This is a genomic window from Janibacter cremeus (assembly GCF_029395675.1).
Lineage (GTDB): Bacteria > Actinomycetota > Actinomycetes > Actinomycetales > Dermatophilaceae > Janibacter > Janibacter cremeus_A.
Map to the genome: position 1 here is coordinate 1652546 of NZ_CP115184.1, position 57671 is coordinate 1710216.

At 71.4% G+C, this 57671-nt stretch carries 51 protein-coding genes (2 of these 51 running past the window's edge); 24 read left to right on the forward strand and 27 right to left on the reverse strand.

Features of this window, described 5'->3' with window-relative positions; genetic code table 11:
* Positions 1 to 950, reverse strand: the 5' portion of a protein-coding gene (locus O9K63_RS07700; protein ID WP_277242080.1) for a lysylphosphatidylglycerol synthase domain-containing protein. The gene continues 61 nt to the left of window position 1, outside the view; only the first 950 of its 1011 coding nucleotides appear in the window; its start codon is at positions 948 to 950; its stop codon lies beyond the left edge, outside the window.
* Positions 951 to 1017: 67 nt separating this feature from the next.
* On the opposite strand from O9K63_RS07700, the gene O9K63_RS07705 reads away from it, so the two are divergent.
* Positions 1018 to 1755, forward strand: coding sequence for a TIGR03089 family protein (locus tag O9K63_RS07705; protein ID WP_277242082.1), 738 nt, complete (start codon positions 1018 to 1020; stop codon positions 1753 to 1755).
* 21 nt (positions 1756 to 1776) lie between these two features.
* On the opposite strand, the gene O9K63_RS07710 is transcribed toward O9K63_RS07705, so the two are convergent.
* Positions 1777 to 4605: a peptidoglycan-binding domain-containing protein gene (locus O9K63_RS07710; RefSeq protein WP_277242083.1), complete on the reverse strand. Its 2829-nt coding sequence runs from the start codon at positions 4603 to 4605 to the stop codon at positions 1777 to 1779.
* A gap of 270 nt (positions 4606 to 4875) precedes the next feature.
* Here O9K63_RS07710 and O9K63_RS07715 point away from each other — a divergent pair, with 270 nt between their 5' ends.
* A complete protein-coding gene (locus tag O9K63_RS07715) occupies positions 4876 to 5685 on the forward strand; it encodes a CoA transferase subunit A (RefSeq protein WP_277242085.1) in 810 nt (269 codons plus the stop codon).
* 1 nt (position 5686) lies between these two features.
* Positions 5687 to 6325 carry a CoA transferase subunit B gene (locus O9K63_RS07720; protein ID WP_277242087.1) on the forward strand — a complete coding sequence of 213 codons (639 nt, stop codon included), beginning with the start codon at positions 5687 to 5689 and terminating at the stop codon, positions 6323 to 6325.
* A gap of 293 nt (positions 6326 to 6618) precedes the next feature.
* Here O9K63_RS07720 and O9K63_RS07725 read toward each other — a convergent pair whose 3' ends face one another.
* Positions 6619 to 7596 carry a glycosyltransferase family 2 protein gene (locus O9K63_RS07725; protein WP_431190372.1) on the reverse strand — a complete coding sequence of 326 codons (978 nt, stop codon included), beginning with the start codon at positions 7594 to 7596 and terminating at the stop codon, positions 6619 to 6621.
* A 93-nt stretch (positions 7597 to 7689) separates the two neighbouring features.
* Here O9K63_RS07725 and O9K63_RS07730 point away from each other — a divergent pair, with 93 nt between their 5' ends.
* On the forward strand, positions 7690 to 9063 hold the full coding sequence (locus tag O9K63_RS07730; RefSeq protein WP_277242089.1) for an LCP family protein: 1374 nt from the start codon (positions 7690 to 7692) through the stop codon (positions 9061 to 9063).
* Positions 9064 to 9115: 52 nt separating this feature from the next.
* A complete protein-coding gene (locus O9K63_RS07735; RefSeq protein WP_277242090.1) occupies positions 9116 to 9976 on the forward strand; it encodes a 3-hydroxybutyryl-CoA dehydrogenase in 861 nt (286 codons plus the stop codon).
* Between the two features lie 94 nt (positions 9977 to 10070).
* On the opposite strand, the gene O9K63_RS07740 is transcribed toward O9K63_RS07735, so the two are convergent.
* Together O9K63_RS07740 and O9K63_RS07745 are read right to left on the reverse strand one after the other, a co-directional pair.
* Positions 10071 to 11249 carry an acyl-CoA dehydrogenase family protein gene (locus O9K63_RS07740; RefSeq protein WP_277242092.1) on the reverse strand — a complete coding sequence of 393 codons (1179 nt, stop codon included), beginning with the start codon at positions 11247 to 11249 and terminating at the stop codon, positions 10071 to 10073.
* 36 nt (positions 11250 to 11285) lie between these two features.
* Positions 11286 to 12461, reverse strand: a complete 1176-nt coding sequence (locus O9K63_RS07745) for a nucleotide sugar dehydrogenase (protein ID WP_431190373.1) — start codon at positions 12459 to 12461, stop codon at positions 11286 to 11288.
* Between the two features lie 137 nt (positions 12462 to 12598).
* Between O9K63_RS07745 and O9K63_RS07750 the strand changes: the two genes are divergently transcribed.
* Positions 12599 to 13051 carry a CoA-binding protein gene (locus O9K63_RS07750; protein WP_277242094.1) on the forward strand — a complete coding sequence of 151 codons (453 nt, stop codon included), beginning with the start codon at positions 12599 to 12601 and terminating at the stop codon, positions 13049 to 13051.
* A gap of 1 nt (position 13052) precedes the next feature.
* Here the strand turns inward: O9K63_RS07750 and purE are convergent, their stop codons facing one another.
* Both purE and O9K63_RS07760 read right to left on the reverse strand, forming a co-directional pair.
* Positions 13053 to 13616, reverse strand: a complete 564-nt coding sequence (purE, locus tag O9K63_RS07755) for a 5-(carboxyamino)imidazole ribonucleotide mutase (RefSeq protein ID WP_431190374.1) — start codon at positions 13614 to 13616, stop codon at positions 13053 to 13055.
* Positions 13613 to 14785 carry a 5-(carboxyamino)imidazole ribonucleotide synthase gene (locus O9K63_RS07760; RefSeq protein ID WP_277242096.1) on the reverse strand — a complete coding sequence of 391 codons (1173 nt, stop codon included), beginning with the start codon at positions 14783 to 14785 and terminating at the stop codon, positions 13613 to 13615. The genes purE and O9K63_RS07760 overlap by 4 nt, the downstream gene beginning before the upstream one ends.
* A gap of 54 nt (positions 14786 to 14839) precedes the next feature.
* Here O9K63_RS07760 and O9K63_RS07765 point away from each other — a divergent pair, with 54 nt between their 5' ends.
* The gene (locus O9K63_RS07765) at positions 14840 to 15385 is read left to right on the forward strand and encodes a GtrA family protein (RefSeq protein WP_277242098.1); all 546 of its coding nucleotides are present in this window, start codon (positions 14840 to 14842) and stop codon (positions 15383 to 15385) included.
* Between the two features lie 6 nt (positions 15386 to 15391).
* Here the strand turns inward: O9K63_RS07765 and O9K63_RS07770 are convergent, their stop codons facing one another.
* Genes O9K63_RS07770 through O9K63_RS07785 form a run of 4 tightly spaced genes read right to left on the reverse strand, consistent with a single transcriptional unit; the run spans position 15392 to position 18956 of the window.
* On the reverse strand, positions 15392 to 16390 hold the full coding sequence (locus tag O9K63_RS07770; RefSeq protein WP_277242099.1) for a sensor histidine kinase: 999 nt from the start codon (positions 16388 to 16390) through the stop codon (positions 15392 to 15394).
* The gene (locus O9K63_RS07775) at positions 16387 to 17055 is read right to left on the reverse strand and encodes a response regulator transcription factor (RefSeq protein WP_277242101.1); all 669 of its coding nucleotides are present in this window, start codon (positions 17053 to 17055) and stop codon (positions 16387 to 16389) included. Before O9K63_RS07775 ends, O9K63_RS07770 begins: the two co-directional genes overlap by 4 nt.
* Before the next feature lie 23 nt (positions 17056 to 17078).
* The gene (locus O9K63_RS07780; protein ID WP_277242103.1) at positions 17079 to 18149 is read right to left on the reverse strand and encodes an adenylate/guanylate cyclase domain-containing protein; all 1071 of its coding nucleotides are present in this window, start codon (positions 18147 to 18149) and stop codon (positions 17079 to 17081) included.
* Positions 18150 to 18173: 24 nt separating this feature from the next.
* On the reverse strand, positions 18174 to 18956 hold the full coding sequence (locus tag O9K63_RS07785; RefSeq protein ID WP_277242105.1) for a biotin--[acetyl-CoA-carboxylase] ligase: 783 nt from the start codon (positions 18954 to 18956) through the stop codon (positions 18174 to 18176).
* A gap of 24 nt (positions 18957 to 18980) precedes the next feature.
* Between O9K63_RS07785 and O9K63_RS07790 the strand changes: the two genes are divergently transcribed.
* The gene (locus O9K63_RS07790) at positions 18981 to 20621 is read left to right on the forward strand and encodes an acyl-CoA carboxylase subunit beta (RefSeq protein WP_277242106.1); all 1641 of its coding nucleotides are present in this window, start codon (positions 18981 to 18983) and stop codon (positions 20619 to 20621) included.
* Positions 20618 to 20866: an acyl-CoA carboxylase subunit epsilon gene (locus tag O9K63_RS07795; RefSeq protein WP_277242108.1), complete on the forward strand. Its 249-nt coding sequence runs from the start codon at positions 20618 to 20620 to the stop codon at positions 20864 to 20866. Before O9K63_RS07790 ends, O9K63_RS07795 begins: the two co-directional genes overlap by 4 nt.
* Before the next feature lie 181 nt (positions 20867 to 21047).
* Here O9K63_RS07795 and O9K63_RS07800 read toward each other — a convergent pair whose 3' ends face one another.
* Complete coding sequence (locus O9K63_RS07800) at positions 21048 to 21587, reverse strand: ribonuclease H family protein (protein ID WP_277242109.1); 540 nt, start codon at positions 21585 to 21587, stop codon at positions 21048 to 21050.
* 133 nt (positions 21588 to 21720) lie between these two features.
* Between O9K63_RS07800 and O9K63_RS07805 the strand changes: the two genes are divergently transcribed.
* Complete coding sequence (locus O9K63_RS07805) at positions 21721 to 23397, forward strand: DUF885 domain-containing protein (protein WP_277242111.1); 1677 nt, start codon at positions 21721 to 21723, stop codon at positions 23395 to 23397.
* 123 nt (positions 23398 to 23520) lie between these two features.
* On the opposite strand, the gene O9K63_RS07810 is transcribed toward O9K63_RS07805, so the two are convergent.
* Positions 23521 to 24792 carry a lipase family protein gene (locus O9K63_RS07810; protein WP_277242114.1) on the reverse strand — a complete coding sequence of 424 codons (1272 nt, stop codon included), beginning with the start codon at positions 24790 to 24792 and terminating at the stop codon, positions 23521 to 23523.
* 138 nt (positions 24793 to 24930) lie between these two features.
* Between O9K63_RS07810 and O9K63_RS07815 the strand changes: the two genes are divergently transcribed.
* Complete coding sequence (locus O9K63_RS07815; protein ID WP_277242116.1) at positions 24931 to 25551, forward strand: Maf family protein; 621 nt, start codon at positions 24931 to 24933, stop codon at positions 25549 to 25551.
* 61 nt (positions 25552 to 25612) lie between these two features.
* Here O9K63_RS07815 and O9K63_RS07820 read toward each other — a convergent pair whose 3' ends face one another.
* From O9K63_RS07820 to O9K63_RS07830, 3 genes are all read right to left on the reverse strand, one after another.
* A complete protein-coding gene (locus O9K63_RS07820) occupies positions 25613 to 26695 on the reverse strand; it encodes a S8 family serine peptidase (RefSeq protein ID WP_277242117.1) in 1083 nt (360 codons plus the stop codon).
* 105 nt (positions 26696 to 26800) lie between these two features.
* Positions 26801 to 28366, reverse strand: a complete 1566-nt coding sequence (locus tag O9K63_RS07825; RefSeq protein WP_277242119.1) for an acyl-CoA carboxylase subunit beta — start codon at positions 28364 to 28366, stop codon at positions 26801 to 26803.
* A 14-nt stretch (positions 28367 to 28380) separates the two neighbouring features.
* A complete protein-coding gene (locus O9K63_RS07830) occupies positions 28381 to 29577 on the reverse strand; it encodes an acyl-CoA dehydrogenase family protein (protein WP_277242287.1) in 1197 nt (398 codons plus the stop codon).
* An 82-nt stretch (positions 29578 to 29659) separates the two neighbouring features.
* Between O9K63_RS07830 and O9K63_RS07835 the strand changes: the two genes are divergently transcribed.
* Positions 29660 to 30109 carry a MerR family transcriptional regulator gene (locus O9K63_RS07835; RefSeq protein WP_277242121.1) on the forward strand — a complete coding sequence of 150 codons (450 nt, stop codon included), beginning with the start codon at positions 29660 to 29662 and terminating at the stop codon, positions 30107 to 30109.
* 184 nt (positions 30110 to 30293) lie between these two features.
* The gene (locus O9K63_RS07840; protein WP_277242123.1) at positions 30294 to 32300 is read left to right on the forward strand and encodes a VWA domain-containing protein; all 2007 of its coding nucleotides are present in this window, start codon (positions 30294 to 30296) and stop codon (positions 32298 to 32300) included.
* Here the strand turns inward: O9K63_RS07840 and O9K63_RS07845 are convergent.
* Positions 32273 to 33553 (reverse strand): serine/threonine-protein kinase, encoded by a 1281-nt coding sequence (locus O9K63_RS07845; protein ID WP_277242125.1) that lies wholly within the window; start codon positions 33551 to 33553, stop codon positions 32273 to 32275. The two genes, O9K63_RS07840 and O9K63_RS07845, sit on opposite strands and share 28 nt — an antisense overlap.
* On the reverse strand, positions 33546 to 34010 hold the full coding sequence (locus O9K63_RS07850) for a DNA-binding protein (protein WP_277242127.1): 465 nt from the start codon (positions 34008 to 34010) through the stop codon (positions 33546 to 33548). The genes O9K63_RS07845 and O9K63_RS07850 overlap by 8 nt, the downstream gene beginning before the upstream one ends.
* Before the next feature lie 38 nt (positions 34011 to 34048).
* Here O9K63_RS07850 and O9K63_RS07855 point away from each other — a divergent pair, with 38 nt between their 5' ends.
* The 6 genes from O9K63_RS07855 (at position 34049) to O9K63_RS07880 (ending at position 43825) form a co-directional block, all read left to right on the forward strand.
* A complete protein-coding gene (locus O9K63_RS07855) occupies positions 34049 to 34957 on the forward strand; it encodes an AAA family ATPase (protein WP_277242129.1) in 909 nt (302 codons plus the stop codon).
* Positions 34944 to 36425: a VWA domain-containing protein gene (locus O9K63_RS07860; protein WP_277242131.1), complete on the forward strand. Its 1482-nt coding sequence runs from the start codon at positions 34944 to 34946 to the stop codon at positions 36423 to 36425. Before O9K63_RS07855 ends, O9K63_RS07860 begins: the two co-directional genes overlap by 14 nt.
* 182 nt (positions 36426 to 36607) lie before the next feature.
* Positions 36608 to 37315 carry a response regulator transcription factor gene (locus O9K63_RS07865; RefSeq protein ID WP_277242133.1) on the forward strand — a complete coding sequence of 236 codons (708 nt, stop codon included), beginning with the start codon at positions 36608 to 36610 and terminating at the stop codon, positions 37313 to 37315.
* The gene (locus O9K63_RS07870; RefSeq protein WP_277242135.1) at positions 37312 to 39879 is read left to right on the forward strand and encodes a DUF4153 domain-containing protein; all 2568 of its coding nucleotides are present in this window, start codon (positions 37312 to 37314) and stop codon (positions 39877 to 39879) included. The genes O9K63_RS07865 and O9K63_RS07870 overlap by 4 nt, the downstream gene beginning before the upstream one ends.
* Positions 39880 to 40037: 158 nt before the next feature.
* The gene (locus tag O9K63_RS07875; protein WP_277242137.1) at positions 40038 to 41801 is read left to right on the forward strand and encodes an acetyl/propionyl/methylcrotonyl-CoA carboxylase subunit alpha; all 1764 of its coding nucleotides are present in this window, start codon (positions 40038 to 40040) and stop codon (positions 41799 to 41801) included.
* Positions 41802 to 41881: 80 nt separating this feature from the next.
* Positions 41882 to 43825, forward strand: a complete 1944-nt coding sequence (locus O9K63_RS07880; protein ID WP_277242139.1) for an MFS transporter — start codon at positions 41882 to 41884, stop codon at positions 43823 to 43825.
* Here O9K63_RS07880 and O9K63_RS07885 read toward each other — a convergent pair.
* Positions 43770 to 45185 carry an NAD(P)H-quinone dehydrogenase gene (locus O9K63_RS07885; protein WP_431190375.1) on the reverse strand — a complete coding sequence of 472 codons (1416 nt, stop codon included), beginning with the start codon at positions 45183 to 45185 and terminating at the stop codon, positions 43770 to 43772. The genes O9K63_RS07880 and O9K63_RS07885 overlap by 56 nt on opposite strands.
* Positions 45186 to 45206: 21 nt before the next feature.
* On the opposite strand from O9K63_RS07885, the gene O9K63_RS07890 reads away from it, so the two are divergent.
* From O9K63_RS07890 to deoC, 5 genes are read left to right on the forward strand one after another with little or no spacing between them, the layout of a single operon-like run.
* Positions 45207 to 46055: a purine-nucleoside phosphorylase gene (locus tag O9K63_RS07890; protein WP_277242143.1), complete on the forward strand. Its 849-nt coding sequence runs from the start codon at positions 45207 to 45209 to the stop codon at positions 46053 to 46055.
* Positions 46056 to 46063: 8 nt separating this feature from the next.
* Positions 46064 to 47752 (forward strand): phospho-sugar mutase, encoded by a 1689-nt coding sequence (locus O9K63_RS07895; protein ID WP_277242144.1) that lies wholly within the window; start codon positions 46064 to 46066, stop codon positions 47750 to 47752.
* A 36-nt stretch (positions 47753 to 47788) separates the two neighbouring features.
* The gene (locus O9K63_RS07900; protein ID WP_277242146.1) at positions 47789 to 48406 is read left to right on the forward strand and encodes a uridine kinase family protein; all 618 of its coding nucleotides are present in this window, start codon (positions 47789 to 47791) and stop codon (positions 48404 to 48406) included.
* A gap of 9 nt (positions 48407 to 48415) precedes the next feature.
* Positions 48416 to 49051, forward strand: a complete 636-nt coding sequence (locus O9K63_RS07905; protein ID WP_277242148.1) for a YigZ family protein — start codon at positions 48416 to 48418, stop codon at positions 49049 to 49051.
* An 18-nt stretch (positions 49052 to 49069) separates the two neighbouring features.
* The gene (deoC, locus tag O9K63_RS07910) at positions 49070 to 49843 is read left to right on the forward strand and encodes a deoxyribose-phosphate aldolase (protein WP_277242150.1); all 774 of its coding nucleotides are present in this window, start codon (positions 49070 to 49072) and stop codon (positions 49841 to 49843) included.
* A gap of 79 nt (positions 49844 to 49922) precedes the next feature.
* Here the strand turns inward: deoC and O9K63_RS07915 are convergent, their stop codons facing one another.
* The 8 genes from O9K63_RS07915 to O9K63_RS07950 all read right to left on the reverse strand — a co-directional run.
* Positions 49923 to 51074: an adenosine deaminase gene (locus tag O9K63_RS07915; protein WP_277242152.1), complete on the reverse strand. Its 1152-nt coding sequence runs from the start codon at positions 51072 to 51074 to the stop codon at positions 49923 to 49925.
* Complete coding sequence (locus O9K63_RS07920; protein WP_277242154.1) at positions 51071 to 51430, reverse strand: cupin domain-containing protein; 360 nt, start codon at positions 51428 to 51430, stop codon at positions 51071 to 51073. Before O9K63_RS07920 ends, O9K63_RS07915 begins: the two co-directional genes overlap by 4 nt.
* 5 nt (positions 51431 to 51435) lie before the next feature.
* Entirely contained in the window at positions 51436 to 52746 is a 1311-nt protein-coding gene (locus tag O9K63_RS07925; RefSeq protein ID WP_277242156.1) for a thymidine phosphorylase, read from the reverse strand.
* Positions 52743 to 53156: a cytidine deaminase gene (locus tag O9K63_RS07930; protein ID WP_431190376.1), complete on the reverse strand. Its 414-nt coding sequence runs from the start codon at positions 53154 to 53156 to the stop codon at positions 52743 to 52745. Before O9K63_RS07930 ends, O9K63_RS07925 begins: the two co-directional genes overlap by 4 nt.
* A gap of 1 nt (position 53157) precedes the next feature.
* Complete coding sequence (locus O9K63_RS07935) at positions 53158 to 54423, reverse strand: ABC transporter permease (protein ID WP_277242158.1); 1266 nt, start codon at positions 54421 to 54423, stop codon at positions 53158 to 53160.
* Positions 54420 to 55523, reverse strand: coding sequence for an ABC transporter permease (locus tag O9K63_RS07940; RefSeq protein WP_277242160.1), 1104 nt, complete (start codon positions 55521 to 55523; stop codon positions 54420 to 54422). Before O9K63_RS07940 ends, O9K63_RS07935 begins: the two co-directional genes overlap by 4 nt.
* The gene (locus tag O9K63_RS07945) at positions 55520 to 57070 is read right to left on the reverse strand and encodes an ABC transporter ATP-binding protein (RefSeq protein WP_277242162.1); all 1551 of its coding nucleotides are present in this window, start codon (positions 57068 to 57070) and stop codon (positions 55520 to 55522) included. The genes O9K63_RS07940 and O9K63_RS07945 overlap by 4 nt, the downstream gene beginning before the upstream one ends.
* A gap of 116 nt (positions 57071 to 57186) precedes the next feature.
* Positions 57187 to 57671, reverse strand: the 3' portion of a protein-coding gene (locus O9K63_RS07950; RefSeq protein ID WP_277242164.1) for a BMP family lipoprotein. The gene runs 538 nt beyond the window's last position; 485 of the gene's 1023 nt are visible here — the last part of the coding sequence; its start codon lies beyond the right edge, outside the window; the stop codon is at positions 57187 to 57189.

Below are 57671 nucleotides of genomic sequence, written 5' to 3' on the forward strand. Positions count from 1 at the left end.
ACGTGGTGCGAGCGGCCCCACAGCCAGCCGGCCGTGGCCCACACGACGTCACCGAGGACGGTGAGGAAGCGGGAGACGACGACCACCGCCGCCGCGGCGGACAGCGACAGCTCGGTCGCGAGGATCAGCACGAGGATGCCGTCGCGGACCCCGACACCGGCCGGCACGACGATGCTGAAGGTCCCGATGCCCACGGCGAGGAGGTAACCGCAGACGGCGACGAGGAGCACGCGGGCGGGATCCGCGTCACCGGGTGCCAGGTCGCGGGCCAGCACCCACACCGACAGTCCCCCGATGAGCCAGGAGCCGGTGAACCACGCGCTCGAGACGCCGATCGCGGCCACCCCCAGGTCGTGCTCGAGCGGGGGACGGCGCAGCAGCCGCAGCACGTGGCGAATGCCGTGGTTGAGCAGGGGCGGCCACAGCAGGGGCAGCAGCAGGGCGATGGCCAGCGGCACACTCCACCACGGGAGGGTCACCTGACCGCGCGTGAGCAGCACGGGCAGCGCGGGCAGACCGGCCGCCAGTCCGGTCAGGGCGGACAGGCCGATGCACAGCAGACCGCCGACCGCGGTGCGCCGCCGGGGCACACCCAGCCGCGCGGCCATCTCGGTCTGCACCACGACCGACCACACCGACCCGGGCAGGTACTTGCCCAGCTGGCCGACGAAGAAGACGCCGCTCGCGGGGGCGATGTGCAGCCGGGACCCGAGGTCGGCGAGGAGCACCCGCCACCCCAGGACGGTGAGCAAGGGGGAGAACAGCGCCAGAAGTGTGGCAGCGGCAAGGGTGGCCGGCCCGAGGCGGCCGAGGTCGGAGCGCACGGCCTCCCAGTTGGTCCGCAGCGCCACGCCCACCACGACGAGGACGAGGACGAGGAAGCCGACTCGCAGCACGTCGACGACGTGCCGACGCGTGGTGCGCACCGCCGGCTGGTCCACCTCGCTCATCCCGGTGCAGCCTATGCGACCGGACGGCCGTCGGGAGCGGAGGTTCCCCCCTTCGTAGGGTGGCCCCATGACCGTCCCCGCCTCCGTCCTCTCCACCCTCAACGACCGGGACTCCGCCGCTCCGCGGATCACCTGCTACGACGACGTGCCCGGGCCCACCGCGGGCGAGCGCATCGAGCTGTCGGGGCGCGTCCTCGGTACGTGGGTGAGCAAGGCCGGCAACGCCCTCCAGGAGGAGTGGGACATCGAGCCCGGGTCGGTGGTCCGCCTGTCGATGCAGCCGCACTGGCGCCTGCTCTACTGGGCCTGGGCCGTGTGGTCGGTCGGGGCGCACGTCGACCTCGACGGTGACCTCGCCGCGGACCTCGTGGTCACCGACGAGGCCGGGTCGCTCCCCCACGACGGACCCGCCGTGCTCGTCACCCGCGGCGCGCTCGCCCGCTCGGCCGGGACCGACCTCGCCGACTCGGTGATGGACGAGGCGGCAGAGCTGGCCTCCTTCGGTGACGACTTCACGGCCTGGCAGGAGCCCGACGAGGAGGACCTCGCCCTCACGCTCGACGGCACCTCGCTCACCCACGGCGCAGCGGTCGCCGACGCCGTCGCGCAGGTGCCGGTGGCGAAGGGAGCCCGCGTGCACCTCGTCGACCCGACCGCCGGCGGCCTGCTGCGCACGGCGATGGCCGTCTGGGCCGGTGGCGGCTCGCTCGTGCTCCAGCTGGGCGAGCTCGACACCGAGACACTCACCCGTCGCGCCACGAGCGAGGGCGTCACCACCGACCGGTCCGTGGACCAGCGGGGGTGACGCCCTCGTGCGTCGCGGCGATCAGGCCGGGACACGCACCTCGCGCTCGAGGGCCTGCCAGGTGACGGCACCGACGTAGCCGGTCCTCGTGAGCCGGTTGCGCTCCTGCAGTGACCGCACCGCCTGCTCGGTGGTGGGGCCGTAGCTCCCGTCCGCGGCCACACCGAGCCGCGACTGGAGAGCCGTGACTGCGGGGCCCGTCGAGCCCGGCTTGAGGACCGTCGTGCGGTAGGCGAGGAAGGGGTACTTCGTCGCCTCGAGCGCATCCCAGGTCCGCTCCTCGACGATGCCCGTGACCGGGAGCCCGTGGGCAGCCTGGAAGCTGCGCACCGCAGTCGCCGTCGCCGTGCCGAAGACCCCGTCGACGGCGACGCCGCCGAGGACCTGCTGGACCTTCTTCACGCCTGCGCTGCGCGCCCCCTCGGAGAGGACCATCGACTTCAGCCCGTCGAACTCGGTCGTCGTGGCGACGGTGGCCACCCCGGCGGAGCCGAGGAAGGCGGCCGGCGAGACGGACTGGGCACCGCCGCGGCGGGACAGGAGCGCCTCCCACGTCTTCGCGCCGACGATGCCGTCGGCCGTGAGGGACTTGCGGCGCTGGAAGGACTTGACCGCCGACTCGGTGTTCGAGCCGAAGATCCCGTCCGCCTTCAGGTTCAGGATGTCCTGCAGCTTCTTCACCGCAGCACCCCGCGACCCGCGACGCACCGTCGCCGGGATGTCCGTCGACGAGGACGAGTCGTCGTCCTTCGACGAGCTGCCGGCAGAGCTGTCGTCCTTCGAGCCACCGGAGGTCGACGAGCGCTTGCCGAGCAGCACCTCCCACGTCCTCGCCCCGACGATGCCGTCGGCCGTGAGGGACTTGCGGCGCTGGAAGGACTTGACCGCCGACTCGGTGTTCGAGCCGAAGATCCCGTCCGCCTTCAGGTCCAGGGCATTCTGCAGCTGCTTGACCGCAGCACCCCGCGACCCACGACGCACCGTCGCCGGGATGTCCGTCGACGAGGACGAGTCGTCGTCCTTCGAGGAGCTGCCGGCGGAGGAGCCGCCGCCCTTCGAGGCACCCGCGACGGACGAGCGCTTGCCGAGCAGCACCTCCCACGTCCTCGCCCCGACGATGCCGTCGGCCGTGAGGGACTTGCGGCGCTGGAAGGACTTGACCGCCGACTCGGTGTTCGAGCCGAAGATCCCGTCCGCCTTCAGGTCCAGGGCATCCTGCAGCTGCTTGACCGCAGCCCCCCGCGACCCACGACGCACCGTCGCCGGGATGTCCGTCGACGAGGACGAGTCGTCCTTCGACGAGGTGTCCTTCGAGGTCGCCGTCCTCTTGTACGACATGCCCTTCAGGGCCTTCCAGACATTGCTGTTCACGACCCCGCTGGTCCTCAACGACTTCCTGCGCTGGAAGGACTTGACCGCCGACTCCGTCTGCGACCCGAAGATGCCGTCCACGCCGATGCGCAGGTCCCTCTGCAGCTCCTTGACCGCCGCACCCGTCGACCCACGACGCACCGTCGCCGGGATGTCCGTCGACGACGAGGTGTCCTTCGAGGTCGCCGTCCTCTTGTAGGACATGCCCTTCAGGGCCTTCCAGACATTGCTGTCCACGACCCCGTTGGTCCTCAACGACTTCCTGCGCTGGAAGGACTTGACCGCCGACTCCGTCTGCGACCCGAAGATGCCGTCCACGCCGATGCGCAGGTCCTTCTGCAGCTCCTTGACCGCAGCACCCGTCGACCCACGACGCACCGTCGCCGGGATGTCGTTGCTCGTGCTCTGCGAGGTACCCGACCTCGTGTAGCTCTTGCCGGTGAGGGCCTTCCACACGTTGCCGTCGACGACACCGTTGACCTTGAGCGACTTCTCCTCCTGGAACTCCCGCACGGCGGCGTCGGTCCTCGACCCGAAGACGCCGTCGACGGACAGGCCGAGGATGCGCTGAAGAGCCTTGACCGACTCGCCGCGCGAGCCGAGGCGGACGGTGTCCTGGCTCGGCGTCGTCGTGGTGGTCCCGCCACGTGCCGGGACCTCGCCCAGGGCGACCATCCTGTCCCAGGTCGCCTTGTCCAGCACACCGGTGGCGGACAGGCCGTGACTGCGCTGCCAGGAGGTCAACGCGCTCTTCGTCGCAGGACCGAAGATCCCGTCGGCGGTGACACCGATGACCTGCTGCGCGAGCTGGACCTCCGGCGCACGTGCACCCTCGCTGAGGACCGGGTAGGACGTGGGAGGTGCGATCGGGATCGACGGGCCGGAGGGCGAGGTCGAGACACCCGTCCAGGCCTTGCCGGTCCACCACGACGTGCGCTGCATCGCGCCGTCCCAGCTGAAGCTGAAGTGGATGTGGTCCGTGTGCGGGTTGGGACCGTTGTAGTCGCGCCAGCCGGCCTCCATCTGGTAGGTACCCCAGATCTTGCGGTCCCAGATGACGTACATGACGCCGAACCGGCGGGCCATCGCTCCCTGCCGGCCCTGGGCGTCCGGAGCCATGAGCCAGGCCAGCACCGAGTCGGCGACGCCGCGCTCGTGCCGGTCGTAGGCGTTGAGCATCCAGTCCAGGGCACGCCCCTCGGAGTGCTCGGTGACCCCACTGGTGCAGGTGCGCGAGATCCCGTAGTTGTACTCGCTGTAGTGGCTGGCCATGAGGCGCGCGAACGCGAGCACCCCCGGCTTCGCCTGCGGGTCGCACGTGTCCTGCGGGACGTACGGCGAGGCGACGTCGAGATCGCCGGGCAGGTTGGTGTTCGTCGGTGGGCTGGGAACGGCGGCACGAGCCACGTTCCCGGTGGCGAGGGGAAGGGCGAATGCCGGGATGAGGGCGGCACCAACCATGCGGACGGAACGTGACACGCGGCTGCTCCTAGGTGAGGGCACGGGCAGGGGTAACCCGAAGGGACTACGAACCCTCATTCGTCACACTCGTCACTCGGTGCTCAGAAGTCAGGCCAGTCACTCTTATTCCATGTGTCACGAAGGACACGCCAGCCCCATCCGGCAATTACATACCTGTCATTTCGGATGCACGGCGGGGACGCGCCCGGTCGCCGCCCACCCCCTTCGCCCGCATCCATGTGCTCCCCGCCCACAATCCGGACGCGCCGCTCTGGTTAGGGTCGGGGCATGGACAAAGTTGTCACCTCACCGGCAGAGGCCGTCGCGGACATCCCCGATGGCGCCACGCTCGCGGTGGGCGGCTTCGGGTTGTGCGGCATCCCGAGCGTGCTCATCGACTCCGTACGCGCGAAGGGGGTGACTGACCTCGAGTGCGTCTCCAACAACTGCGGCGTCGATGACTGGGGCCTCGGAGTGCTGCTCGGTGGTGGCCAGATCCGACGGATGGTCTCCTCCTACGTGGGCGAGAACAAGGAGTTCGCCCGGCAGTACCTCTCCGGAGAGCTCGAGGTCGAGCTGACCCCGCAGGGCACCCTCGCCGAGAAGCTGCGCGCCGGAGGTTCCGGCATCGCCGGCTTCTGGACCCGCACCGGGGTCGCCACCCAGATCGCCGACGGCGGACTGCCCTGGCGCTACGACTCCGAGGGCAATGTCGCCGTCTCCTCCCCCGCCAAGGAGACCCGCACCTTCGAGGTCAAGGAGCGCACCCCGGAGGGCACGACCGCCACCGTGGAGCACGAGTTCGTGCTCGAGCCGGCCATCACGGCCGACTTCGCCCTGGTGCGCGCGTGGAAGGGCGACCGCCACGGCAACCTCGTCTTCCGCACCACCTCCCGCAACTTCAACCCGCTGTGCGCCATGGCCGGCCTGGTGACGATCGCCGAGGTCGAGGAACTCGTCGAGCCCGGTGAGATCGACCCCGACCACGTGCACCTGCCGGGCATCTACGTCCAGCGGGTCGTGCCGCTGACCCCGGAGCAGGCCGCCGACAAGCGCATCGAGAAGCGCACCGTCCGTGACGAGAGCAAGGAGGCCTGACATGGCCCTCAACCGTGAGCAGATGGCCGCACGAGCCGCCCAGGAGCTCCACGACGGTGACTACGTCAACCTCGGGATCGGCATGCCGACACTCGTCCCGAACTACGTGCCGGACGACGTCGAGATCGTGCTCCAGTCCGAGAACGGCATCCTCGGCGTCGGCCCGTACCCGACCGAGGACGCCGTCGACGCGGACATGATCAACGCCGGCAAGGAGACGGTGACCCTGCGCAAGGGTGCCTCGATCTTCGACTCCGCGACGAGCTTCGCCATGATCCGCGGCGGCAAGGTCGACGCCGCGATCCTCGGCGCGATGCAGGTCGCCGAGAACGGCGACATCGCCAACTGGATGATCCCCGGGAAGATGGTCAAGGGCATGGGTGGCGCGATGGACCTCGTCCACGGCGCCAAGAAGGTCATCGTCCTCATGGACCACACCGCCAAGGACGGCACGCCGAAGATCCTCACCGAGTGCGAGCTGCCGCTGACCGGCAAGGGCGTCGTGCAGCGGATCATCACCGACCTGGCCGTCATCGACGTCACCGACGACGGGCTCGTCCTGCGCGAGCTGGCTCCCGACGTGACCGAGGAGGAGGTCCGGGAGAAGACGGGGGCCACGCTCACCGTCGACCTGGCCTGACTCTTCCGAGCCACAAGGGCCGTGGGCAGCTCCCGTATGAAGGGCTGCGGCACGGCCCTTGGGCTGCGCGCCCGGGGTCCCGTCATCGATCCCCCGACACCCGGGTGTCGGTTGCGGGCGGCTCCGCCCTGAGTCGGGCCGACCCCACCCCTTCGTCCGTCCGCTGGGGCCTCCCTGCCATGGCCGGGATGCCCCGATCAGGCCGGGAAGCCCTCGGATGGTCGCGTCATTTCGTGGTCAGGCCGGGTTTTCCCGGTCGTCACGGGCCGTGCTGGCGAAGGGGTTGCGCCGCCTCAGGCCTCGTCCTCGGACTTGGCGAGGTGCTTGGGGCTGGTGAGGAAGCCGATGCCCCAGGCCCAGTGCATGGTGGCGACCGCGAGGGGGACGCGCGTGCGCACCGGTGCGGGCTCCCCCTTCGAGATCAACCATCCGCCGGCGGAGACCGCTGCGGCGTAGCCGACGGGGACGAGCCAGGCGGGACGCCACGCGAGGCCGAGCACCCCTGCGGCGACCGTGCCGAGCACCATCGCCGGCGGGGCCAGGTAGCGGGCGTTCGCCGTCCCGGGGTGCTGGCGGGCGACGACCCGGCGCCAGCGTCCGTAGTTGAAGTACTGGTCGGCCAGCCGCCCCACCGTGGACCGGGGACGGTAGGTGACGACGAGGTCGGGCGTGAACCACACCCGACCTCCACCCGAGCGGATGCGATGGTTCATCTCCCAGTCCTGCGCCCGGGCGAAGTGGGGGTCGTAGCCGCCGACGCGCTCGAGGGCCTCCCTCCGGAAGACCCCGAGGTAGACGGTGTCGGCCTCCCCCGCCACCCCGCCGGTGTGGAACCGCGAGCCACCCACTCCCAGAGGGCTCTTCATCGCGCACGCGATCGCCCGCTCGAGGTCGCTGACCCCGACCGCGTTCATGATCCCACCGACATTGTCCGCACCCGTCTCCTCGAGGGTGGCGACGGCCGTGCTCAGGTAGCCGGCCGGGATCTCGGCATGCGCGTCCACCCGCGCGATGACCTCGCCGGTGGACGCCGCGATCGCGGCGTTGAGGGCGTCCGGGGTGCGCCCGGAGGGGTTGGGCACGGTGCGGACGCGGGGGTCCGCCGCCGCCAGCTCGGCCGCGACCTCGGCAGTCCGGTCGCTGGAGGGCCCGACGGCGAGGACGACCTCCAGCTCGCCCGGCCAGTCCTGACGCAGGATCTGCCCGACCGAGTCCGCGAGGTGCCGCTCCTCGTCCAGGACGGGCATGATGACGCTCACTCGGGACAACACGGGCTCCAGTATGGACAAGGTCACGACCACCGCTACCGGGACTCGCCGCTGGCGTCGTGCAGGTTCCCCGTCTTTGCTCTTATCCTCGGTCGCATGCCTGATCGCCCCCCGCGCCCCCGTCGCCCCTCCGGCGGCCGCCCCTCCGGTAGCCCCGACGGTGACGACGCGATCACCTTCGACGCCCGACGCGGGCGGCGGGACGGCGACGACACGGCCAGGGCGATCCCGATCGGGCGCCGCGAACGGCCCGCACGCCCGGCGCCCCCCGGCGACGAGCGCTCCCCCGGCCAGCGGCCGCCGGCCCACCAGCGCCCGGCGGGAGGGCGCCCAGCAGCCGCCGGGGCCCGCCCGGCCCCCCGGGACGAATCCCGCACCCGCGTCATGCCCACCGGCACCCCACCCCCACGCCCGTCCGGCGGCGGCGCGCGCGGGGGCGGACCTCCCCGCCCGACGGGCGGTCACGGGGGCGGTGGGGGGCCGCGCGACGCGGGCCGACCGTCCCGTCCGCGGCGCCGGCGCGGCCGCACGGTCGTCTCCGTGCTGCTCGTCCTCGTCGTGGCGTGGGTCGCCGGCATGTTCTGGGCCGTCACCGCCTCGTGGGCGGAGGTCGGCACCGTCGACGCCTCGCCCGACGGCAACCGACCGTCCAGCGAGGGACGCAACGTGCTCCTCGTCGGCAGCGACTCCCGCGCCGGGCTGACTGCCGAGGAGCGCCAGGAGCTCGGCACGGGCGAGGACACCGGCGGCGCGCGCACCGACTCGATCCTCGTGCTGCACACCGGCAGCGGCCCCTCCACGCTCCTGTCGATCCCCCGGGACTCCTACGTCGAGATCCCGGGACACGGGATGAACAAGATCAACGCCTCCTTCAGCATCGGCGGCGCCGAGCTGCTCACGGAGACGATCGAGCACAACACGGGCCTGGAGATGGACGGCTACATGGAGATCGGCTTCGGCGGCTTCGCCGGCGTCGTCGACGCCGTGGGCGGCGTCGAGATCTGCGTCGAAAACGCCATGGACGACGAGAAGGCCCACATCAACCTCGAGCCCGGGTGCCAGGTCCTCGACGGCAAGACCGCGCTGGGGTACGTGCGCGCCCGTTACTCCGACCCCGAGGGCGACCTGGGTCGCGCGCAGCGGCAGCGGGAGTTCCTCGGCGCGCTCTCGGACAAGATGATCTCCCCCGCCAACCTGCTGCTGCCGTGGCGGGTGCACTCCCTGGGCACCTCGACCGCCGGTGCGCTGACCGTGGGCGAGGACGACTCGATGATCGGCACGGCCCGGGCGCTGTGGGCCTTCCGCGGGATCTCGTCGGGGGACGGCAACTCCATGGTCGTCCCCACCAGTGACACCAGCGTGCCGACACCGGTCGGGTCCGCCGTCCTGTGGGACGAGACCCGGTCGGAGCAGCTCTTCGCGGACCTGCGTGCGGACGAGCCACTGTCGGTCACACCCGATGACAGCTGAGGAGCACACCCCGGCGCGGTGAGCGCGGTCACACGGACGTTAGTGTGACGCCATGGACAACAGCATGGACAAGATCGGGGTCGTCGGCTGCGGCCTCATGGGGGCGGGTATCGCCGAGGTGTGTGCTCGCGCCGGCTCGGACGTCGTCGTCGTGGAGTCGAGCCAGGAGCGCGCCGACGCCGGCCGCGGCCGACTGGAGAAGTCGCTGCGTCGGGCCGAGGAGCGTGGCCGTCTCGAGAGTGCGGACGCGGCCCTCGAGCGCATCCGGGTCGTGACCGATCTGGGCGAGCTCGCCGACCGGGACATGGTCGTCGAGGCCATCGTCGAGGACGAGACGGCGAAGGTCGAGCTGTTCAAGCAGCTCGACGAGATCGTCGAGTCGCAGGATGCGATCCTGGCCTCCAACACCAGCTCGATCCCGATCATGAAGCTCGCCACGGTCACCAAGCGCCCGGGCAACGTCCTCGGTGTGCACTTCTTCAACCCGGTCCCCGTGCTCAAGCTCGTCGAGCTCGTCCCCTCCCTGATGACGGAGGAGGAGACGACCGAGCGCGCCCGCGCCTACGTCGACGGCAGGCTCGGCAAGCACGCGATCACCTGCCAGGACCGAGCCGGCTTCGTCGTCAACTCCCTACTGATCCCGTTCATCCTCAGCGCGATCCGCATGTACGAGTCCGGCTTCGCGACCGCCGAGGACATCGACCAGGGCTTCGTGCTCGGGGCGGCCCACCCGCAGGGCCCGCTCGCGCTGGCGGACCTGATCGGCCTGGACACGACGATGGCCGTCGCCCAGTCGCTCTACGAGGAGTTCAAGGAGCCGCTGTACGCGCCCCCGCCGCTGCTCGCCCGCATGGTCGATGCCAACCTGCTCGGCCGCAAGGTCGGGCGCGGGTTCTACACCTACGACCGCTGAGCCACGAACGAAGGCCCCCGCTCCTCGCGGAGTGGGGGCCTTCGTGGCGTGTCGCGAACCCGGCCGATGGGTGGCGACGAGCGCAGCGGACGCCTCAGCGCGTCGTCGGCAGGCCCTTGAGGAGCTGACGTGCCATCACGACCCGCTGGACCTGGTTGGTGCCCTCGTAGATCTGGGTGATCTTCGCGTCGCGCATCATCCGCTCGAGCGGGAAGTCCCGGGTGTAGCCGGCGCCACCGAGCAGTTGCACGGCGTCGGTCGTGACCTTCATGGCCACATCGGAGGCGTAGCACTTGGCGGCGGCGCCGAAGAAGGGCAGGTCCTCGTCGTGGCGCTCGGACTTCGCGGACGCGACGTAGACCATCTGGCGTGCGGCCTCGAGCTCCATGGCCATGTCCGCGAGCATGAACTGGATGCCCTGGAAGTCGGCGATGTGCTTGCCGAACTGCTTGCGCTCCTTGACGTAGGCCAACGCCTCGTCGAGGGCACCCTGTGCGATACCGACGGCCTGGGCACCGATCGTCACGCGGGTGTGGTCCAGGGTGCGCAGGGCGATCTTCAGGCCCTCGCCCTCGGCCCCGACGATGCGGTCACCGGGGATGCGGCAGTTGTCGAAGTGCAGCTCACGGGTCGGCGAACCCTTGATGCCGAGCTTGCGCTCCTTCTCGGAGAAGCCGAAACCCTCGTCGGACTTCTCGACGACGAAGGCGGAGATGTTGCCCCCGCGCGGACCGTCGGGGTCGGTGACCGCCATGACGGTGTAGAGCTCGGACTCACCGGCGTTGGTGATCCACGCCTTCTGGCCGTTGAGGACCCAGTCGTCGCCGTCCCTGATCGCCTTGCAGCGCATGCCGGCCGTGTCGGACCCCGCCTCGCGCTCGGACAGGCCGTAGGAGATGCCCTCGCCCTTGGCAACCCTTGGCATGTAGCGGGCGTTGATCTCGTCGGACCCCCCGAGCATGATCGGCATGGAGCCGAGCTTGTTGACCGCGGGGATGAGCGACGACGAGGCGCACACCCGGGCGACCTCCTCGATGATGATCGACACCGCCAGTGCGTCGGCGCCGACACCACCGTGCTCCTCCGCGACGTGGGCCGCGTGGAAGTCGGCGTCGACCAGAGCCTTGTTGGCCTCGGCCGGGAAGCGGGACTCCTCGTCGACCGCGGCGGCGAAGGGGGCGATCTTGTCCTCCGCGACCGCCCTCACCGCCTCACGGATGGCCTCGTGGTCCTCGGAGGTGCGGAACAGGTCGAAATCTGGGTTGGCGCTCACGTCTGGTGATGCTACCCGTGGTGGTTCCTGCCGCGATCAGGAGTCCGTGCCGAAGAGGTCGCGGGTGTAGATCTTGTCGGCGACGTCCTCCAGCGCCGGGGTGCGCCGGTTGGCGATGATGACGTCGCAGACCTGCTTGAACTCCTCGAGGTCGCGCACGACCCGTGAACCGAAGAAGGTCTCCTCCTCCATCACCGGCTCGTAGACGACCACCTCGACGCCCTTGCCCTTCAGACGCTTCATGATCCCCTGGATCGAGGAGGCCCGGAAGTTGTCCGAGCCGGACTTCATGATCAGCCGGTGCACCCCGACGACCCGCGGCTCGCGCCGCAGGACGTCCTCGGCGACGAAGTCCTTGCGGGTGCGGTTGGAGTCGACGATCGCCTGCATGAGGTTCTGCGGGACCTCCTGGTAGTTGGCCAGGAGCTGCTTGGTGTCCTTGGGCAGGCAGTAACCCCCGTACCCGAAGGACGGGTTGTTGTAGTGCGTACCGATCCTCGGGTCGTGGCCGACACCGTCGATGATCTGGCGGGTGTTCAGCCCGTTGGTCGCGGCGAAGGTGTCCAGCTCGTTGAAGTAGGCCACCCGCATGGCGAGGTAGGTGTTGGCGAAGAGCTTGATCGCCTCGGCCTCGGTCGCGTTCGTCAGCAGCACCGGGACGTCGGGGTCCTCGGCGCCCTCGACGAGCAGGTCTGCGAAGCGGCGCGCCCGCTCGCTGACCTCACCGACGACGATGCGGCTGGGGTAGAGGTTGTCCCGCAGGGCCTGCCCCTCCCGCAGGAACTCGGGGCTGAAGATCAGGTTGTCGGTACCCAGCTTCTCGCGCAGGGCGGCCGTGAAGCCGACGGGGATCGTCGACTTGACCACCATGACCGCCTCGGGGTTGATCGCCATGACGTCGCTGATGACACCCTCGACCGAGCTGGTGTTGAAGTAGTTGGTGTCGGCGTCGTAGTCGGTGGGGGTGGCGATGACCACGAAGTCGGCCCCCGCGTAGGCCTTCTCCTTGTCGAGGGTGAAGGTCAGGTCGAGGTCACGACCCGTGAGGAAGTCGACGATCTCGGCGTCCTCGATCGGGCTCTGCCCGCGGCCCAGCATCTCGACGCGACGGGCATCGATGTCGAAGCCGACGACCTCGTTGTGCTGGGCGAGCAGGACGGCCATCGACAGGCCCACGTAGCCGGTCCCGACGACGGCGATCTTCGTAGTCACGTTGTGTTCCCTCACAGAGCTCGACGGTGTCCGGGGAGGGCCTCCCCAGGTGGAATTGTGCCGTGTGCGTCACAGAATCCACGACCGGGCGGGCGCGGGCCATTGATTCCCGCGTGCGGTCGGCGTTGGATGGTCACATGAGCCTCACGCACAGGAACGACACCGAGACGATGCGACGCCTCATTGCCGACCCGGGCACGTGGGTCGTCGTGGGTCTGAGCAACAACGACGACCGCGATGCCCTGCGGGTGGCGCAGTGGCTCAAGAAGGAGATGCACAAGGCGATCATCCCGGTCCATCCCTCCGCGGAAACCGTCGACGGCGACACCGGCTACGCCTCCTTGGCCGACATCCCGGACACCGACATCAAGGTCGTGGACTGCTTCGTCAACTCCGAGCACGTCGGCGAGGTCGTCGACGAGGCCATCGCCCACAAGGACCGCCTCCAGATCGATGCCATCTGGATGCAGCTGGGTGTCGAGGACCCGGCCGCTGCCGACCGCGCCCGGGAGGCCGGCCTGATGGTCGTGATGAACACCTGCCCGAAGATCGAGTGGCGACGCCTGCGCGGTGAGGGCGCGGTGCGCTGACCTAGTCGGCCGACCTGCGCCGGCGCAGCCGCTCCCCCTTCGCGCGGGCCTGCGCGGACAGGTCGGAGGCGAAGTCCGCCAAGGACGACCGCAGCCGCGCCGCCTCCTCGCCCTCACCGGCCCCGAGGATCCGTGCGGCCATCAGGCCGGCGTTGCGGGCCCCACCGACGGCCATCGTGGCGACCGGGATCCCGGCAGGCATCTGCACGATCGACAGCAGCGAGTCCATGCCGTCCAGATGCTTCAGCGGCACCGGGACGCCGACGACCGGCAGCGTCGTCACCGACGCGAGCATGCCCGGCAGGTGGGCCGCTCCCCCGGCGCCGGCGATGATGACCCGCAGCCCCCGTGACTCGGCCTGCTGGCCGTACTCGATCATCTCGGTCGGCATCCGGTGCGCGGAGACCACATCGGCCTCGTAGGCGATGCCGAGGTCCTCGAGCACCTCGGCCGCCGCCTCCATGGTCGGCCAGTCGCTGTCGCTGCCCATGACCAGCGCGACGCGCGGGACCCGGTCCGCACCGGCCTCGGTGGTCTTGCTCGTCACACGGCTCGTGCTGGTCATTCCACGATCACTCCCTGGATGTAGTCGGCCGCGTGCCGTGCGCGCTCGCGCAGGTCGGTCAGGTCGTCGCCGGAGACGTTGACGTGCCCGATCTTGCGCAACGGCCGCACACCCTTGCCGTAGAGGTGCACCTTCAGCTCGGGATCACGGGCCATGAGGTGCCGGTAGGTCGGGTAGAGGTCGGTGTGCTCCCCACCGAGCACATTGCCCATCACCGTCCACGGCGCCCGCGGACGCGGCGAGCCGAGCGGCAGGTCGAGCACCGCACGCAGGTGCTGCTCGAACTGCCCGGTCACGGCACCGTCCATGCTCCAGTGTCCCGAGTTGTGCGGACGCATGGCCAGCTCGTTGACGAGCACGGAGCCGTCGGCGAGCTCGAAGAGCTCGACGGCCATGACACCGGTGACCTCGAGCGTCGCGGCGATGTCCAGACCGACGAGTGTCGCCGCCCGGGCGGCATCCGCGGCCAGGCCCGGGGCGGGGGCGATGACCTCGGTGCAGATGCCGTCGGTCTGGACGGTCTCGACCACCGGCCACGCGGCCGCCTGGCCGGAGGGGCTGCGCGCGAGCAGGACCGCCAGCTCACGGACGAAGGGGACGGCCTCCTCCAGGAGCAAGGGCTCACCGCGCTCGGCCGCGGTCGCCAGCCACCCGTCGAGGTCCTCCACGCGATCGGCGACGAGGACCCCCTTCCCGTCGTAGCCACCCCGGGGGGTCTTGGCCACGACCGGCCAGCCCACCTCCTCGGCGAAGGCCGTGACCTCCGCAGCGCTCGAGGCCGCGGTCCACCGCGGGCAGGGCATCCCGGCCGCCGTCAGCGCCTCGCGCATGACGAGCTTGTCCTGGGCGTGCCGCAGGGCCTCGGGTGCGGGATGGAGGGCGACACCGTCGTCGACGAGCGCCTGCAGGACCTCCACGGGCACGTGCTCGTGGTCGAAGGTGACCACGTCGCACTCGCGGGCGAAGGCCCGCACCGCCTCGACGTCGGTGTGCTCACCGACCGGTGACGAGGGCACGACGAGGGCGGCGCTCGAGCGCGCGTCCTCGGCGAGGACGGAGAGGGTCAGCCCCAGCTCCGCAGCGGGGCCGGCACACATGCGGGCGAGCTGGCCGCCGCCGATGATGCCGACGACGGGGAATCCTCCAGGGGCACGGTGGGGTATCGACACGATGAGCACCCTACGATGCCGCGGTTGCCTCGTGCCGCGTCTACCCTGCGGTAGATGGCCGACTCCACGCCGCCGACGGCAGATGCCGACGACGCATCCCGCGATCACCGGCGGGGACGGCTCTCCGGTCTCATCGACACCCTCTGGCACGAGATGGCCAAGTTCGGCGTCGTCGGGGCCCTGGCCTTCGTCATCGACATCGGCGGGATGAACCTGCTGACCAGCACAGTCCTCACCGACAAGGTCACCACGGCCCGGATCATCAGCGGGGTCGTGGCGACCCTCTTCGCGTGGGTCGGAAACCGGAGCTGGACGTTCGCGCACCGACGCTCCCGGCCTGCCCACCACGAGGTGACGCTCTTCTTCGTCGTCAACGGCGTGGCTCTGGTCATGTCGACCCTGACGCTGGTCATCTCGCACTACGGGCTCGACCTCACCACACGTCTGGCCGACAACACCGCGACGATCCTCGGGATCGGGTTGGGGACCCTCTTCCGCTTCTGGGCCTACCGCCGGGTCGTCTTCGTCCACGAACCACTGGACGTGGGCACCTCACCGCTGCACCACGAGGAGGAGGATGACGGGGCCGCTCGCCCCTGAGCGGCCTCAGCGCCGGCCGGGTCCGGAGAGGAAGACCGTGAAGACCGCGGGCTGGGCCTGCACCAGCTCCAGGCGACCACCGTTGCGCTCGGCGAGCTGTCGCGCCAGCCCGAGCCCGAGACCGGAGCCGCTCGAGGTCACCGAGCGCTCGAAGATGTGGGGCGCGATCGTGGTGGGGACCCCCTCCCCCTCGTCCTGGACCTCGACGACGACCGATCCGATCGACCCGCGCATGGTGATCGTCACCCGACCGTCGCCGTGGGCCAGGGAGTTCTCGATGAGGCTCTGCAGGATCTGCGCGAGGTCCATCGGTGCGCACCGCACCGCCAGGCCAGGAGGTCCGTCCACCCGCATCGTGCGGTGGGCCGCGGTGAAGGCCGGCTGGTACTCCCGCTGCAGGCCCGCGAGCACGGAGTCGAGGGAGATCTCGGGGATCTCCCCGCCCTCCTGCGTACGGGAGCGCAGGGTGTCGACGACTCCGCTCAGCCGCTCGACCTGGGTCACCGCCACGGCGGCCTCGTCGCGGATGACCTCGAGGTCGTCGGTCTCGGCGATCTCCTCGAGACGCATCAGCAGTGCCGTGAGCGGCGTGCGCAGCTGGTGCGAGGCGTCGGCCGCGAAGTCCCGGTCGAGTGCGCGCTGCCGTGCCAGCTCGCCGGCCAGACGGGCGATCGCCTGCGTCGTGGCGTCGATGTCGGTCAGGCCGACGTTGGTGCGCGGAAGTGCGCCGCCCCCCTCGCGGATCGTCTCGATCTGGTGGGTGATGAAGGTCAGACCCCGGCCGCGCCGACCGTCGATGACCCGCAGCACGGCCAGTGCGACCAGGGCCGCGAGACCGGCACCGAGCGCCGGTGCGATGACGACCCAGACCTGCGGATCGATCCCGAGCACGCTCTGTCCGTCGGCGACGACGAGGAAGACGACCCCGAGCACCAGGGCGGTGACCACCGCGCCACCGAGGGCCACCGCGAGCAGCAGCCGACGGACCAGCGCGCCGTAGCTCACGAGTCGAAACGGAATCCGACGCCGCGCACCGTCGCGATGTGTGTCGGGTCCGCGACGTCGTCACCGAGCTTGCGACGCAGGACGGAGATGTGCATGTCCAGTGCCTTGGTCGAGCCGTACCACTCGGTCTCCCAGACCTCGCCCATCAGCTGCTCGCGGGTGACGACGCGGCCCCGCTCGCGCACGAGGACGCTGAGCACGGAGAACTCCTTGGCGGTCAGCGGCAGCTCCTCGCCGTGGAACCACACGCGGCGGCTGTCGAGGTCCAGGCGCAGGGGGCCGCTCGGCTCGAGCGCCTCGTCGTTGCGTCGACGCAGCAGCGCGCGCACGCGGGCCATGAGCTCCGCGAGACGGAAGGGCTTGGTGACGTAGTCGTCGGCTCCTGCGTCGAGCCCGACGACGGTGTCGACCTCGTCGGCGCGGGCGGTGAGGATGAGGACGGGGACGTCGGAGCCGGTGGCGCGCATCCGTCGGCACACCTCGAGCCCGTCGAGGGTCGGTAGCCCCAGGTCGAGGACCAGCAGGTCGGGGGGCGTGCCGAGGGCGACGTCGAGGGCCTCGCGTCCGTCGGCGTGCACGGTCACGTCGTACCCCTCGCGCACGAGAGCACGTGCCAGGGGGTCGGAGATGGCGGTGTCGTCCTCGGCCAGCAGCACTCGGGTCATGGTCGGATCATAGGAACTCATCCTCAGACGTGCGCGGTGACATCGGTGGTGCGCCGCGCACCCCTGACCCGGACGAGCCGGCTCGGGACGACCTCGCCGATGCCACGCAGCGACCGACGGCGCGTCGGGACGGCGGCGAAACCGCTGAGGGGTTCGAGCAACCGGGTGAGGGCGTCGTCGACGTAGACGCCGCCGGGCGGCGCGACGGAGGTCAGCCGGCTGGCGCGGTTGACCGTCGTGCCGAAGACGTCGCCGAGCCGTCGCACGACGGGTCCGTGGGCCATCCCGATCCGTGCCTCCGGGAGGAGGTCGTCCTCGGTCATGGCCTCGACGAGGTCGAGGGCGATGGCGGCCGCGGGAGCGACCTCGAAGGTCTGGAAGAGCACCTCGTCACCCACCGTCTTCACGACCCGGCCGCCGTGGGCGGTGACGATGTCCGTGCACAGGTCCTCGAAGCGCTGGACCAGTCGCGCGAGGTCCCGCTCCGTGAGACGACGCACGACCGAGGTGAAGTTGACCAGGTCGGCGAAGCCGATGACCGACATCCGACCGGCTTCCTCCTCGACGGAGAGCAGCCGCTGGATCGTCGCGGTCAGCTGCCGGCGCCACACGTAGAGCAGGAGGGGCTCGAGGTCGTCGGCGAGGCCGGACAGCCAGGCGGCGGCGACCTCGGAGTCGCCGATGGCCTCCTCCTCGGTCGGCTCCTCGTCACCGTGGCGCTGGCGGGAGACCTCCTCGAGGACCAGCTGCGCCTGCCACGCGGCGAGGCGGTCCATGGTCCGTGCGAGCGCGCGGGTCATCGACAGCGCGAACTCCTCGGGGAACTCGCCCTCCCGGACCAACCGGGCCACCCGCGCGAGCGCCTCCAGGTCGGCCTCGGTGAACATGTCGTCGCCCTCCTGGACGATGGGGAAGCCCATCGCGTGCCAGAACTTGCGGGCGGATCGCACCGACACCCCGGCGCCGCGGGAGACCTGGCGCCGACCCATCGACGCAGGCCGGCCGAGCAGGACGCGCTCGAACTCCTCCGGCCCGCCGTCGTCCGTGAGGTCCGACTCGTCGGGGCCGTGCCCGTGGGCTCCTTCGTACGGCACAGCACCTCCGTGGCGGTCGATGGGTCAGTGGGGCGACGCGCCGGGCAGTCGGATGTGCTGCACGTCACCCGCCGCAACGGTATCCGAGCCACGCGCCCCGGTGACACACAGGCGCCCCTCGAGGTCCAGACCCGTGGTCTCGACCTCCTCACGGGTGCCGTCCGGGTGGTGCACGACGACCCGGCGACCGAGGGTGGCGCAGGCGCTGGCATAGGCGGCCCGGACCTGCTCGGCCGAGTCACCCCCCTCCGTCAGGGCGGCGTGCCAGCGGCGCAGGTGGGTGAGCACCGCTGCCGCGAGCGTGGTCCGGTCGACCTGCGCACCGACGAGGCGAAGGGAGGTGGCCGTCTCCACCGGCAGGTCACCCCGCTCGTGGCCCACGTTGATGCCGATGCCCACGACCACGCGCCCGTCGGGCCGCGACTGGCACAGGATGCCGCACACCTTCCGGTCCCCGTCGCCCGGGAGGAGGACGTCGTTGGGCCACTTCAGGTGGGCGTCCACCCCTTCGTCCACGAGCGCGGAGCGCACGGCCAGTCCCGTCGCGAGGGGCAGCCACCCCGGGGGCTGCACGGGGGGCACGACCACCGACATGGCCAGGGAGGCCCCCGGAGCGTCCTGCCACGGACGCCCGAGCCGGCCACGGCCGGCCGTCTGGTGCTCGGTGACGACCGGTGACCACAGCGCCCCGCGCTCCGCCGCAGCGGCGTTCGTCGAGCCGACGCGAGGCAGGTGGACGACCTCGCCCCACCCCTCCTCGGGAGGCAGCAGGGTGGTCAGTCGTTGGACGTCCATCGGGGTCGGCACACGGTCAAGGTTAGGCTTCGCACCATGTCCCAGAGCACCGAGACCACTGACGCTCACTCCATCGGCGGCACCGATGTCCCCGTCGACATCGACATCCACACGACGGCCGGCAAGCTCGCCGACCTCAAGCGTCGCGTGGCCGAAGTCGCCAACGCCGGGTCGACCCGCGCCGTGGAGAAGCAGCACTCCCGCGGCAAGCAGACCGCCCGCGAGCGCATCGCGCTCCTCCTCGACGAGGGCACCTTCGTCGAGATGGACAAGTACGCCCGCCACCGCTCGACCGCCTTCGGCCAGGAGGCCAACCGGCCCTACGGCGACGGTGTCGTCACGGGCTACGGCACGGTCGACGGTCGTCAGGTCGCCGTCTTCGCGCAGGACTTCACCGTCTTCGGCGGGTCCCTCGGTGAGGTCTTCGGCGAGAAGATCACCAAGGTCATGGACTTCGCGATGAAGATCGGCTGCCCGGTGGTCGGTCTCAACGACTCCGGCGGTGCCCGCATCCAGGAGGGTGTGGTCTCCCTGGGCCTCTACGGCGAGATCTTCAAGCGCAACGTGCACGCCTCGGGTGTCATCCCGCAGATCTCCCTGATCATGGGCCCGTGCGCCGGTGGCGCCGTCTACTCCCCCGCGGTCACCGACTTCACCATCATGGTCGACCAGACCTCGCACATGTTCATCACCGGCCCGGACGTGATCAAGACCGTCACCGGCGAGGACGTGGAGTTCGAGGACCTCGGTGGTGCGCACACGCACAACACCAAGTCCGGCGTGGCCCACTACATGGCCTCCGACGAGGACGACGCGATCGACTACGTCAAGGCGCTGCTGAGCTTCCTGCCGAGCAACAACCTCGAGGAGCCTCCTGTCTTCGGCGAAGAGCTCGACCTCGAGGTGACGGACGAGGACCGGGTGCTCGACACGATCATCCCGGACTCGCCGAACATGCCCTACGACATGAAGCAGGTCATCACCTCGGTCGTCGACGACGGCGACTTCCTCGAGGTGCAGCCGCTGTTCGCGCCGAACATCATCTGCGGCTTCGCCCGGATCGAGGGCCGCTCGGTCGGCGTCGTCGCCAACAACCCGATGCAGTTCGCGGGCACGCTCGACATCGGCGCCTCGGAGAAGGCCGCCCGCTTCGTGCGCACCTGCGACGCCTTCAACGTCCCCGTCCTGACCTTCGTGGACGTCCCGGGCTTCCTGCCGGGCACCGACCAGGAGTGGAACGGCATCATCCGCCGCGGCGCGAAGCTGATCTTCGCCTACGCCGAGGCGACCGTCCCGCTCGTCACGGTCATCACCCGCAAGGCCTACGGCGGCGCCTACGACGTCATGGGGTCCAAGCACCTCGGTGCCGACATCAACCTCGCGTGGCCGACCGCCCAGATCGCCGTCATGGGCGCCCAGGGCGCGGTCAACATCCTCTACCGCAAGCAGCTCGCGGCCGCCGAGGCCGAGGGCCGCGACGTCGAGGAGGCCCGCCAGGAGTTCATCACCGCCTACGAGGACGCCTTGGCCAACCCGTACGTCGCCGCGGAGCGGGGCTACATCGACACGGTCATCACGCCGAGCAACACCCGGATGAACGTCAGCCGCGCGCTGCGTGCGCTCAAGACCAAGCGCGAGACGCTGCCGCCCAAGAAGCACGGGAACATCCCGCTGTGACCGGCGACGAGACCGGGATCGACACCCCGGACCCGGCAGCACCCGCCGGCCCGCGCATCGAGGTCGTCGGCAACGCGTCCGCGGAGCAGGTCGCCGCGCTCGTCGCCGTGCTCTCCGGCGTGGGCGGGGGCGAGGACGAGGAGCCCGCTGGTCCGGCCACCCGCTGGGCCTCGCGCGAGCGCCTCGTGCGGGCACCCCTGCACCCGTCGCCCGGTGCCTGGCGGGCATCCGCCTTCCCCGGCTGACGGGTCGTACACAGAAGGGACTCCTGCAGCAGACGCACCTCTTTCCTCGGGGTGGCGGCTCTCGGGAGTCCCTTTCGTGCACGGTCCACTGCTACCGACTCCGGCGCCCTGACCGGCAACCGGCGCGCCGAGCTGGGGCGCATCACCGCCCGCCGTTGAGCCCCTGGCCTCGACGGCCGCCTCAGAAGAGCGACAACGGCTCGTCCTGCGCCGGCTCGGCGACCCGCTCGACGACTGCCTCGGCCGTGCCCGACCGGGCGCCGGGGATGCCGGGTCCCGGCTCGGGTGCCGCCCCCTTCGCCCATGCCGCGGCCGCGCTCGTCGCGAGTCGGTCGGCGTCCTCGTTGAGCGCGTGGCCGGTGTGGCCCCTGACCCACTCGAAGGTCACCCGCCGGCCGGCCATCGCCGCGTCGAGCGCCTGCATGATCTCGACGTTGAGGACCGGCTTGCCGTCCTTCTTGCGCCAGCCCTTGCGTTTCCACCCGGGCATCCACGCGGTGATCGAGTTGATGACGTACTTGCTGTCGCAGATGACGTGGAGGTCCTCGTCGAGGTGGGCCGTCTGCTGCAGCAGGTCCAGCACGGCCGTGAGCTCGCCCATGTTGTTCGTCCCGTGTGCCCACCCTCCACGGTCCCAGCGGTCCTCGTCGATGTACCAGCCCCAGCCGGCAGGGCCGGGGTTGCCGAGAGCGGATCCGTCGGCGGCAGCGGTGAGGGTCATGCGGTCACTCCGTGGGGTGAAGGGGGAACGGCTGCGGTCTTCCTATCAGACGGAGGCAACGTGGCCGTGCAGCTGACGAATCATGACGTCAAAAGGGCTGCGATCGGCCATCGCGATCGATACCGTCCGAGGTGTGAGCACCGACACACCCCGTCCCACCACCGACATCGATCGCATCGCCGAGGCACACCTCGACGCCGAGGTCGCGCTCTCCCCGATCGAGGCGACCTACCTCGGCGTCCCGGGGCACGACGCCGACCTGGACGACCTCTCCCCCGACGGGTTCGCCGCCGCATCACGATTGCGTCTCGAGACGCTGGCAGCGTTGGAGGGAGCCACCCCCGTCGACGACGTCGACCGGGTGACCCTGGAGGCGATGCGTGAGCGGCTCGGGCTCGCCGAGGAGATGCACGAGGCCGGTCTGGACCTGAGCGAGGTCAACGTGCTCGCCTCACCGATGCAGTCCGTGCGCGACGTCTTCGACGTGATGCCCACCGCGACCCCCGAGGACTGGGCGACGATCGCCACCCGCATGGGCAAGGTCCCGACCGCCCTCGAGCAGTGGACCGAGTCGCTCACCGCAGCGGCCGGCAGGGGGCGGATCGCCCCCCTTCGCCAGTACGAGCGGTGCATCGAGCAGTGCGCCGACCTGACCGCCCCGGACGGCTACTTCGCCTCCTTCCTCGCGGGCGCGGGGCTGGACGGGCAGCCGCTCCCGGAGTCCCTCGCCGCCGACCTGCGCCGCTCGGTCGACGCGGCCGCCGGCGCCTACCGCGACCTGGCCGAGCGGCTGAAACCGTTGCGGGACAGGGCCCCCGAGGCTGACGCCTGCGGCCGCGAGGACTACGAGCTGCACTCGCGCGCCTTCCTCGGCGCCCGTGTCGATCTCGAGGAGACCTACGCCTGGGGCCAGGAGGAGCTCGCCCGGATCACGGGTGAGATGGCCGCGGTCGCCGAGCGGATCTCCCCCGGCGCGACCATCCGGGAGGCCATCGCGATCCTCGACGCCGACCCCCGGTACCAGATCCACGGCACCGACGCGCTGCAGGCGTGGATGCAGGAGAAGGCGGACGAGGCCATCGAGCTGCTCTCCCCGCACATGGACATCCCCGAGCCGGTCCGCACCATCGAGTGCATGATCGCGCCCACCGAGACGGGCGGCATCTACTACACCGGACCGAGCGACGACTTCTCCCGCCCGGGCCGGATGTGGTGGTCGGTGCCGAAGGGGGTCACCCAGTTCGGCACGTGGCGCGAGCTGACGACCGTCTACCACGAGGGCGTGCCGGGCCACCACCTCCAGGTCGGCCAGACCATCCACCGCCGGCAGCTGCTCAACCGCTGGCGTCGCCTGGCCTCGTGGACGTCGGGCCACGGCGAGGGCTGGGCGCTGTACGCGGAGTGGCTCATGGCCGAGCTGGGCCACATGGACGACCCCGGCAACCGGATGGGCCTGCTCGACGGTCAGTCGCTCCGGGCGGCGCGGGTGGTCCTGGACATCGGGGTGCACTGCGGGTTCGAGGCGCCCGCCGAGGTCGGGGGCGGCGCCTGGACCTACGAGAAGGCGTGGACCTTCCTCAGCGCCCACGCCAACATGGAGGAGAGCTTCCTGCGCTTCGAGCTGGATCGATACCTCGGGTGGCCCGGGCAGGCCCCGAGCTACAAGATCGGTGAGCGGCTCTGGCTGCAGCTGCGTGACGAGACCGCCCGCCGCGAGGGCGATGCCTTCGACCTGAGGGCCTTCCACCGCCGGGCCCTCGACGTCGGCGGTGTCGGCCTGGACACGCTACGCACCGCGGTCTTGGGCTGAGCGGGGTCACACCGGGAGCACCCCGACTGACAAAGGACGCGTCCCTTGGCCCTCGTTCCTCGGGCCTTGAGTCAGGCCGCGCCCTTCGCCAACCGGGGTGCCGGCGCCGGTCAGCCACTCACCTCAGAGGCGCCAGCAGCTGTTGGCCGTGTCGCCGCCGGCGAAGCGCTTCTCGAAGAAGTACATCGACTTCTCCACGTGCGGCACCATCCCGCCGACGTGCGTCGGGGTCAGTCCGCCGTTGAGCGTCACCCTCGTGCGCTGGTCGCACCAGTCGCTGCCGAGCTGCTTGCCGACCTCGAAGGGGATGACCTCGTCACCCCAGGCGTGGTTGATCACCACGGGCGCGTTCGGCCTCAGCGTGCCGATCCGCTGCTCGGTGACCGCCGCCGCGAAGGTGTCGCCAGCCAGCAGGTCGGTCAGCCTCTCCCCGCTCTCGGTGTACTGGCCGGTGTCCTTGAAGGCGTGGTCGAAGAGGTCGTACACGCAGTCGCCCTCGACGGCCGCGGCCACCTCCTCACCAGTCTCGTTGAGGTAGGGCGCGGGGTCGATGTGCTCGGCCTGGGCCACGCCGAGGAGCGCGAACAGCGCGAACGCGTTGTACGGACCGGAGTCGATGTTGGCCCCGACCGTGGCCAGGTCGGCCGGCGGGGCACCGATGGCCGACCCCCTGATGTCCAGCTCCGGTGCGTAGGACGAGGCGAGCTCGGCGGCCGCGGCCGCCGCGCCGCCACCCTGCGAGTAACCCATCAGGCCGACGGGGTTGTCCGCGTCCACGTCGTCGCCCTGCAGCGACTGCGCGGCCCGGGCCATGTCGAGCGAGGCGTGGCCCTGGGCGGCGCGGGCCATGTAGGTGTGCGTGCCGGGCGTGCCCATCCCCTGGTAGTCGGTCATCGCCACGGCGTACCCGCGGCCGACCGTGCGGGCGATGCCGAGCCCCTCGTACTCGACGAGCTCCTCCATCTGGCGGGAGGGTGCACAGCGGTCGGCGATGCCCTGCGTCCCCGCCGTGTAGGAGATCAGCGGTCGGTCGGAGGCACCGACGTAGTCGGTCCGGGGGACGAAGACGGTGCCCGTCACGGCGATCGGGACGCCGTCGGCGTCGGTCGAGGAGTACATCACGCGGGTCGCGGTGACCACGCTCGAGGAGAGGCCCAGGGGGTCGAGCAGGAAGGGGGCCGGCTCCGTGCGGATGACGGTCCCCGGCGTGCTCGGGATCTGGGCCGGCGGCTCGTAGAACTCGGGACGCTCCGGCTCCGGCGTGTCGGTCAGGGTGCTGGCCCCGGCGGTGCCGGGGACGTCGTGGGGGGATGCGCCGGCGGTGCCGGCGAGCGGGAGGGCGATGGCGACCGCGAGCGCGGCTGCGGCGGCCGAGCGCCTCGGGAGGATGCTCATGTGGGTCCTGTCTGTGCGTGGCGAGAGAGATCCCCCGACCGGGCAGGGGTGTCCCGGAGGCAGACGACCTCGTCATCCGTGGATGGCCACAAGTTACCGGCAGGTCATCCCGGCGGCAACAGATAGGAGACTGTGTCCATGACCTCGCTCGTCCTCGCCTCCGCCTCCCCCGCCCGCCTCGGTCTGCTGCGCGCCAGCGGCATCGACCCCGACGTGGTCGTCAGCGATGTCGACGAGGACGCCGTCGAGACGGAGGTTCGGCGGCGCGATCCCGACCTCTCCCCCGCCGGGCTCGCCCAGGTCCTCGCCGAGGCGAAGGGGGCCACCGTCCGGGATCGGCTGGCCGGCGACCGCCGGCTCGTGCTCGCCTGCGACTCGGTGCTCGAGATCGACGGAGCCGTCCACGGCAAGCCCGGCACGGTCGAGGTCGCCCGCCGTCGGTGGCGGGACGTGCGCGGCAGGACCGGCGTGCTGCACACCGGGCACTGGCTCGTCGACCCGGTCAGCGGCCGGAACACCGGCGCGACGGCGAGCGCGACCGTGCACTTCGCCGACATCACCGACGAGGAGCTCGAGGGCTACCTCGCCACCGGCGAGCCGCTGCACGTCGCGGGCGGCTTCACGCTCGACGGGGTCGGCGCCCCCTTCGTCGAGTCGATCGAGGGGCACCCGAGCACGGTGGTCGGGCTCTGCCTGCCGCTGCTGCGCAGGCTGCTGGGCGACCTCGACATCCCGTGGTGGGACGTCGCCTCCGCCTGACACGGACGAAGGGTGGAGGTGACCGATGCGGTCACCACCACCCTTCGTCGTGGGCAGTCCGTCAGGAGACGGGAGTCGCCGTCGCGGCCTGCGCGTCGACGATGCCCTTGCCGTACATGAGGCTGGACCCGCCGCGGGTGCCGAGCACGGGGTGGCGCGCGGTGGTGAGGATCGCGTCCTCGACACCGACCATGGGCCGGCCCTGGCCGTAGAGCAGGGCCGCGACGCCGGCGACGTGCGGGGTCGCCATCGAGGTACCCGCGTACGCGTCGTAGTCCGCGCCGCCGCACTCCGCGGTCCCGGTACCGCGCGGGACGGTGGAGATGATGTCGTCCTCGCAGGGGCCACCGAGCGGGCTGCCGGCGCCACCCGGGGCGGCCACGGCCTTCCCGCTGAGCTTGATCGGCGTCTCGGAGTAGTAGGCCTTCATCTCGTCGCGGTCCGTCGCCCCCACGCAGATCGAGTCGCTGTTGAAGGCGGGGTCGTTGCACAGCAGCGTGGAGGAGTTGCCGGCCGCCGCGACGGTCAGGGCGCCCTTGTCCCGGGCGTACTGGATGGCGTCGATGGTGGTCGTGTCCAGCCCCAGCGCCCCGATGAGCTGCAGACCCGGCAGGCTGCCGAGGCTGAGGTTGATGACGTCCGCGCCGTTGTCGGCCGCCCAGCGGATGCCCTCGGCGATGTCGGCATTGGTGCCCGAGCCGTCCTCGAGCACCTTGATCGGCATGATGTTGGCGTCCGGGGCGACGCCCGCGACGCCGATCCCGTTGTCGGCGACGGCCGCGACCGTGCCGGCGACGTGGGTGCCGTGGGAGTCGACGTCCTGGCCGACCCCGTCGACGCCCTTCCACCCGCCGTCCCCGCAGGAGCCCTCGTGGCCCTCCTCGCAGACGAAGGTCGCGCCCGGCACGAGCTGGCCGGCCAGGTCGGGGTGACCGAGGTCGACGCCGGTGTCGACGACCGCGACGGTCGCGCCCTCACCGGTCGTGGCCCCCCACGACTCCTCGGCGTTGATCTGGTCCAGGCCCCACAGGTCGGGGCGAAGGGGGTCGCTGGTCGCCGCTCCGGCGCCTCCGGCGGTCGCCACGAGGCCGACCGCACAGGCGGCTGCCGCCAGGGGGGCAGTCCATCGAATGCTGCGCTGCATCAGGAAATCCTCCGTCGGGGAACATGGCGGAGAGGACCTCCGCCGATGACTACCCGAAGGTAACAATGCGGCGCGGATCATGCAGTGCGAGAGGCGCGAGCCTCGTCACACCGGCGGGATGTCCCGGCGGCGGGTGGAGAAGGTGCGCTCGCGGCCGCGCGCGTGCCGCAACCGGGTGAGCAGCTCGTCGCGCAGACCGTCCGGCTCGATCACCTGGTCGAGGACGAGGTCGGCCGCCAGGCGCTCGAGGTCGACGTCCTCCTCGTACTCGGCGCGGGCCCGGGCGATGAACTCGTCGCGGGCGGCCTCCCCGTGCTCGGCCTCGACCTGGGCAATCTTGTTGGCGTAGACGGCGTTGACGGCGGCCTCCGGACCCATGACCGCGATGCGCGCGGTCGGCAGGGCGATGGTCGCGTCGGGCGCGAAACCGGGTCCGCCCATGGCGTAGAGGCCGGCGCCGTAGGCCTTGCGGATGACGACGCAGAACTGCGGCACCGTCGCCGAGGAGACGGCCGAGACCATCTTCGCGCCGTGGCGGATGATGCCCCCGCGCTCGACCTCGGAGCCGATCATGAAGCCGGGGACGTCGGCCAGGTAGATCAACGGGATCGAGTAGGCGTCGCACAGCCAGATGAAGCGCGAGGCCTTGTCGGCGCTGTCGGTGAAGAGCACGCCGCCCTTGGCCATCGAGTTGTTGGCGACGATGCCGACGGTCTCCCCCGCCATGCGGCCGAGGCCGACGACGAGCTCCGGGGCGAAGAGCGACTTGACCTCGAAGAAGGAGTCGTCGTCGACGAGACCGTCGATGACGTCGTGGACGTCGAAGGGCTGCGACTCGCGCTCCGGGATGGTCTCCTGCGTCAGCTGCCTCGCCGGGGCCTCCGGCGCGTACGACGGGAGCTCGCTGTGCCAGTTGAGCGGCAGGTAGCTCAGCCAGATCCGGGCCGTCTCGATGGCCTCGGCGTCGTCGGCGACGAGGACGTCACCGACACCGCTGACGGTGCAGTGCATGCGGGCGCCGCCCATGTCCTCCAGCGAGACCTTCTCCCCCACGACCATCTCGGCCATGCGGGGGCTGCCGAGGTACATCGACGCATTGCCCTCGACCATGATCACCAGGTCGGTGAAGGAGGGGATGTATGCGCCACCGGCCGCGCTCGGGCCGAAGAGGCAGCACACCTGCGGCACCTTGCCGGAGAGGGCCACCTGGTTGTGGAAGATGTGCCCGGCGCCGCGCCGGCCGGGGAACATCTCGACCTGGTCGGTGATGCGGGCACCGGCGGAGTCGACGAGCCAGAAGACGGGCAGCTCCTCGCGCAGCGCCATCTCGGTCGCGCGCACGATCTTCTCGACGGTGCGCGCACCCCACGAGCCGGCCTTGACGGTCGGGTCGTTGGCGATGACGATCACCGGCCGCTCGTCGACGAGACCGCGTCCGGTGACGACGCCGTCGGCGGGCAGGCCCGCGGCGAGGGCGTTCGCGTAGCGGCCGTCCTCGACGAAGGACCCCTCGTCGACGAGCAGCGCGATGCGGTCGCGGACGTAGAGCTTGTTCTGCGACTCGAGCTTGGCCGCGGCCTTCGCCGAGGGACGCTCCGAGGCCTCGTGGGCCTCGGCGATGCGACGGCGGACGTCCTCGACCTTGGGGTCGAGCGGGTACGGGGTGGACATGTCGCTCCCTTCGCTCAGGCCGGGAGGCCGAGGTGGCGGGCGATGACCATGCGCTGGACCTCGGAGGTGCCCTCACCGATCTCCAGGATCTTGGCATCGCGGTAGAAGCGCGCCACGGGGTACTCCTCCATGAAGCCGTTGCCGCCGAAGATCTGGGTGGCGATGCGGGTGGCGCCGACGGCGGCCTCGGAGCTGTAGAGCTTCGCGATGGCGGCGGCCTTGGCGACCTCCTTGGTCGAGCGCAGGCCGCGGTCGGCCTGGTCCTTCAGCCACGCGGCCTTGTAGGTGAGCACGCGCGAGGTCTCGGCCATGACGGCCAGGTCGGACACCTGGAAGGAGACGCCCTGGTTGGCACCGATCGGACGGCCGAAGGAGGTGCGGGTGCCCGCGTACTCCGTGGACAGCTCGAGCATCCGCTGCGTCAGGCCCGTCGCGAGGGCGGCGATGGCGATCCGGCCGTCGTCGAGCGTCTTGAGGAACTGGCGGAAGCCCTTGCCCTCCTCGCCGACGAGGTTGCCCACGGGCACGCGGCAGTCCGAGAAGCTCAGGCCGTGCGTGTCGGAGATGTGCCAGCCGAGCTTGTCGTAGGGCTCCTCGACGGTGAAGCCGGGGGTGCCGCTCGGCACGATGATCGCCGAGATCTGCGCGCGGCCGTCCTCGCTCGTCCCGGTCCGGGCGGTCACGGTGACGAGGGAGGTGATGTCGGTGCCGGAGTTGGTGATGAAGGACTTGGCGCCGTTGATGACCCACTCGTCCCCGTCCCGCTTGGCAGTCGTGCGCGTGCCACCCGCGTCGGATCCGGCGTCCGGCTCGGTCAGGCCGAAGCCGGCGAGCGCGCGACCGGCGACGAGGTCGGGCACCCACTGGTCCCGCTGGTCGTCGTCGCCGAAGGAGAGAATCGGGTTGATGCCCAGGCCCACGCCCGCGGACAGCGTGATGCCGATGGACTGGTCGACGCGCCCCAGCTCCTCGATGGCCACGCACAGGGCCGTGAAGTCGGACTGGACGACGCCGTCGACCGTCTCGGCGGACCCGCCCCAGCGCTCGGGGACGACGAGGCCGAAGAAGCCCATCTCGCCCATCTTCCGCACCACCTCCAGCGGGAGGTGGTGGTCCTTGTCCCACTGCGCGACGTGCGGCTCGACCTCGCCCTCGGCGAAGTCGCGCACGGCGGCGCGGAAGTCCTCGTGGTCCTGCGAGAGCTCGAACATGCTCACCCTTCCCTGCGCCGCGGCGACGTCGCCGGTGCGCCAGTGCTTGACGTTGACGTCAACGTAAAGCATGCTACGGCGCATGACAAGTCCGACGAAGGGGGCGCGACGCCCGGGGCCGAGCGGGTCCCCGGACGGGACCGACGCCGTCGACCCTGCCGAGCGGACGTGGACCATCCGGGAGATCGCCGACGAGTTCGGCATCACCACCCGCACGGTGCGCCACTACGAGGACATCGGCCTGCTCTCCCCCGAGCGGGTCGGCACGACGCGCATCTTCCACCGCCGCGAGCGCACCCGGCTGTCGTTGATCATGCGCGGGCGGCGGCTCGGCTTCCCGCTCGACGAGATCGCCACCATCGTCAACCTCTACGACGTCCCGCGCGGCAAGCGCAGCCAGCTGGAGTACGTGCTGGGGCAGATCGACGAGCGCCGGGAGGACCTCGAGCAGCGACGCCGTGACATCGAGGACGCACTGACCGAGCTGAGCACCTTCGAGCAGCGCTGTCAGGACGAGCTCGACGCCCTCTGAGCGAGCATCGTCCTCTGCACCCGGCGCCCCTGCGCGACGACGGGTACGGGAGCCAGGCCGACCCGCGCAGGAGCGAGGGCCGCAGTCCTGACCTAGGATCATCGCGACACCGGTTGACATTCGCTAAAGCAAATATCTACGTTTGCTTTAGCAAACACCGCACCGTCCTCAGGGGAAAGACACGATGCACACCTCCACCGCTCCCGTCCGAGCGCTCCTGGGCGCTGGCCTGGCCGGCGTCGTCGCGTTCACCGGCGCCGTGGCCACAGCGGCCACGGCCGACACGCAGACCGGGACCACCGCCACGAGCGCCACCGAGGAGCCGGGTGAGCTGCTGCTGATGCTCGACGCGTCCGGGTCGATGAAGGAGTCCGACCCTGCCGGCGGGACCAAGATGCAGGCAGCGAAGACGGCCCTGACCGGCGTGGTGGAGTCGCTGCCGAGCGACACCAACGTCGGCCTGCGCGTCTACGGCGCCACCGAGGAGGGCGGCAAGCCCACCAAGGCCGCCTGCAACGACACCCAGCTCGCCGTCCCGATCGGCCCCCTGGACAAGCCCGCCCTCACGCGGGCCATCAAAGGCTTCGAGGCCAAGGGCGAGACGCCCATCGCCCACTCCCTGACCAAGGCCATGGACGACCTGGGCGACACCGGCAAGCGCAACATCGTCCTCGTCTCCGACGGCGAAGAGTCCTGCGTGCCCGACCCCTGCCCCGTCGTGAAAGACCTCGTCCAGGACGGCGTCGACCTGCGTATCGACACCGTCGGCTTCGGCGTCGAGGACACCGCCCGTGAGCAGCTGCAGTGCATCGCCGAGACCGGCGGCGGCACCTACTACGACGCCGCCGACGCCGACGAGCTCGCCAACAGCCTGAACAAGATCTCCACCCGCGCCGTGCGCGACTTCGGCTTCACCGGTCAGCCCGTCACCGGCACCGACCTCGCCGAGAACGAACAGGCACCCGCTGACCTGCCCACCCTCACCCCCGGCCTCTGGACCGACGAGCTGACCGCCAGCGAGGACTCCTGGCGCGCGTACACCATCGAACGCACCCAGAAGCAGTCCACCCTCCATGTCTCCGTCACCACCAAACCGAAGACGTACTACAACCGCGAGGAGGACGACGCCGACCTCGAGAACCTCTACCTGACGATCCTCGCCCCCGACGGCACGGAGTGTGCTGACGAGTTCGGAATCGTCGGAGACTTCCACGGGTTCAAGCGGATCGTCACCGTCACCGGGCACGTGCTCGGCCAGTCACCCGAGGAGGAACCCGCCAGCGAGTCCTGCCGGGCGATGGGCACCTTCACCGCCTTGGTCCACCGAGAGGGAGCGCAGCAGACCACACCGACGGAGATCCAGGTCATCGAGGAACCCAGGGTCACCAACCTGCCCGAGCTGCCGGACGCCGCCGGCGACCTGCCGGAGGCGAAGGACCTGACGGCGGGTGAGGCGCAACCGATCGCCGGTGGTCTGTCCTTCTCCGACGCCCCCGCGATCACCGAAGGCACCTGGGTCGACACCCTCGTCCCCGGGGAGACCCTCGTCTACCGGGTCAAGGTCGACTACGGCCAGACCGCCCGATTCACCACCCACGGCCCCACCGGCGGCTTCCGATTCCCCGCGGACATCGGCCGCACCAACTACCTGCTCATCGATGGGGAGGCCTTCTCCCCGGACCGGCAGAAAGTGGACGAGAGTGTGCGCGCTCCGGGTCAGTTCAATCCTGCGTACTCGTCCCCCGGGTCGGTGCGCACCGCGAACGTCCGGTACAAGAACCGCTACGCGAACACCTCGACCGTCGACGCCACCCCCGCGGCCAGCATGAGCGGGTGGTACTACTACGCGCTCGGGGTCAGCACCAAGGAGGTCGGCGAGGACCTGGCGGGTCAGCCGATCAAGGTCGCCTTCACCGTCGACCTCGAGGGCAAGCCCACCAACCTCGTCGAGTACGCCAGCGAGGACGAGACGAGCGCCGAAGCCACGGACAAGAAGCAGGCGGACGACTCCGGCGACACCGGTAGCAAGGAGGCCGGTGCGGCCGCCGCAGCCACGAGCGACGAAGGGGGCTCCCCCCTTCCGTGGGTCGGTGGCGGTCTGCTCGCCGCGATCGTCCTCGGCGCCGGCGCGTGGTTCGGCCTGCGCCGCAAGGGTGCCGGGGCTCAGGAGTCCGCGCGCTCCCAGGAGTAGCCACCGTCGTCGGCCTGCTGGCAGACGACCTCGACCCCGTCCGAGGTCGTCTCACGCAGGCCCACGTCGCTGAACTCGCACGGCTGCCCGACGCGGCCGACCACGGTGCCCACCTCGACGGAACCGGTCGTCGACGTCGGCGTCGGCTCGGGCTGCTCCGCGGGTGACGAGGAGCTGCTGCTCGGGCTCGGACCATCCGTGCTCGGCGAGCTCGATGCGGGTGGACTGGTCGCGGTGTCGCCGCCCCCCGGGTCGCGGTCGGTCAGGGACGTCCACGCGAGCACGACGGCCACCAGCACCACCGCGACGGTCACGGCACCGGTCGACAGCAGTCCCGCGCGCCTGCGCCGGGGCGGGCTCCCTGACCCGGGCCCGGGTGCGGACTCAGGCCCCGACACGACCACGGTCGGCGGCTCGAGGGGCTCGGTGTCGCCGGCGGAGGTGTCGAAGACCTGCTGCAGCACCTCGACATCACCGGCCGCGCCGGACGTCCACGCCAGCCCGGGTTCCTGCAGGCGGGCCATCGTGGCCGCAGCGTCGGGGCGGTCGGCCGGGTCATCGGCCAAGAGGTCAGCGGTCAGGCTCCACAGCGACTCCGACACGTCGCGGGGCCGATCGAGGGTCAGCGGGTCCCCCTCGGGCGGCAGCGCCGTGAGCATGAACCGCGCGAGCGCACCGACCGCGTACAGGTCACTGGCCGTCGTCAGCTCCCCCCGGCGCTGCTCGGGGGCCATGTAGCCGGGCGTGCCGATCGCGACATTCGTCTCCGTCAGGCGTGGACCGTCCAGCTCCACCGCGATGCCGAAGTCGGTCAGGTAGACGTGCGGCCGGTCCGAACCGGTGGCGGCGAGCAGCACGTTGGCCGGCTTGACGTCGCGGTGGACGATCCGCGAGGCGTGCACCGCCGAGAGCCCGTCGAGCAGCTGTCGCAACACCTCCGCGACGAAGGGGGCCGGGAGCGGGCCGTGGTCACCGACCAGTGTGGCGACGGAGCCCCCGTCGACGACCGGCATGGTGAACAACACCCGGTCGTCCTCCCCCGCCCACCCGAGTGGGGTGACCACGTGGGAGTGCTGGACGCGGAAGGCGGTCTCGCGCACGAAGCGCAGGAGCGAGGCCGCGTCGGACTGGCGCAGGACCTTGGCCGCGACCACCGAGTCGGTGCGCCGGTCGTGGACCAGCCACACCGAGCCCATGCCGCCCTGCCCGATGAGGTCGAGCAGCTCGTAGCGTCCGGCGAAGACCTCACCCACGCGCGCCCTCGGCGGCCTTGCGCAGCAGGGAGGACAGTCGCGGGTGGTGCGCCGCGAGCAGGTCGGCGGCACCGCGCAGGTCGGCGGGATCGGCTGCCTCCCGCAGCCCGGCGAGCGCGGCCACCTCGGTGTCGCTCGTCGTCCGGGTGGTCGCATACGTGCCCTGCACATCGTGCACCGCCTCGATCCGGGCGGCGAGCTCCTGGGCAGTCAGCCCCGGCGCCTCGTCCACCAGCTCCAGCAGGGCGTACAGACGCTGGACGACGGCGGGGTTGCCGATCTTCGTCCGGCGGCCGGAGAGCAGCTGCGAGAGCATCGGTGCCGAGAGCCCCAGCGTCTGGGCCAGTCGGCCCTGCGTCAGGCCCAACGCACCCATGACCCGGTCCGCGAGGTCGCGCAGCGGCTCGCCGTACAGCTCGCGCTGCTGGGCCAGGTTCGCAGTGATGTCACCGGACACGGACGCTCCCTTCGTCCTCGGCATCCTAGACTCCGCCCATGACCCACACCCCGCGCTTCGCCTCCGTCGACGACGTCCGGGAGCGCCTGGCCGCCCACGGCTACCTCGCCTCGGACGCGATCGCGACGACGGTCTTCCTCGCCGACCAGCTGGGCAAGCCGTTGCTCGTCGAGGGTCCTGCGGGCGTCGGCAAGACCGCCCTGTCCGCCGCGGTCGCCGCCGCGACGCAGGGCCAGCTCGTGCGCCTGCAGTGCTACGAGGGCGTCGACGAGGCCCGAGCGCTGTACGAGTGGAACCACGCCAAGCAGCTGCTGCGGATCACGGCCGCCGGCGCGCACCACGACGCGAAGGGGGCGGACGAGGCCGACTGGTCATCGGTCAAGGAGGACATCTTCACCGACGAGTTCCTCCTCTCCCGGCCCCTGCTCACCGCCATCCGCAACGAGCACCCGACCGTGCTGCTCATCGACGAGCTGGACAAGGCCGACGTCGAGATCGAGGGGCTGCTGCTCGAGGTGCTCTCCGACTTCCAGGTGACCGTCCCCGAGCTCGGGACGATCAGGGCGCGGCAGACCCCCTTCGTCGTCCTCACCTCGAACGCCACGCGGGAGCTGTCCGAGGCCCTGCGCCGCCGCTGCCTCTACCTGCACATCGACTACCCCGAGGCCGGGCTCGAGCGGCAGATCGTCGCCCTGACCGTGCCGGACCTCGACGCGACGCTCGGCGACTCGATCGTCCGGCTGGTCGGTGCCCTGCGCGAGATGCGGCTGCGCAAGTCCCCCTCCGTCGCCGAGACCATCGACTGGGCACGCACCCTGCTCAGCCTCGGGGCCTCCGGCGACCTCGACCCGGAGCTCGTGCGCTCGACCCTGGGCGTCGTGCTCAAGCACCGGGAGGACATCGAGCTCGCCGCGCAGAAGCTGGATCTGGACCGTGCCGTCGTCTGATCCCCTCAGCACCCGGCTGGTCGACCTCGGCCGGGCGCTGCGCCACCACGGGGTCAGGGTGGGCACCTCCGAGATCACCGACGCGGCGGCCGCGGCGCGGGTGCTCGGCGTGGACGACCGCGAGCGCCTGCGTGCCGGGACGGCGGCGGCGATGATGCGCCGCTCGGCCGACCGGGTGCTCTTCGACCAGCTCTTCGACATCCACTTCCCCGCAGCCGTCGGGCAGCGCACCGGCGAGGACGATGCCCCCGACCCCACCGACACCGCCGGTGCGCGCGAGCGGGCCGTGGCGATCCGCGACGAGCTCGTGGACGCCCTCGCGCACGCCGACGACGCGGCGCTCGACCGGCTCGCCGCGCGTGCCCTGGCCGAGCTCGGTCGCCTGTCCAACGAGGCGAGCACCGGCGGGTGGTCGGCGCACCAGGCGATCGAGCGCCTCGCGCCGCAGACGGCGGTCGCGGCGGCGCTGCAGCGGGCCCGCGACGCGGGCGACGTCACCGGCGGCTCCGGGGACGGGTCCGGCGGCGGGGCCGGGTCGGGCTCCGGCGGGGCATCGGGCGCGGGCGGCTCGGGCGAAGGGAGTCCCGCCCGCTTCAGCGACCGGTTCGACCGGGACGAGATCCGCACCCGCGTCGGGCACTTCCGCCGTCGGATCGAGACCGAGGCCGCGCGGCGCAACGCCGAGGTCCGCGGGCGGGACCGGATCTCCCGCTACGGAGTCCGGGACCCGTTGGAGCGCAAGGACTTCCTGCTCACCGGCACCACGGAGGCGGCAGAGCTGCAGGCGGCCATCGGGCCGCTCTCGCGCAAGCTCGCGGCCAAGCTCGCCGCCCGGCAGCGCCGCCACTCCCGCGGGGCGATCGACATCCGTCGCACCCTGCGCGCAGCGATGTCGACCGGCGGTGTCCCCATCCGCCCCGCGCACCGTCGCCGCCACCGCAGCCGCGCGGACATCGTCCTGCTGTGCGACATGTCCGGCTCGGTCGCGGGGTTCTCCCGGTTCACGATGATGCTGCTGCAGTCCCTGGCCGGGGTCTTCCGCCGGGTGCGTTTCATCGGCTTCGTCAACACCTGCGACGACATCACCGAGCTCGTCCGCGACAGCCGCATCGGCGAGGACATCCGCGAGCGCGTCTCCCGGGAGGCGACGATGACCCGGTGGCACGGGTCGAGCGACTACGGCGCCGCCTTCGAGGACGCGGTCGCGCACCACATCGACGCCATCGGGCCGCGCTCGACCCTGCTAGTCCTCGGTGACGCCCGCACCAACGGCACCGACCCCAAGGTCGATGCGCTGCGCGAGCTCGTCACCCGCGCGAAGCACGCGATCTGGCTCAACCCCGAGCCGGTCGGGCAGTGGGACACCGGAGACTCGGTGGCCGGGAGGTACGCCGAGGTCATCGACATGCACGAGGTGCGCAACATCGACCAGCTGCGGCAGTTCGTCTCCCGGCTCCCGGTGGGCTGACGCCCCCTTCGCCCCCCAAACGAAGTACTGCAGGCAGTAGCACGTATCGCGTGCAGCAGCTCGAACTACGGCACACGATACGAAGGGCTGCCTGCAGTAGTTCGTATGTGGCGGGCGGATCTCCAGAGGAACTCCAGATCCCGTACGGGCGATCCCCGGATGCCCGCTGCTTGGATTGGGGCATGACCGGATCCGCAGCCCCACAGCGCCTGCTCGTCGTCGAGGACGACCCGACGATCAACGAGGCGCTGACCGACCGCTTCGAGGCGGAGGGTTTCGCGGTGGTGCGCGCGTACGACGGGCCGGAAGCCGTCGCCGCGTACGAGGAGCACTCCCCGGACCTGGTCGTCCTCGACCTGATGCTGCCCGGCTTCGACGGGCTCGAGGTCTGCCGGCGCATCCAGTCCGAGCGGCCGGTGCCGGTCCTCATGCTCACCGCACGCGACGACGAGAGCGACATCATCGTCGGCCTCGGTGTCGGGGCCGACGACTACCTGACCAAGCCCTTCCGGATGCGCGAGGTCGTCGCACGGGTCCGGGCCCTGCTGCGCCGCGTCGACCGCGCCGCCGAGCTGCACCGCGACGGTGCGGACCTCGACCGCACCCTCCGCCACCACGGCCTCGTGCTGGACGCCCGCACCCGCCGGTGCACCGTCGACGGCGAGCCGGTGCACCTGACGCCGACCGAGTTCGACGTCCTCGTGCTGCTCGCCCGCGAGCCCGGGGCGGTGCTGCACCGCGAGCACATCGCCACCGAGCTGTGGGGCTGGGACGACTCCAGCCGCACGCTCGACACGCACGTGAAGTCCCTGCGGACGAAGGTCGGGCACACCCGCATCCGCACGGTGCACGGAGTCGGCTACGCCCTCGACGACGGGCTCGACCGGTGAGCGGCACCGAGCCCCTCGTCGGGCTGGCCTCCATCCGCGCCCGGCTGGCGGTCCTCGTCGGCGCGAGCGTCCTCGTCGCCGCGGTCCTCGGCGCGGTCGGCACCGATGCAGGCCTCCCCCTCTGGCTCGCCCTGCCCGCGACGATCGCCCTCGCGCTCGTGGTCACCCAGTGGCTCGCGAGGGGGATGACGACCCCCCTTCGCCAGATGACCGAGGCGGCCGAGCGGATGGCCCGCGGCGACTACGGCGCCCGGATCACCACGAGGGGCAGCGACGAGGTCGCCGCCCTCGCGCGGGCCTTCACGACGATGGCTCGTGACCTGCAGCAGGCGGAGGAGCACCGTCGCCGGCTCGTCGCCACCGTCGCGCACGAACTACGCACCCCGCTGAGCGCCCAGCGGGCCCTCCTGGAGAACCTCGTCGACGGGGTCACCGCCCCGAGCGACGCGTCGCTCGGCAAGGCACTCGCCCAGTCCGAGCGCCTCAGCTCGCTCGTCGCCGACCTGCTGGACCTGTCCCGTCCTGACGGCGGCGTCCCCCTCTCCCACACCCGGGTCGTCGTCGCCGACCTCGTCGAGTCCGCCGTCGGCGAGGCGTCCCTCCAGAGCCGCGAGGTCACCCTCGTCACCGACGTGCAGCCGGCCGACCTGACCGTCACCGGCGACCGCGCCCGCCTCGCCCAGGTCACCGCCAACCTCCTCGACAACGCCGTGCGCCACAGCCCCTCGGGGGGCACCGTCACGGTCACCGCCCGCGGCGACGACGACCGGTGGTCACTCACCGTCACCGACGAGGGGCCGGGGCTGTCGCCGCAGCGGGCCGAGCGCCTCTTCCACCGCTTCGGTCCCGGCGGGGACGAAGGGGGTGGCACCGGCCTCGGTCTGGCCATCGCCGGATGGGTCGCCGACATGCACGGCGGCGCGATCCGGGCCCTCACCCCGGACGAGCCCGGGGCCCGGCTGCGCATGACGCTGCCCCTCGTGCCCCCCGGACCGAGCGACTCCGGATCGTGGCCCACGGCCACGGCGGCGCAGCCGCTCCGCCCATCACCCACCTCGACCCGCACGGAGCCGACGATGACCACCCCGACACCACCCACCACCACGGCCGCGGAGGCACCCCCTTCGTCCCTGATCGCCCGGTGGTGGCCCGAGCGGGTCACCACCGCCCGGCCGGACCTGCTCCTGGCCGCCCTCGGCGTCGGGATCGTCGCGGCGATCCTGCTGCCGGACACCGCGATCGGTCTCGGGCTCCTCGTCGTCCTCGCCTGCGGCGGCCTGGCGATCTGGCTCGCGTCACCCCTCCGCACGGCGCCGTGGTCGTGGGTCGCGGCGGCGCTGTCACTTCCGCTCGCCGCGACGACCGTGCTGCGCGACAACCCGGGCTTCACCTTCATCGCCGTCGCGGTCGCCGGTGTCCTCGCGGCGACCTCGTGCACCGACGCCCGCACCCTCCCGGGGATCGTGGCCGCGGTCGCGGCCTGGCCGTTCTCGGCGCTGCGCGGCCTCCCCCTGCTCGACCGGACCATCAAGGCGCTGGCCCGTCGGGGGAGGACGTGGTCGGTGCTGCGGACCGCCATCGTCAGCCTCGTGCTGCTCCTTGTCTTCGGAGGGTTGCTCGCCTCCGCCGACGCGGTCCTCGGGTCGTGGGCCTCGGCGCTCGTCCCGGAGCTGAGCGACATGGTCGTCTTCCGGACCTTCACCCTCGTCTTCTTCACCGGCATCACCCTCACCGGGCTGTACCTGTCGATCAACCCGCCCCACGTCGACGGCATCCGGGGCGGCTCGGCACGGATCCCGACGTGGGAGTGGGCGGTCCCCCTCGGCGTCGTCATCGCGATCTTCGTCGCCTTCATCGCCGCGCAGGCGGCCGCCATGTTCGGCGGGCACGACTACGTCCTGCGCACCACGGGGGTCACGTACGCGGAGTCCGCCAGGGAGGGCTTCGGCCAGCTGACCGTCGCCACGGCCCTGGTCCTGCTCCTGGTCGCAGGGGTGCGTGCCTGGGGCCGGGCGGACAGCGACCGCGACCGCCACCTCATGACGACGATGAACGCCATCCTGTGCGTGCTCACCCTCGTCGTCGTCGCCTCGGCCCTGCGACGCATGGCCCTGTACCAGGAGGCCTTCGGGTACACGGTCCTGCGCGTGAGCGTCGACCTCTTCGAGATCTGGCTCGGAGTCGTCGTGCTCGCCGTCCTCGTCTCGCTCTTCACCCCGACCCGCCGGTGGCTCGGCCGCACCGTGCTCGTCAGTGCGGCCCTGGTGACGATCGTGTGGTCGGTGGGCAACACGAGTGCCTGGGTCGCCGAGCACAACATCGAGCGCTGGGCGGCAACCGGGTCCCTCGACGAGCGCTACCTGGCGCAGCTCCCGGCCGATGCCGCGCCGGCCATCCACGAGAGCTCGCTGCCGAGGGAGGTCAAGGCGTGCATCCTCCATGCCTCCCCCACCACCGACGCCTCCGACGACGGCCTGCCGGGGTGGAACGTCGCCCGGGAGCGCGCCGCGGACATCCGGGCGCAGTACCCGGCCCCGAGCACCTGCACCCTCTCGACCGACTGAGTCGGCAGCACTTCGTATCGTCTGCCGCATCACGAGAGGCTGCTGACGATACGAAGTGCTGCCTGCAGTGGTTCGTATCGGGGAGGGACCGGCCACGGAGGCAGGTCACGATGCGGGCCGTGCCTCGCCCGGTCCGGGCACGCAGTAGTCTGCGCCCCATGGCCATCAGCAAAGTCCTCATCGCGAATCGCGGCGAGATCGCCGTCCGCATCGCCCGCGCCTGCGCCGATGCCGGCGTCGGCTCCGTCGCCGTCTATGCCGAGCCCGACCGTGACGCCCTGCACGTCAAGGTCGCCGACGAGGCGTACGCCCTCGGCGGGTCGACGCCCGGCGAGAGCTACCTCGTCCAGGAGAAGATCCTCGAGGTCGCCAAGGAGGCCGGCGCCGATGCCGTCCACCCCGGCTACGGCTTCCTCGCGGAGAACGCCGACTTCGCCCAGGCCGTCATGGACGCCGGGCTGATCTGGATCGGACCGAGCCCCCAGGCCATCGACGCCCTCGGCGACAAGGCCAAGGCGAAGCACATCGCCGTCAAGGCCGACGCCCCGCTGGCCCCCGGCACCAAGGACCCCGTCAAGGACGCCGACGAGGTCGTCGCGCTCGCCGAGGAGTTCGGCCTGCCCATCGCCATCAAGGCGGTCTACGGCGGTGGCGGTCGCGGCCTCAAGGTCGCCCGCACGATGGAGGAGATCCCCGAGCTCTTCGACTCCGCCGTCCGCGAGGCCGTCTCGGCCTTCGGCCGCGGCGAGTGCCTCGTCGAGAAGTTCCTCGACAAGCCACGCCACGTCGAGACCCAGTGCCTCGCCGACCAGCACGGCAACGTCGTGGTCGTCTCGACCCGCGACTGCTCGCTGCAGCGCCGCAACCAGAAGCTCGTGGAGGAGGCCCCGGCCCCCTTCCTCACCGAGGAGCAGAACGCCGAGCTCGTCCGCGCTTCCAAGGCGATCCTCAAGGAGGCCGGCTACGTCGGCGCCGGTACCTGTGAGTACCTCGTCGCCCAGGACGGCACGATCTCCTTCCTCGAGGTCAACACCCGTCTGCAGGTCGAGCACCCGGTGACCGAGGAGGTCACCGGCATCGACCTCGTGCGCGAGATGCTGCGCATCGCCGACGGCGAGGAGCTCGGGTACGACGACCCGGTCGCCCGTGGCCACTCCCTCGAGTTCCGCATCAACGGTGAGGACGCGGGCCGCAACTTCATGCCCGCCCCCGGCACGGTCACGAGGATGCGGGTGCCCCACGGTCCGGGTGTGCGTTGGGACGCGGGCATCGAGGAGGGCGACACCATCGCCGGTGCCTTCGACTCGATGATCGCCAAGCTCATCGTCACCGGCGCCAGCCGCGAGCAGGCCCTCGAGCGCTCCCGTCGCGCCCTGGACGAGCTCGTGGTCGAGGGCATGCCGACCGTCATCCCCTTCCACCAGACCATCGTGTCCGACCCGGCCTTCGCGCCCGAGGACGGCGCGGCCTTCTCCGTGCACACCCGCTGGATCGAGACCGAGTTCGACAACCAGATCCCGCCCTACGCCGGCGAGGTCGGCGAGGCCGAGGACGAGGGCGAGCGCCAGAAGATCACCGTCGAGGTCGGCGGCAAGCGCCTGGAGGTCGTCCTGCCGGGCGACCTCGCCCTCGGTGGTGGCGGTGGCGCCAAGAAGAAGAAGGCCCCGAAGCGCTCCGGCAGTGGCGGCGGCGCCGTCGCGGCCTCCGGCGACAGCCTCGCCGCCCCGATGCAGGGCACGGTCGTCAAGATCGCCGTCGAGGAGGGCCAGGAGGTCGCCGAGGGTGACCTCGTCGTCGTCATCGAGGCGATGAAGATGGAGCAGCCGATCAACGCCCACAAGGCCGGCACGATCACCGACCTGAAGGCCGCGGTCGGCGAGACCGTCAACAACGGCGCGGTCATCGCCGACATCAAGGACTGATCACCTCGGCGGGCGAGCGCACCAGCGACGCCGCCCCCGGCACGCCTCCCCGGCGTGCCGGGGGCGGCGTCGTCATCGCCGTGCTCGCCCTGTGCGGGACCGTCGTCTCGCTGCAGCAGACCATGGTGCTGCCGCTGCTGCCCGAGCTGCCGGCCCTCATCGGCACGAGCACCAGCAATGCCTCGTGGATCATCACGGCGACGCTGATCGCGGGCGCCGTGGCCACGCCGGTGATCTCGCGCATGGCCGACATGTACGGCAAGCGCCGGATGATCCTGCTGACCCTGGCGATCGTGGCGGCCGGAGCGCTCCTCGGCGGCACGTCCACGGCGCTCCCCCTGCTGATCCTCGCGCGGGTCCTCCAGGGCATCGGCATGGCCCTCGTGCCCGTCGGCATCGCGACGATGCGGGACGAGCTGGAGCCCGAGAAGGTACCGCTCGCGGTCGCGCTGATGAGCGCGACGCTCGCCATCGGCGCCGGTGTCGGCCTCCCCCTCGGCGGCTACCTCGCCCAGGCCTTCGACTGGCACGTCGTCCTCTGGCTGCCCGGGGTCCTCGCCGTCGTCATGCTCGTCCTCGTCCTCATGACGGTCTCCGAGTCGGCGGTCCGCACGGCCGGCGCCTTCGACTTCCGCGGGGCCGTCCTGCTCAGCCTCGCCCTCGTCCTGCTCCTCGTCGCCGTCTCGAAGGGGGCCGACTGGGGCTGGACCGACGCCCGCACCCTCGCCGCGTTCGGGGCCGGCCTCGTCCTGGTGGCGATCTTCGTGCCGGTCGAGCTGCGCATCCCCAACCCGCTCGTCGACATCCGCACGGCCGCCCAGCCGGTCGTGATGTCGGCCAACACCATCTCCGTCTTCATGGGCTTCGGCATGTTCGTCAACATGCTCGTGTCCACCCAGCTGCTCCAGACCCCGGAGGAGACCGGCTACGGGCTCGGCCTCGACGCGCTCCACGCCGGTCTGTGGATGGCACCGTCGGCCGTGGTGTTCGGGGTACTCGCCCCGGTGTCCGGGTGGGTGACCCGACGCTTCGGTCCCGAGCTGGCGATCGGCATCGGCGGCGTCATCATGACCGTCTCCTACCTCGCGCGCATCCCCCTCAGCGGCTCCGTCGCCCTCGTGGTCGTCGGGACCATCGTCGTCACCGTCGGCACGGCCCTGGCCTACTCCGCGTTGCCCACGCTGATCATGCGGTCCGTCCCCGTCACCGAGACGGCGGCTGCCAACGGCCTGAACACCCTGCTGCGATCGGTCGGCACCTCGAGCGCCAGCGCGATCACCGCCGCGGTCTTCGCGGCGAGCATCACCTCGACGACGGGCGGCTTCCCGTCCGCCGGCGCGCTGACCCTGATGTTCGTCCTCGCCGCCGTCGCCTCGGGCATCAGCAGCGTCCTCATCCTGCCCTTCCTGCGGCGTCGTGCGATCGAGGGTGATGACCAGCCGACCGAGCGGCTCACCGTCGACCACGTGGTCCACGGCCGGGTCGTCGATGCGGACGGGGACGAGGTCGCGGGCGCGATCGTCACCGTCATGGGCGGTCGCGGCAGCCACGTCGACTGGGCACGCACGGACTCCGCGGGCGACTTCAGCGCGGCCACCGCCGGCCCGATGCGCCACCTCTTCGTCGTCTCGGCGGAGGGGTGGTCACCGGTGTCGGTCTACGCCGACCTCACCGACGACCGGACCTTGCCCCCCTTCGTCCTGGCGGACCGGCTCACCGTCCGGGGGCAGATCACCGACCCGCAGGGCCGACCCGCCCCGGACGTCTCGGTCGTCATCACCAAACGGACCGGGGGGTCGGTGTCGTGGGTGCGCACGGACGACGACGGCCGCTACACGCTCCCGTTGCCCCGCGAGGGCGCCTACGACCTCACGGCCGTCGACCGCGCGACGCGGGCCACGCGCAGCCGCATCCTCACCACCGGCGGCCGGTCCGTCGAGGTGGACCTGCAGCTGCAGGAGCAGCCGCTCATTCCGGTCGCGACGGGTGCAGCCGGCGGGCCGCCTCGGCCAGGGACCCGGTGAGCGAGGGGTAGACGGAGGAGGTCGAGGCGACCTGGTCGACCGACAGGCGGTTCTGCACCGCGAGCGCGAGCGGGAAGATCAGCTCCGACGCGCGTGGCGCCACGACCACGCCGCCGAGCACGGTGCCGGTCCCCCGGTAGGCGAAGAGCTTGACGAAGCCCTCCCGGATACCGAGCATCTTCGCCCGCGGGTTGCGCGAGAGCGGCATCATCACGCTCTCGACGTCGGGGTTGTCCTCGGCGTCGGCGGCGCTGACACCCACGGTGGCGATCTCCGGGTCGGTGAAGACGTTGCTCGCGACGGCCGACATGCGCAGGGGGGTCACCGCGTCGCCGAGCGCATGGGCCATGGCCGTGCGGCCCTGCACCGCGGCGACGGAGGCCAGCGCGAAGACACCGGTGCAGTCACCGGCCGCGTAGATCCCCCGGACCGACGTGCGCGAGACGCGGTCGGTGACGATGTGCCCGGAGTCGCTCAGCTCGACGCCGACCTCCTCCAGACCCAGGTCGGCCGTCTGCGGGACGGCACCGACGGCGATGAGCACGTGGCTGCCCTCGACCCGGCGACCGTCCTCGAGGGTGACGACGACGCCATCGCCCTCGCGGCGGGCACTGGCCATCCGGGAGCGGTTGAGGACGGTCATGCCGCGCCGGCGGAAGACGTCCTCGATGACCGCGGCCGCGTCCTGGTCCTCCTGGGGCAGCACGAGGTCGCGGGAGGAGACGAGCGTGACGTCGCTGCCGAGGCCGAGGTAGGCCTGCGCGAGCTCGGCACCGGTGACACCGGAGCCGACGACGATGAGTTTCTCGGGCAGCTCCGGCAGGGCGTAGATCTGCTGCCAGGTGAGGATCCGCTCCCCGTCCGGCCGGGCGGAGTCGAGCACCCGCGGGGTCGCACCCGTGCTGACGAGGACGACATCGGCGTCGATCGCCTCGGAGCCGCCGTCGGTCTCGACGACGACCCGGCCCGGCGCCTCGAGCCGCCCGTGCCCGGTGACGACCCGCACGCCGACCTCGACCAGCCGGGTGACGATGTCGTCGGACTGCGCCGCGGCCAGCCCGAGGACGCGCTCGTTGATCGCCGCGAGCTCGGCCACCGGCTCGGTGGCATGGCCGTCCCCGTCGTCCTCGAGGTGCACCCCCAGCTCGGAGGCGATCTCGAAGCCCCCGAGGTAGTCGGCGGTCGCGATGAGGGTCTTGCTGGGGACGCAGTCGGTGAGCACCGCGGCGCCACCGATGCCGTCCCGGTCGACGATGGTGACGGTCGCGCCGAGCCGGGCGGCCACCAGGGCCGCCTCGTAGCCGCCGGGGCCACCGCCGAGGATCACAACAGAGCTGGTTCGTGTCACACGGCCATCCAACCACCCTTGTACATTGCGGAGGTGATCGATGCGACCTCTGCCGCCCCAGCCAGCCCGGACGACCCGGACAGCACGGCCCCCTTCGCCCTCGCCCGGGCGGCCGCGGCGACCATCGCCGAGCGCTCCGGCGTCGACACGCACGACGTGGCGCTCGTCCTCGGTTCCGGGTGGGGTCAGGCCGCCGACCTCGTCGGGGAGACCCGGGCCGCCTTCGACCAGGCCGACGTGCCCGGCTTCGCCGCGGCCGCGGTCGCCGGACACTCCGGGCAGGTGCGGTCGGTCGAGATCGCCGCTACCGGGCGTCGCGCGCTCGTCTTCGGCACCCGCACCCACTTCTACGAGGGGCGCGGCGTGCGCGCCGTCGTCCACGCCGTGCGCACCGCCGCCGCGGCCGGCTGCCGGGCGGTCGTGCTGACCAACGGGTCCGGGGGGTTGCGACCCGAGTGGGCGCCGGGCACCCCGGTCCTCATCAGCGACCACCTCAACCTCACCGCGACCTCCCCGATCGAGGGGGCCAACTTCGTCGACCTCACCGACCTCTACAGCTCCCGGCTGCGCGACCTCGCCCGCGAGGTCGACCCCTCCCTCGGTGAGGGCGTGTACGCGCAGTTCCCGGGGCCGCACTACGAGACCCCGGCCGAGGTGCGCATGGCCGGGGTGCTCGGCGCCGACCTCGTCGGCATGAGCACCGCCCTCGAGGCCATCGCCGCGCGCGAGGCCGGGCTCGAGGTCCTGGGTGTCTCCCTCGTGACCAACCAGGCCGCCGGCATCAGCGGGTCCCCGCTGGCCCACGACGAGGTGGTCGCCGCCGGGCAGGCGGCCGCCGAGCGGTGCGGGCGTCTGCTCGCCGACATCGTCGGCCGGATCTGAGGGCCGTCGTGCTGGAGACCGGGCGCCACGGGACGGCCGTCGCCGACGACCTCGTCGAGGCCGCTCGCGAGTGGGCGGCGGACGACCCCGACCCCGAGACCAGGGCCGAGATGGAGTCGCTCGTCCTCGCCGTCGAAGGGGGTGACCCCGCCGCCCGCGCCGACCTCACCGACCGCTTCGGTGGGCTGCTGCAGTTCGGCACCGCCGGCCTGCGCGGGGCCCTCGGCGCCGGTCCGCACCGGATGAACCGCGCCGTGGTCATCCGTGCGGCCGCGGGGCTGGTGGCCCACCTCGAGGAGGTGACCGACACCCCCTTCGTCGTCATCGGACGGGACGCGCGGCACAAGTCCGAGGCCTTCGCCACGGACACGGCTGCCGTCGTCACCGCCGCCGGCGGACGGGCGGTCCTGCTGCCGGAGCCGCTGCCGACCCCGGTGCTCGCCTTCGCCGTCCGCCACCTCGGCGCGGACGCCGGCGTCATGGTCACGGCCAGCCACAACCCACCGCAGGACAACGGCTACAAGGTCTACCTCGGCGACGGCAGCCAGATCGTGCCGCCGGTCGACGGACAGATCGCCGCGCAGATCGAGCGCGTCGCATCCGTCGCCTCCGTGCCGCGCGCCGAGTCGGGGTGGGAGCTGCTCGGTGAGGAGATCGTCGAGGCCTACCTCGAGGCGATCAGCGCCGTCGTCGCCCCCGACACTCCGCGCGACGTGACCGTCCTGCACACCTCGCTGCACGGCGTCGGGGACAGGACCGTGCAGCGGGCCTTCGCCCGAGCCGGCTTCCCCGAGCCGCAGCGGGTGACCGGCCAGGCCGACCCGGACCCGGACTTCCCGACCGTCAGCTTCCCCAACCCCGAGGAGGACGGCGCCCTCGACCTCGCCCTGACCCAGGCTGCCCAGCACTCCCCCGACCTCGTCATCGCCAACGACCCCGACGCCGACCGCTGTGCGGTTGCCGTCCCCTCGGACGGGGGGTGGCGGCTCCTGCGCGGCGACGAGCTCGGTGTCCTGCTCGCCTCGCACCTGATCATGCGCGGCGTCCCCGAGGGACGCCGGATGGCCAACTCGATCGTCTCCTCCCGCCTGCTCGCCGCCATGTGCGCCCAGTCCGGGGTGGCGCACGAGGAGACGCTCACCGGGTTCAAGTGGATCGCCCGCGTCCCGGGCCTGTACTACGGGTACGAGGAGGCGCTCGGCTACTGCGTCGCGCCGGACATCGTCCGCGACAAGGACGGGATCTCCGCCGCCCTGCTCATCGCGGAGCTCGCCGCGATCCTCAAGGCCGAGGGGAGGAGCCTGCTGTCGGTCCTCGACGACCTGCACACCCAGCTGGGGGTGCACGCCACCGATGCCTTCTCGGTCCGGGTCACCGACCTCGCCGACCTGGGCCTGCTCATGACCCGCCTGCGGGAGGACCCACCTGCGCAGCTCGCCGGCTCCCCGGTCACCCGGGCGGACGACCTCTCGCTCGGCGACGGTCGACTGCCGCCCACGGACGGGTTGCGCTACCTGCTCGCCGACGCGACGCGGGTCATCGTGCGGCCATCCGGCACCGAGCCGAAACTCAAGGTCTACCTCGAGGCGATCGAGCCGGTCGCGGAGCCTGCCGACCTGGCATCTGCCCGTGAGCGGGCGGCCCAGCGACTGGGGCGGGTGCGCGCGGCGATGGCGGCCCTGACGTCCCTGGCCTGACCAGGACCGCTCCGCACCGCCGTAGACTGCTCGACCGTGACCGCGCCCGACCAGACCCCAGCACGCGGACGCGTCGTCGTCCTCGCTGGTCCGAGCGGGTCGGGCAAGTCCCGCCTGGCCGATCGGCTGCACCGCCGGCACGGGTGGCCGGTCGTGCGCCTCGATGACTTCTACCGTGGCCACGACGACCCGGGGCTCCCCCGCAGCGAGGAGCTGGGGATGGTCGACTGGGACCACCCGGACAGCTGGAACCAGGAGGCCGCCGTCGCCTCGCTGGCACGACTCCTGGAGGTCGGCCGGGAGTCGATGCCCCTCTACGACATCGCCACCTCCCGGGTGACGGGTGAGCGCACCGTGACCGCCCGGCCGGACGACCTCGTCGTCGCGGAGGGGATCTTCGCCGCCGAGGCGGTACCGGCGCTCCGCGAGGCCGGTCTGCTGCACTCCGCGTGGTGCATCCGCCACCGTCGGTGGCACACCTTCTTCCTGCGTCTGGCCCGCGACCTCGCCGAGCGGCGCAAGCCACCGCTCACGCTGCTCCGACGTGGCCTGGTGCTCGTGCGCGACGAGCCCCGGGTGGTCGCGCGCCACGTCGCCCTCGGTGCCCGTGAGGCGTCGCCCGCGCAGGCCGAGCAGCTGCTCGACGGGGCCTGAGGCCGCCCGATGTCGCAGACGAGGTACCTCACGATCGCCCGCGACGGGGAGGCGGAGATCGAGGTGAAGCGCTCACGCTTCCGCTGCACGCTCGTGCGGGTGGAGACCGAGGACGCGGCACGCGCCGTCGTGGAGCGGCTGCGCAAGGAGCACTGGCAGGCCCGTCACCACTGCTCGGCGTTCGTGATCGGTCCCGGTGGCGGGCTCCACCGTTCGTCCGACGACGGCGAGCCCGCAGGGACCGCCGGCGCACCGATGCTCGAGGTCCTGCGCGGGCACGACGTCAGCGACGTCGTCGCGGTCGTCACCCGGTGGTTCGGCGGGGTGCTCCTCGGCGCGGGCGGACTCGTGCGGGCCTACGGGGACGCCGTCCGCGCCGGGCTGGACTCCGTGGGGACGCTGCCGCGGTCGTTGGTGCTCGAGCACGAGCTGGTCGTCTCCCATGCCGAGGCCGGCCGCATCGAGAACGAGCTGCGCTCGCGCGGGGTCCTCCTCCTCGAGACGACCTACGCCACCGACGTGACCCTCCGGCTCGGCGTCCCTGCAGAGCAGGCGGTCGGACTCGCCCCCGCGGTGTCGGAGCTCACCGCCGGCACCGGTCACCTGCTCGAGGTGGGTTCACGCTGGGTCGATCAGCGCCCCTGACGACCGTAGGGTTGCTGCATGACGCGTCCCCCCTTCGCCCCCGGCAGCACCCTCACCGTCCAGGACGTCGCCGACCTCATCGACCACGCCCTGCTCAAGCCCGAGCTGACGCCGGACGAGGTGACTGCCTCGGTCCGGGAGCTGGCCGCCCACCGCATCTGGAGCGTGTGCGTCCGGCCGAGCGACGTGGCCCTGGCCACGGCCACGATCGCGGAGGTCGATGACAGCCCCACCCGGGTGTGCACGGTCATCGGCTTCCCCCACGGGACCACCTCCACGGCCGCCAAGGTCGCCGAGTCGCGTCAAGCCCTCGCCGACGGCGCGACCGAGCTGGACATGGTGCTCAACATCGGCCGGCTGCGCGGGGGGGACCTCACGGCCGTGCGCGACGACATCGCCGCGGTCGTCGCGGTCGGGCACGAGGCCGGCGCGCTCGTCAAGGTCATCTTCGAGACGGCGTTGCTCGACGAGTCCGCCAAGGTCGACGCCTGCCGGGCCAGCGCGGATGCGGGCGCGGACTTCACCAAGACCTCGACGGGCTTCGCTGGTGGTGGCGCCACCCTCACCGACGTCGCCCTCATGCGGTCACACACACCGGAGCGCATGGAGGTCAAGGCCTCGGGCGGTGTCCGGGACATCCCGACCCTGTTGGCGATGCTGGCCGAGGGAGTCACCCGCATCGGCACCTCGAGCACGGTGAAGCTGCTCGCGGAGGCAGGCGATCTCGGGTCCTCGGCCATGGTCGTCCCCGAGCCGGGACGGGTGGAGGACGTCGCCGCCGAGGGCTACTGACGCGACATCGCCATTGCCCGGGGACCCCGGTTGGAGGTGGGCGCGCGGACGATTCGTCGGCGTGCTCACCTCCACTCCGTCAGCTGGTGGCGGCGCCCGCCGCCGCGTAGGCGGGCTTGATCGTCCCCTCGATCAGCTCGAGACGCTCGTCGAAGGGGAGGAAGGCCGACTTCATGGCATTCGTCGTGACCCACCGCAGGTCCTCCAGCGTCCAGCCCGCTTCGGTGACGAGAGCCAGCATCTCCTTCGTCATCGACGTGTCCGACATCAGTCGGTTGTCGGTGTTGAGCGTCACCCGGTAGCGCAGCCTCGTCAGGAGCGTGATCGGGTGCGCGGCGATGGACGGGGCGGCACCCGTCTGCACGTTGCTGTGCGGGCACATCTCCAGTGGCACCCGCTTGTCCCGGACGAAGGCGGCCAGTCGCCCGAGCCGCAGCACGGACGGGTCCTCGCAGGCGGCCCGGTTCGCCGCGAGCGGGTCGTCGGTGACCGTGCCGTCCGCGAAGCCGATGTCGTCGACGATCCGCACCCCGTGCCCGAGCCGGTCGGCTCCGCACCACTGCAGCGCCTCCCAGATGCTCGGCAGACCGAAGGCCTCCCCGGCGTGGATCGTGAAGTGGGCGTTCTCCCGCCGGAGGTACTCGAAGGCGTCCAGGTGCCGGCTCGGCGGGTGCCCCGCCTCGGCGCCGGCGATGTCGAAGCCGGCGACGCCGAGGTCCCGGTACCGCACCGCGAGCTCGGCGATCTCCCGGGACTTGGCCGCGTGCCGCATCGCCGTCAGCAGGCTCCGCACGACGATCGGGTGCCCCTCGGCGGCCGCCTGCTCCTCGCCCTCGCGGAAGCCGGCATCCACCTCCTCGACGACCTGCTCCAGGCTCAGGCCGCCCTCGAGGTGCTGCTCCGGGGCGTAGCGCGACTCGGCGTAGACGACCCCGTCACGCGCCAAGTCGAGCACCGACTCCCGCGCCACACGGCGCAGGGCCGACGCGGTCTGCATGACGCCCACGGTGTGGGCGAAGGTCTCGAGGTAGCGCTCCAGGGACCCGGAGTCGGCGGACTCGCGGAACCACCGGGCCAGCCCCTCGGCGGTGCGGTCCGCACCGCTCACCGGCAACTCGTGCCCCACCTCGTCGGCGATCTCGAGGACGGTGGCGGGCCGGACGCCCCCGTCCAGGTGGTCGTGGAGGACGACCTTGGGAAGAGCCGTGATCGTCCGCTCGTCGAGGCTCATCCCTCCTCCTCCCGGTGGACGGTGTCGGGGGCGAAGGCGGGAGTGCAGATCGCGACGTACTCGGCGCCGTCGGCGCCGGTGGAGTACCGCACCCGCTCCCCTGCCCTGGTGACGATGCTCTGCCCGGCCGCGACGGTGGTCGTGCCGCCGTCGTGCTCGACGAGGACCGTCCCGGCGACGACGAGCGTGACCTCGTCGAACTCCGGACGCTGGGCCGGCTCGGACCAGTCTGCCGGCGCGGTCATGTGGGCCACCGACATCGCCTCCGTGCCGGTGGCCACCCGGCCGACGTGCTCGGCGATGACCTTGCCACCCGGTACGTCGATGATCGAGGGGGTGGTGTTGAGGTCGGGCACGTCAATCAGTCCTTCGTCGCAGTGATCCGGTCGAGCACGACCGACCGTGGCACCGGGACCGCGTCGCTGATCCGCCACGCCCCCTCCACGGCCTCACGGGCCCGGGCGAAACGCTCCGGGGTGTCGGTGTGCAGGGTCATCAGGGGGTCACCGCGACGGACACGGTCCCCGGGTCGCGCATGGAGCTCGACGCCGGCGGCGGCCTGCACCGGGTCCTCCTTGCGGGCACGGCCGGCGCCCAGACGCCAGGCCGCGAGTCCGACGGCGAAGGCGTCGACGTGCTCCAGATGGCCATCGGCGTCCGCGGCGATCGTCTCGGTCGCCGCCGCCGTCGGCAGCGGTGCGTCCGGGTCCCCGCCCTGGGCGGAGATCATCCGGCGCCAGACATCCATCGCACGACCGTCGGACAGCGCGGCCCGCAGCTCCTCGGCCCCCACCTCGCGACCGGCTGCCCGGGTCATCTCCTCGGCGATCGCGACGGTCAGCTCGACCACGTCCTGCGGTCCCCCTCCGGAGAGCACCTCGAGGGTCTCCCGGACCTCGAGGCCGTTGCCCGCGGTCAGCCCGAGCGGGACGGACATGTCGGTGATCAGGGCGACGGTGTTCACGCCCGCATCGGTGCCCAGGTCGACCATGGTGCGGGCCAGCTCGGTGGCGTCCTCCCGCGTCTTCATGAATGCGCCCGATCCGACCTTGACGTCGAGGACGAGCGAGCCGGTGCCCTCGGCGATCTTCTTGCTCATGATGGAGCTCGCGATGAGCGGGATGGCCTCGACCGTCCCGGTGACGTCCCGGAGGGCGTAGAGCTTCTTGTCGGCCGGGGCCAGCCCCGGCCCGGCGGCGCAGATGACGGCTCCGACGTCCTCGAGCTGGGCCAGCATCGCCTCGTTGGTGAGGTCCGCCTGCCAGCCGGGGATCGCCTCGAGCTTGTCGAGAGTGCCACCCGTGTGACCGAGCCCCCGACCGGAGAGCTGGGGCACCGCGACGTCGAAGACGGCGACGAGCGGGGCGAGCGGCAGGGTGATCTTGTCCCCCACCCCACCCGTGGAGTGCTTGTCGGCGGTGGGGCGGCTCAGCGAGGTGAAGTCCATCCGCTCGCCACTGTCGATCATCGCCGCGGTCCAGCGCGCGATCTCCGGCCGCGTCATGCCGTTGAGCAGGATGGCCATGGCGAGCGAGGACATCTGCTCGTCGGCGACCACGCCGCGTGTGTAGGCGTCGACCACCCAGTCGATCTGGGAGTCGCTCAGCTCACCCCGATCACGCTTGGTGCGGATGACGTCGACGACGTCGTGCTGCTCCACCGGATCACTCACGGCGCTCCCTTCGTCAGATCGTCCGGCCCGAACGCCTGGGGCAGGATCTCGGTGAGGGAGAGGTCTCCCTCCGGGGTGCGGAGGAGGCACTCGGCTCCACCGTGCTCCCACAGCAGCTGGCGACACCGCCCGCACGGCATGAGCGTCTCACCCCGCGCGTCGACGCACCAGACGGCGACGAGCCGTCCACCGCCGGTGCGAACCAGGTCGCTGACCAGTCCGCACTCGGCGCACAGGCCCACCGCGTACGAGGCGTTCTCGACGTTGCACGCGCTGAGCAGCCGGCCGTCCTCGGCCAGGCCGGCGACCCCGACCGGGAAGCCGGAGTACGGGGCGTACGCACGCCCCATGGCCTCGACGGCCGCGGCGTGCAGCTGCTGCCACCGCTCCTCGGTCGGGGGTGCCACCACGTCAGTGTCCTTCGCCTCGTCGGTAGACCCGGCCGTTGGCCGCGGGCATCCGTAGTCGTTGGCTGGCGAAGGCCAGGACGAGCAAGGTCGTCAGGTGCGGGGCGAAACGGGTGAAGTCTCCGGGGATGGTGTCGGTGAGCACCCACAGGAGCACCACGCCGATCCCCACCAGGACGGCGACACTGCCCTGGACGAGTCGCTGGCGGCGCGTGATCTGCCAGATGCCGATGGCGAGCAGCAGGACGCCGACGAGGAGCAGCAGGGCGTGGATGGCCTCGCCGCCGCCGCGCAGCTGGAGGGCGTCGATGTAGCCGAAGAGCCCGGAGCCCATGAGGACGCCACCGGGGCGCCAGTTGCCGAAGATCATCGCCGCGAGACCGATGTAGCCACGGCCCCCGGTCTGGTCCTCGCGGTAGGCGCTCGAGGCGACCATCGCCAGGAAGCCACCGCCGAGACCGGCGAGGCCACCGGAGGCGGTCACGGCGATGTACTTGTACAGGTAGACGTTGACCCCGAGGGTCTCCGCGGAGGCCGGGGACTCCCCGCAGCTGCGCACCCGCAGACCGAAGGGGGTGTGCCACAGCACCCACCAGGTGCCCAGGAAGAGCAGCAGCGCGATGACGGTGAGCACGGAGAGGCCGGAGGTCAGCCCGCGCACCAACGCGGCGACATCGGAGACGAAGAACCATCCGTGCTCCTCGACGGCGCCCAGCGCCCCCGAGAGTCCGGGGATGCTCATCTCCGGCAGCTCCGGCAGCGGCGGGGACTGCACGTCGCTGCCGCCCTCGAGCTCGCCGAAGAAGCGGGCCGCGAGGAAGCTGGCCGCCCCGAGCGCCACGATGTTCAACGCGACACCGGAGACGATGTGGTCCACGCCGAAGGTGACCGTGGCCAGCGCGTGGACGAGACCACCGAGTGCGCCGCAGACCATGGCACCGGCGACACCCATCCAGGGGCCGCCGTGGATGGCGCCGAAGGCCGCGCCCCACGTCCCGAGGATCATCATCCCCTCGAGACCGATGTTGATGACGCCCGCCCGCTCGGACCACAGGCCACCGAGACCGGCGAGAGCGAGCGGCATGGCCCAGGCCAGGGCGGCGCCGATCGTCCCCGCCGAGAAGATATCGTCCTTGCCGGTGATCTCGCGGACGATCGCGATGACCAGGATCGCCGCTGCCAGTGCCAGCGGCCAGGCCCAGAACGGGACACGTCGTCCGCGCGTGACGGGCGCCGCCCCCGGCTTCGGTGCGCGTACGGCCGTGCTCATGACGAGACCCCTTCCGCCGTGACGCCTGCATCGAGCTGGCGGGTGACCTGCTTCTGCTCCAGCCGCTGCTCGAACCGGTGGACGACCTCGTAGGCGATGACGACGGCCAGCAGGATCACGCCCTGGATGATGTAGACGAGCGCCGGAGAGACCCCGGCCATGAGTTGCAGTCCGTCGGACGCCTTCTCCAGCCAAGCCCAGAGCAGGGCCGCGAAGGCCATGCCCACCGCGTGGTTGCGTCCGAGCAGCGCGACGCCGATGCCGATGAAGCCGACCCCCTCCTGGAAGTTCATCCCGTAGCTGTGGTCGGCACCGAAGAACGCCGGCATCCCGATGAGCCCGGCCACGGCACCCGAGCCGATCATCGTGAAGAGCACCATGCGCGGGACCTTCACGCCGCTCGCGACCGCTGCCGTCTCGGACTGGCCGGTGGCGCGCACGTCGAAGCCGAGGCGGGTGCGGTTGACGACGAACCAGTAGACGATGCCGACGATCACCGCGAGGACCAGCAGGGTGTAGACGAGGTTGGGTGCGTCCTGGACGAGCGAGAGGCCCTCGAGCTGGCTCGACTCCGGGATGGTCCTCGTGTTGCGGGTGTTGCTGCCCTCGGCACGGTGGCCCCAGGTGCGCAGGCCCCAGCCGACGAGGCCCGCCGAGATCATGTTGAGCATGATCGTCGAGATCACCTCGGACACGCCGCGCGTGACCTTCAGCCAACCGGCGATCCCGGCCCAGAGGCCGCCGACGGCCATCGCGACGAGCATCGCCATGATGATGTTCAGCGGGCCCGGGAGGAAGGCCTGTCCGGCGAAGATCGCCGCGGCGAAGGTGGCGAGGCGGTACTGGCCGTCGACACCGATGTTGAACAGCTTCATCTTGAAGCCGATGGCGACCGCGACGGCTGCGAGGTAGTACGTGATGGCGCTGTTGAAGGTGTTGACGAGGGTGCGTGGCCTCGGCTCGGACAGCAGTGTCTGCCACACGAGCCCGACGGGGTCACCGACGGCGATGAGCACGACCGAGGTGACGACGAAGGCCACGACCACCGCGAGCAGCGGTGCCGAGAGGTTGAGCGCCAGACGGCGCGGGGAGAGCTTCACGATGCGTCCTTCCCGGCGCCGGTCATGGCGCTGCCCAGCTGCTGGCTGGTGACGCTGTCCGGGTCGAACTCGTCGGTGAGCCGTCCGCGCAGGATGACCCGGATCGTGTCGGAGAGCCCGATGAGCTCCTCCAGGTCGGCGCTGATGAGCAGCACGGCGAGCCCCTCCCTTCGCGCCTCGCGGATGAGGTCCCAGATCGCTGCCTGGGCACCGACGTCGACGCCCCGGGTCGGGTGGCTGGCGACGAGGACCTTGGGTCGGTGGCTCATCTCGCGACCGATGATGAGCTTCTGCTGGTTGCCGCCGGAGAGCGACCCGGCCGTGACGTGGATGCTCGGGGTGCGCACGTCGTACTCCGCCACGATGCGCTCGGTGTCCGTGCGGGCGTCCTTGGGCGTGAGGATCCCGCGTGCCGACGAGGGCGCCTCGGTCTGGTGACCCAGCATCCGGTTCTCCCACAGCGGGGCGTCGAGGAGGAGGCCCTGGCGGTGCCGGTCCTCGGGGATGTACCCGACGCCCGCCTCGCGGATGCGGCGGACGTCCCAGTCGGCGATGTCTGTGCCCTCGAGGGTGATCCGCCCGGCGGAGGGGTCACGCATGCCCATGAGCACCTCGACCAGCTCCGCCTGCCCGTTGCCCTCCACCCCGGCGATCCCGAGGACCTCGCCGGCACGGATGCGCAGGCTCACGTCCTCCAGGAGGGTGCGCCCCTCACCGGGCAGGGTGACTCCCTCGGCCTCGAGGACGACCCGGTCGGTGACCGTCGAGGCCTCGCTCTCGGGTGTCGGCAGCTCGCTGCCGACCATCAGCTCGGCGAGCCGTCGGGCGGTCACGTCGCCGGGGAGGACGGTGTCGACGGTGGTGCCGCGACGGACCACGGTGATCCGGTCGGCGACGGACAGCACCTCGTCCAGCTTGTGGGAGATGAAGAGCACGGTGATGCCCTCGCGCTTCAGCTCACGCAGGTTGCCGAAGAGCTCGTCGACCTCCTGCGGCACGAGCACCGCGGTCGGTTCGTCGAGGATGATGGTGCGCGCGCCCCGGTAGAGGACCTTGAGGATCTCCACGCGCTGGCGCGCCCCGACCCCGAGGTCCGCGACGAGGGCGGTGGGGTCGATGCCGAGGCCGTACTCGCGGGAGATGCGTTCGATCTCGGCGCGAGCCGCCGTACCGATCCCGTGCAGCTTCTCCGCCCCCAGGACGACGTTCTCGGTGACGGTGAGGTTGTCCGCGAGCATGAAGTGCTGGAAGACCATGCCGACGCCGTGCTTGATCGCATCGGCCGGGCTGTGCAGCGAGACCTCCTCGCCGTTGATCCGGATGGTGCCCTCGTCGGGGCGCTGGACCCCGTAGAGGATCTTCATCAGGGTCGACTTGCCCGCCCCGTTCTCACCGACGATCGCGTGCACCGTCCCCCGCGCCACGGCGAAGGAGACGTCGTGGTTGGCGACGACGCCGGGGAACCGCTTGGTGATGCCGTCGACCTCGACGGCCGGCTCCCCGCCGGGTACGTCGGACGAAGGGGGGTCCGGGACGGTCGTGCTCATGGTGCCTCCGTGGTGCGTCCGCGACGTCCTGCCGCAGGCGAAGGGTAGCTGCCGACATGCTGCGGGTCCGGTCACGCGCCGTGCACGTGACCGGACCCGGGGTCAGTCGATCTGCGTCACTTGGACGGGACGGTGATCTCCCCGTCGATGATCTGCTGCTTGTACTTCTCCAGCTGGTCGGTGATGTCGTCGATCTTGCCACCGGTGGTGGAGTACGAGACGCCGCCGTCCTTGAGGTCGAACTCCACCAGGCCGGAGGTGTTCTCGCCCTCGGTCGCCGCCTTCAGGTAATCGAAGACCGCTACGTTCACGTTCTTGACCATGGAGGTGATGATGACGTCCTGGACGTCCTCCTCGGCCGTCTTGGCCTGGTCGGAGTCGACGCCGATGGCCATCTTTTTGTTCTCCTTGGCGGCCTCGAAGAGACCGGCCCCGGAGCCGCCCGCCGCGTGGTAGATCACGTCGGCGCCCTTGTCGTACATGCCCTCCGCGGCGGTCTTGCCCGCGGCGGGGTCGGCGAAGCCGGAGCCGTCCTCGGCGAGGTAGGTCGTCTGGATGTCGATGTCCTCGTCGACCTCCTTGGCACCCGCCTTGAAGCCCG

Coding starts and splice junctions, on each gene's coding strand:
- O9K63_RS07835 (WP_277242121.1), top strand. CDS start 29,660: ATGACAAGTCCGACGAAGGGGGCGCGACGCCCGGGGCCGAGCGGGTCC.
- O9K63_RS07945 (WP_277242162.1), bottom strand. CDS start 57,070: ATGAGCACGACCGTCCCGGACCCCCCTTCGTCCGACGTACCCGGCGGG.
- O9K63_RS07705 (WP_277242082.1), top strand. CDS start 1,018: ATGACCGTCCCCGCCTCCGTCCTCTCCACCCTCAACGACCGGGACTCC.
- O9K63_RS07775 (WP_277242101.1), bottom strand. CDS start 17,055: ATGACCCGAGTGCTGCTGGCCGAGGACGACACCGCCATCTCCGACCCC.
- O9K63_RS07730 (WP_277242089.1), top strand. CDS start 7,690: ATGCCTGATCGCCCCCCGCGCCCCCGTCGCCCCTCCGGCGGCCGCCCC.
- O9K63_RS07820 (WP_277242117.1), bottom strand. CDS start 26,695: ATGCAGCGCAGCATTCGATGGACTGCCCCCCTGGCGGCAGCCGCCTGT.
- O9K63_RS07865 (WP_277242133.1), top strand. CDS start 36,608: ATGACCGGATCCGCAGCCCCACAGCGCCTGCTCGTCGTCGAGGACGAC.
- O9K63_RS07815 (WP_277242116.1), top strand. CDS start 24,931: ATGACCTCGCTCGTCCTCGCCTCCGCCTCCCCCGCCCGCCTCGGTCTG.
- O9K63_RS07790 (WP_277242106.1), top strand. CDS start 18,981: ATGTCCCAGAGCACCGAGACCACTGACGCTCACTCCATCGGCGGCACC.
- O9K63_RS07750 (WP_277242094.1), top strand. CDS start 12,599: ATGAGCCTCACGCACAGGAACGACACCGAGACGATGCGACGCCTCATT.
- O9K63_RS07830 (WP_277242287.1), bottom strand. CDS start 29,577: ATGTTCGAGCTCTCGCAGGACCACGAGGACTTCCGCGCCGCCGTGCGC.
- O9K63_RS07735 (WP_277242090.1), top strand. CDS start 9,116: ATGGACAACAGCATGGACAAGATCGGGGTCGTCGGCTGCGGCCTCATG.
- O9K63_RS07765 (WP_277242098.1), top strand. CDS start 14,840: ATGGCCGACTCCACGCCGCCGACGGCAGATGCCGACGACGCATCCCGC.
- O9K63_RS07800 (WP_277242109.1), bottom strand. CDS start 21,587: ATGACCCTCACCGCTGCCGCCGACGGATCCGCTCTCGGCAACCCCGGC.
- O9K63_RS07875 (WP_277242137.1), top strand. CDS start 40,038: ATGGCCATCAGCAAAGTCCTCATCGCGAATCGCGGCGAGATCGCCGTC.
- purE (WP_431190374.1), bottom strand. CDS start 13,616: ATGACCAGCACGAGCCGTGTGACGAGCAAGACCACCGAGGCCGGTGCG.
- O9K63_RS07935 (WP_277242158.1), bottom strand. CDS start 54,423: ATGAGCACGGCCGTACGCGCACCGAAGCCGGGGGCGGCGCCCGTCACG.
- O9K63_RS07715 (WP_277242085.1), top strand. CDS start 4,876: ATGGACAAAGTTGTCACCTCACCGGCAGAGGCCGTCGCGGACATCCCC.
- O9K63_RS07905 (WP_277242148.1), top strand. CDS start 48,416: ATGTCGCAGACGAGGTACCTCACGATCGCCCGCGACGGGGAGGCGGAG.
- O9K63_RS07720 (WP_277242087.1), top strand. CDS start 5,687: ATGGCCCTCAACCGTGAGCAGATGGCCGCACGAGCCGCCCAGGAGCTC.
- O9K63_RS07840 (WP_277242123.1), top strand. CDS start 30,294: ATGCACACCTCCACCGCTCCCGTCCGAGCGCTCCTGGGCGCTGGCCTG.
- O9K63_RS07810 (WP_277242114.1), bottom strand. CDS start 24,792: ATGAGCATCCTCCCGAGGCGCTCGGCCGCCGCAGCCGCGCTCGCGGTC.
- O9K63_RS07825 (WP_277242119.1), bottom strand. CDS start 28,366: ATGTCCACCCCGTACCCGCTCGACCCCAAGGTCGAGGACGTCCGCCGT.
- deoC (WP_277242150.1), top strand. CDS start 49,070: ATGACGCGTCCCCCCTTCGCCCCCGGCAGCACCCTCACCGTCCAGGAC.
- O9K63_RS07915 (WP_277242152.1), bottom strand. CDS start 51,074: ATGAGCCTCGACGAGCGGACGATCACGGCTCTTCCCAAGGTCGTCCTC.
- O9K63_RS07855 (WP_277242129.1), top strand. CDS start 34,049: ATGACCCACACCCCGCGCTTCGCCTCCGTCGACGACGTCCGGGAGCGC.